General features: G+C 65.4%; 57 protein-coding genes (2 of these 57 running past the window's edge). 33 read left to right on the forward strand and 24 right to left on the reverse strand.

Annotated features, from left to right (window positions below):
• Positions 1-581: the 5' portion of an amidase gene (locus tag AC1DEZ_RS09005; RefSeq protein WP_476779490.1), read on the reverse strand. Its footprint begins 913 nt before the window's first position; the window shows 581 of its 1,494 coding nt (coding positions 1-581); it begins with the start codon at positions 579-581; its stop codon lies off the left edge, out of view.
• Between the two features lie 131 nt (positions 582-712).
• Between AC1DEZ_RS09005 and AC1DEZ_RS09010 the strand changes: the two genes are divergently transcribed.
• The 4 genes from AC1DEZ_RS09010 to AC1DEZ_RS09025 all read left to right on the forward strand — a co-directional run bounded on the left by AC1DEZ_RS09010 (position 713) and on the right by AC1DEZ_RS09025 (position 4,115).
• A complete protein-coding gene (locus AC1DEZ_RS09010) occupies positions 713-1,045 on the forward strand; it encodes a DUF167 family protein (RefSeq protein WP_476779491.1) in 333 nt (110 codons plus the stop codon).
• A gap of 69 nt (positions 1,046-1,114) precedes the next feature.
• A complete protein-coding gene (locus AC1DEZ_RS09015) occupies positions 1,115-1,813 on the forward strand; it encodes a carbonic anhydrase (protein ID WP_441511736.1) in 699 nt (232 codons plus the stop codon).
• 339 nt (positions 1,814-2,152) lie between these two features.
• Positions 2,153-2,599, forward strand: coding sequence for a tripartite tricarboxylate transporter TctB family protein (locus tag AC1DEZ_RS09020; protein WP_476779492.1), 447 nt, complete (start codon positions 2,153-2,155; stop codon positions 2,597-2,599).
• Between the two features lie 16 nt (positions 2,600-2,615).
• Positions 2,616-4,115: a tripartite tricarboxylate transporter permease gene (locus tag AC1DEZ_RS09025; RefSeq protein ID WP_476779493.1), complete on the forward strand. Its 1,500-nt coding sequence runs from the start codon at positions 2,616-2,618 to the stop codon at positions 4,113-4,115.
• 321 nt (positions 4,116-4,436) lie between these two features.
• On the opposite strand, the gene AC1DEZ_RS09030 is transcribed toward AC1DEZ_RS09025, so the two are convergent.
• Entirely contained in the window at positions 4,437-5,411 is a 975-nt protein-coding gene (locus tag AC1DEZ_RS09030; protein WP_441511733.1) for a Bug family tripartite tricarboxylate transporter substrate binding protein, read from the reverse strand.
• A gap of 133 nt (positions 5,412-5,544) precedes the next feature.
• Between AC1DEZ_RS09030 and AC1DEZ_RS09035 the strand changes: the two genes are divergently transcribed.
• The gene (locus tag AC1DEZ_RS09035; RefSeq protein ID WP_476779494.1) at positions 5,545-6,513 is read left to right on the forward strand and encodes a D-2-hydroxyacid dehydrogenase; all 969 of its coding nucleotides are present in this window, start codon (positions 5,545-5,547) and stop codon (positions 6,511-6,513) included.
• On the opposite strand, the gene AC1DEZ_RS09040 is transcribed toward AC1DEZ_RS09035, so the two are convergent.
• Complete coding sequence (locus AC1DEZ_RS09040; RefSeq protein ID WP_476779495.1) at positions 6,501-7,013, reverse strand: MarR family winged helix-turn-helix transcriptional regulator; 513 nt, start codon at positions 7,011-7,013, stop codon at positions 6,501-6,503. The genes AC1DEZ_RS09035 and AC1DEZ_RS09040 overlap by 13 nt on opposite strands.
• Before the next feature lie 173 nt (positions 7,014-7,186).
• On the opposite strand from AC1DEZ_RS09040, the gene AC1DEZ_RS09045 reads away from it, so the two are divergent.
• From AC1DEZ_RS09045 to AC1DEZ_RS09060, 4 genes are all read left to right on the forward strand, one after another.
• A complete protein-coding gene (locus tag AC1DEZ_RS09045) occupies positions 7,187-7,687 on the forward strand; it encodes a flavin reductase family protein (protein ID WP_476779496.1) in 501 nt (166 codons plus the stop codon).
• 13 nt (positions 7,688-7,700) lie between these two features.
• Positions 7,701-9,053 carry an LLM class flavin-dependent oxidoreductase gene (locus AC1DEZ_RS09050; protein ID WP_476779497.1) on the forward strand — a complete coding sequence of 451 codons (1,353 nt, stop codon included), beginning with the start codon at positions 7,701-7,703 and terminating at the stop codon, positions 9,051-9,053.
• Between the two features lie 91 nt (positions 9,054-9,144).
• A complete protein-coding gene (locus AC1DEZ_RS09055) occupies positions 9,145-10,299 on the forward strand; it encodes a M24 family metallopeptidase (RefSeq protein ID WP_476779668.1) in 1,155 nt (384 codons plus the stop codon).
• 27 nt (positions 10,300-10,326) lie between these two features.
• On the forward strand, positions 10,327-11,268 hold the full coding sequence (locus AC1DEZ_RS09060; RefSeq protein WP_476779498.1) for an amidohydrolase family protein: 942 nt from the start codon (positions 10,327-10,329) through the stop codon (positions 11,266-11,268).
• Positions 11,269-11,358: 90 nt separating this feature from the next.
• On the opposite strand, the gene AC1DEZ_RS09065 is transcribed toward AC1DEZ_RS09060, so the two are convergent.
• From AC1DEZ_RS09065 to AC1DEZ_RS09085, 5 genes are all read right to left on the reverse strand, one after another.
• Positions 11,359-12,390, reverse strand: coding sequence for an MsnO8 family LLM class oxidoreductase (locus AC1DEZ_RS09065; RefSeq protein ID WP_476779499.1), 1,032 nt, complete (start codon positions 12,388-12,390; stop codon positions 11,359-11,361).
• A gap of 55 nt (positions 12,391-12,445) precedes the next feature.
• The gene (locus AC1DEZ_RS09070) at positions 12,446-13,402 is read right to left on the reverse strand and encodes an ABC transporter substrate-binding protein (protein WP_476779500.1); all 957 of its coding nucleotides are present in this window, start codon (positions 13,400-13,402) and stop codon (positions 12,446-12,448) included.
• Entirely contained in the window at positions 13,399-14,169 is a 771-nt protein-coding gene (locus AC1DEZ_RS09075) for an ABC transporter ATP-binding protein (RefSeq protein WP_476779501.1), read from the reverse strand. The genes AC1DEZ_RS09070 and AC1DEZ_RS09075 overlap by 4 nt, the downstream gene beginning before the upstream one ends.
• Entirely contained in the window at positions 14,162-14,926 is a 765-nt protein-coding gene (locus tag AC1DEZ_RS09080) for an ABC transporter permease (RefSeq protein WP_476779502.1), read from the reverse strand. The genes AC1DEZ_RS09075 and AC1DEZ_RS09080 overlap by 8 nt, the downstream gene beginning before the upstream one ends.
• Positions 14,927-15,261: 335 nt before the next feature.
• Positions 15,262-16,263 carry a helix-turn-helix transcriptional regulator gene (locus AC1DEZ_RS09085; protein WP_441511722.1) on the reverse strand — a complete coding sequence of 334 codons (1,002 nt, stop codon included), beginning with the start codon at positions 16,261-16,263 and terminating at the stop codon, positions 15,262-15,264.
• 197 nt (positions 16,264-16,460) lie between these two features.
• Here AC1DEZ_RS09085 and AC1DEZ_RS09090 point away from each other — a divergent pair, with 197 nt between their 5' ends.
• The 4 genes from AC1DEZ_RS09090 (at position 16,461) to AC1DEZ_RS09105 (ending at position 20,077) form a co-directional block, all read left to right on the forward strand.
• Positions 16,461-16,793, forward strand: a complete 333-nt coding sequence (locus AC1DEZ_RS09090) for a helix-turn-helix domain-containing protein (RefSeq protein WP_441511721.1) — start codon at positions 16,461-16,463, stop codon at positions 16,791-16,793.
• Positions 16,794-17,020: 227 nt separating this feature from the next.
• Positions 17,021-18,451: a DUF1254 domain-containing protein gene (locus tag AC1DEZ_RS09095; protein WP_441511720.1), complete on the forward strand. Its 1,431-nt coding sequence runs from the start codon at positions 17,021-17,023 to the stop codon at positions 18,449-18,451.
• Positions 18,452-18,511: 60 nt separating this feature from the next.
• The gene (locus AC1DEZ_RS09100; RefSeq protein ID WP_441511719.1) at positions 18,512-18,868 is read left to right on the forward strand and encodes an HdeA/HdeB family chaperone; all 357 of its coding nucleotides are present in this window, start codon (positions 18,512-18,514) and stop codon (positions 18,866-18,868) included.
• 318 nt (positions 18,869-19,186) lie between these two features.
• Positions 19,187-20,077 (forward strand): hypothetical protein, encoded by an 891-nt coding sequence (locus AC1DEZ_RS09105; RefSeq protein ID WP_476779503.1) that lies wholly within the window; start codon positions 19,187-19,189, stop codon positions 20,075-20,077.
• Between the two features lie 110 nt (positions 20,078-20,187).
• Here the strand turns inward: AC1DEZ_RS09105 and AC1DEZ_RS09110 are convergent, their stop codons facing one another.
• Both AC1DEZ_RS09110 and AC1DEZ_RS09115 read right to left on the reverse strand, forming a co-directional pair.
• Positions 20,188-21,135 (reverse strand): site-specific tyrosine recombinase XerD, encoded by a 948-nt coding sequence (locus AC1DEZ_RS09110; protein ID WP_476779504.1) that lies wholly within the window; start codon positions 21,133-21,135, stop codon positions 20,188-20,190.
• Positions 21,132-21,278: a histidine kinase gene (locus AC1DEZ_RS09115; RefSeq protein ID WP_441511716.1), complete on the reverse strand. Its 147-nt coding sequence runs from the start codon at positions 21,276-21,278 to the stop codon at positions 21,132-21,134. Before AC1DEZ_RS09115 ends, AC1DEZ_RS09110 begins: the two co-directional genes overlap by 4 nt.
• Before the next feature lie 175 nt (positions 21,279-21,453).
• On the opposite strand from AC1DEZ_RS09115, the gene AC1DEZ_RS09120 reads away from it, so the two are divergent.
• Both AC1DEZ_RS09120 and aroB read left to right on the forward strand, forming a co-directional pair.
• On the forward strand, positions 21,454-22,047 hold the full coding sequence (locus AC1DEZ_RS09120; protein ID WP_441511715.1) for a shikimate kinase: 594 nt from the start codon (positions 21,454-21,456) through the stop codon (positions 22,045-22,047).
• Positions 22,048-22,052: 5 nt separating this feature from the next.
• Positions 22,053-23,192 carry a 3-dehydroquinate synthase gene (aroB, locus tag AC1DEZ_RS09125; protein WP_476779505.1) on the forward strand — a complete coding sequence of 380 codons (1,140 nt, stop codon included), beginning with the start codon at positions 22,053-22,055 and terminating at the stop codon, positions 23,190-23,192.
• A gap of 6 nt (positions 23,193-23,198) precedes the next feature.
• Here aroB and AC1DEZ_RS09130 read toward each other — a convergent pair whose 3' ends face one another.
• The 3 genes from AC1DEZ_RS09130 to AC1DEZ_RS09140 form a co-directional block, all read right to left on the reverse strand.
• Complete coding sequence (locus AC1DEZ_RS09130) at positions 23,199-23,534, reverse strand: DUF1330 domain-containing protein (protein WP_441511713.1); 336 nt, start codon at positions 23,532-23,534, stop codon at positions 23,199-23,201.
• A gap of 99 nt (positions 23,535-23,633) precedes the next feature.
• The gene (locus AC1DEZ_RS09135) at positions 23,634-24,746 is read right to left on the reverse strand and encodes a calcium:cation antiporter (protein ID WP_441511712.1); all 1,113 of its coding nucleotides are present in this window, start codon (positions 24,744-24,746) and stop codon (positions 23,634-23,636) included.
• A 128-nt stretch (positions 24,747-24,874) separates the two neighbouring features.
• The gene (locus AC1DEZ_RS09140; RefSeq protein ID WP_476779506.1) at positions 24,875-26,689 is read right to left on the reverse strand and encodes a glucan ABC transporter ATP-binding protein/ permease; all 1,815 of its coding nucleotides are present in this window, start codon (positions 26,687-26,689) and stop codon (positions 24,875-24,877) included.
• A 223-nt stretch (positions 26,690-26,912) separates the two neighbouring features.
• Between AC1DEZ_RS09140 and AC1DEZ_RS09145 the strand changes: the two genes are divergently transcribed.
• Positions 26,913-27,059, forward strand: a complete 147-nt coding sequence (locus AC1DEZ_RS09145) for a hypothetical protein (RefSeq protein WP_476779507.1) — start codon at positions 26,913-26,915, stop codon at positions 27,057-27,059.
• 81 nt (positions 27,060-27,140) lie between these two features.
• Here the strand turns inward: AC1DEZ_RS09145 and AC1DEZ_RS09150 are convergent, their stop codons facing one another.
• From AC1DEZ_RS09150 to AC1DEZ_RS09180, 7 genes are all read right to left on the reverse strand, one after another.
• Positions 27,141-27,437, reverse strand: coding sequence for a hypothetical protein (locus tag AC1DEZ_RS09150; protein WP_476779508.1), 297 nt, complete (start codon positions 27,435-27,437; stop codon positions 27,141-27,143).
• A gap of 7 nt (positions 27,438-27,444) precedes the next feature.
• Complete coding sequence (locus AC1DEZ_RS09155; RefSeq protein WP_476779509.1) at positions 27,445-28,452, reverse strand: WD40 repeat domain-containing protein; 1,008 nt, start codon at positions 28,450-28,452, stop codon at positions 27,445-27,447.
• 14 nt (positions 28,453-28,466) lie between these two features.
• Positions 28,467-29,429: a CobW family GTP-binding protein gene (locus AC1DEZ_RS09160; RefSeq protein WP_441511707.1), complete on the reverse strand. Its 963-nt coding sequence runs from the start codon at positions 29,427-29,429 to the stop codon at positions 28,467-28,469.
• Positions 29,430-29,475: 46 nt separating this feature from the next.
• Positions 29,476-30,435, reverse strand: a complete 960-nt coding sequence (locus tag AC1DEZ_RS09165) for a metal ABC transporter substrate-binding protein (protein WP_441511706.1) — start codon at positions 30,433-30,435, stop codon at positions 29,476-29,478.
• A 36-nt stretch (positions 30,436-30,471) separates the two neighbouring features.
• On the reverse strand, positions 30,472-31,302 hold the full coding sequence (locus tag AC1DEZ_RS09170) for a metal ABC transporter permease (RefSeq protein ID WP_476779669.1): 831 nt from the start codon (positions 31,300-31,302) through the stop codon (positions 30,472-30,474).
• Positions 31,303-31,488: 186 nt separating this feature from the next.
• Complete coding sequence (aztA, locus tag AC1DEZ_RS09175) at positions 31,489-32,223, reverse strand: zinc ABC transporter ATP-binding protein AztA (protein ID WP_476779510.1); 735 nt, start codon at positions 32,221-32,223, stop codon at positions 31,489-31,491.
• Positions 32,224-32,236: 13 nt separating this feature from the next.
• The gene (locus tag AC1DEZ_RS09180) at positions 32,237-32,383 is read right to left on the reverse strand and encodes a hypothetical protein (RefSeq protein WP_441511704.1); all 147 of its coding nucleotides are present in this window, start codon (positions 32,381-32,383) and stop codon (positions 32,237-32,239) included.
• Between the two features lie 13 nt (positions 32,384-32,396).
• On the opposite strand from AC1DEZ_RS09180, the gene AC1DEZ_RS09185 reads away from it, so the two are divergent.
• Positions 32,397-33,263, forward strand: coding sequence for a hypothetical protein (locus AC1DEZ_RS09185; protein WP_476779511.1), 867 nt, complete (start codon positions 32,397-32,399; stop codon positions 33,261-33,263).
• Here the strand turns inward: AC1DEZ_RS09185 and AC1DEZ_RS09190 are convergent.
• Positions 33,242-34,876, reverse strand: coding sequence for an OpgD/OpgG family glucan biosynthesis protein (locus tag AC1DEZ_RS09190; protein WP_476779512.1), 1,635 nt, complete (start codon positions 34,874-34,876; stop codon positions 33,242-33,244). The genes AC1DEZ_RS09185 and AC1DEZ_RS09190 overlap by 22 nt on opposite strands.
• A gap of 227 nt (positions 34,877-35,103) precedes the next feature.
• On the opposite strand from AC1DEZ_RS09190, the gene AC1DEZ_RS09195 reads away from it, so the two are divergent.
• The 3 genes from AC1DEZ_RS09195 to AC1DEZ_RS09205 all read left to right on the forward strand — a co-directional run bounded on the left by AC1DEZ_RS09195 (position 35,104) and on the right by AC1DEZ_RS09205 (position 38,808).
• On the forward strand, positions 35,104-36,072 hold the full coding sequence (locus AC1DEZ_RS09195; protein WP_441511701.1) for a TAXI family TRAP transporter solute-binding subunit: 969 nt from the start codon (positions 35,104-35,106) through the stop codon (positions 36,070-36,072).
• 73 nt (positions 36,073-36,145) lie between these two features.
• A complete protein-coding gene (locus AC1DEZ_RS09200; RefSeq protein WP_476779513.1) occupies positions 36,146-38,446 on the forward strand; it encodes a TRAP transporter permease in 2,301 nt (766 codons plus the stop codon).
• Complete coding sequence (locus AC1DEZ_RS09205) at positions 38,413-38,808, forward strand: DUF1850 domain-containing protein (RefSeq protein ID WP_476779514.1); 396 nt, start codon at positions 38,413-38,415, stop codon at positions 38,806-38,808. The genes AC1DEZ_RS09200 and AC1DEZ_RS09205 overlap by 34 nt, the downstream gene beginning before the upstream one ends.
• Positions 38,809-38,914: 106 nt before the next feature.
• On the opposite strand, the gene AC1DEZ_RS09210 is transcribed toward AC1DEZ_RS09205, so the two are convergent.
• Entirely contained in the window at positions 38,915-39,154 is a 240-nt protein-coding gene (locus AC1DEZ_RS09210; protein WP_441469324.1) for a hypothetical protein, read from the reverse strand.
• 401 nt (positions 39,155-39,555) lie between these two features.
• Here AC1DEZ_RS09210 and AC1DEZ_RS09215 point away from each other — a divergent pair, with 401 nt between their 5' ends.
• Genes AC1DEZ_RS09215 through AC1DEZ_RS09235 form a run of 5 tightly spaced genes read left to right on the forward strand, consistent with a single transcriptional unit; the run spans position 39,556 to position 44,010 of the window.
• Positions 39,556-41,145: a gamma-glutamyltransferase family protein gene (locus AC1DEZ_RS09215; protein ID WP_476779515.1), complete on the forward strand. Its 1,590-nt coding sequence runs from the start codon at positions 39,556-39,558 to the stop codon at positions 41,143-41,145.
• Positions 41,146-41,148: 3 nt separating this feature from the next.
• On the forward strand, positions 41,149-42,345 hold the full coding sequence (locus AC1DEZ_RS09220) for an amidase (RefSeq protein WP_476779516.1): 1,197 nt from the start codon (positions 41,149-41,151) through the stop codon (positions 42,343-42,345).
• Positions 42,346-42,357: 12 nt separating this feature from the next.
• Entirely contained in the window at positions 42,358-42,984 is a 627-nt protein-coding gene (nthA, locus tag AC1DEZ_RS09225; protein WP_441511696.1) for a nitrile hydratase subunit alpha, read from the forward strand.
• A complete protein-coding gene (gene nthB / locus AC1DEZ_RS09230) occupies positions 42,981-43,640 on the forward strand; it encodes a nitrile hydratase subunit beta (protein WP_441511695.1) in 660 nt (219 codons plus the stop codon). The genes nthA and nthB overlap by 4 nt, the downstream gene beginning before the upstream one ends.
• Positions 43,627-44,010, forward strand: coding sequence for a nitrile hydratase accessory protein (locus AC1DEZ_RS09235; protein WP_476779517.1), 384 nt, complete (start codon positions 43,627-43,629; stop codon positions 44,008-44,010). Before nthB ends, AC1DEZ_RS09235 begins: the two co-directional genes overlap by 14 nt.
• Positions 44,011-44,117: 107 nt before the next feature.
• Here the strand turns inward: AC1DEZ_RS09235 and AC1DEZ_RS09240 are convergent, their stop codons facing one another.
• The gene (locus tag AC1DEZ_RS09240) at positions 44,118-45,140 is read right to left on the reverse strand and encodes a nickel/cobalt transporter (protein ID WP_476779518.1); all 1,023 of its coding nucleotides are present in this window, start codon (positions 45,138-45,140) and stop codon (positions 44,118-44,120) included.
• Complete coding sequence (locus AC1DEZ_RS09245) at positions 45,131-45,775, reverse strand: DUF1007 family protein (protein ID WP_476779519.1); 645 nt, start codon at positions 45,773-45,775, stop codon at positions 45,131-45,133. The genes AC1DEZ_RS09240 and AC1DEZ_RS09245 overlap by 10 nt, the downstream gene beginning before the upstream one ends.
• A 315-nt stretch (positions 45,776-46,090) precedes the next feature.
• On the opposite strand from AC1DEZ_RS09245, the gene AC1DEZ_RS09250 reads away from it, so the two are divergent.
• From AC1DEZ_RS09250 to AC1DEZ_RS09285, 8 genes are all read left to right on the forward strand, one after another.
• On the forward strand, positions 46,091-49,648 hold the full coding sequence (locus AC1DEZ_RS09250) for an indolepyruvate ferredoxin oxidoreductase family protein (RefSeq protein ID WP_476779520.1): 3,558 nt from the start codon (positions 46,091-46,093) through the stop codon (positions 49,646-49,648).
• A 169-nt stretch (positions 49,649-49,817) separates the two neighbouring features.
• Positions 49,818-50,492 (forward strand): Crp/Fnr family transcriptional regulator, encoded by a 675-nt coding sequence (locus tag AC1DEZ_RS09255; RefSeq protein WP_476779521.1) that lies wholly within the window; start codon positions 49,818-49,820, stop codon positions 50,490-50,492.
• A gap of 80 nt (positions 50,493-50,572) precedes the next feature.
• Entirely contained in the window at positions 50,573-50,779 is a 207-nt protein-coding gene (locus AC1DEZ_RS09260) for a hypothetical protein (RefSeq protein WP_441511689.1), read from the forward strand.
• A gap of 79 nt (positions 50,780-50,858) precedes the next feature.
• Positions 50,859-51,164 (forward strand): hypothetical protein, encoded by a 306-nt coding sequence (locus AC1DEZ_RS09265; RefSeq protein ID WP_476779522.1) that lies wholly within the window; start codon positions 50,859-50,861, stop codon positions 51,162-51,164.
• Positions 51,165-51,497: 333 nt separating this feature from the next.
• Positions 51,498-53,483, forward strand: coding sequence for an AMP-dependent synthetase/ligase (locus tag AC1DEZ_RS09270; protein WP_476779670.1), 1,986 nt, complete (start codon positions 51,498-51,500; stop codon positions 53,481-53,483).
• An 11-nt stretch (positions 53,484-53,494) separates the two neighbouring features.
• Complete coding sequence (locus AC1DEZ_RS09275; protein WP_441511865.1) at positions 53,495-54,295, forward strand: ABC transporter ATP-binding protein; 801 nt, start codon at positions 53,495-53,497, stop codon at positions 54,293-54,295.
• Positions 54,296-54,659: 364 nt separating this feature from the next.
• Positions 54,660-55,574 (forward strand): branched-chain amino acid ABC transporter permease, encoded by a 915-nt coding sequence (locus tag AC1DEZ_RS09280; RefSeq protein ID WP_441511864.1) that lies wholly within the window; start codon positions 54,660-54,662, stop codon positions 55,572-55,574.
• Positions 55,575-55,587: 13 nt separating this feature from the next.
• Positions 55,588-55,708, forward strand: the 5' portion of a protein-coding gene (locus AC1DEZ_RS09285) for a branched-chain amino acid ABC transporter permease (RefSeq protein ID WP_441511687.1). Its footprint extends 959 nt past the window's final position; the window shows 121 of its 1,080 coding nt (coding positions 1-121); its start codon is at positions 55,588-55,590; the stop codon falls past the right edge of the window.

The following is a 55,708-nucleotide window of genomic DNA, read 5'->3' on the forward strand; positions in this document are numbered from 1 at the left end:
GGTCGGAACCCGACGACGCCGTTGAAGGCCGCCGGATTGCGCAGCGATCCGCCCGTGTCGGAGCCGGTCGCGATCGGCACCATCCCCGTCGCCAGTGCGACGCCCGAGCCGCCGGAGGAGCCGGCTGCGCTCTTCGAGGGATCGAAGGGGTTGCCGGTCGCGCCGTAGACGGCGTTGCGCGTATTGGCGCCCGCGCCCCATTCCGGCGTGTTGGTCTTGCCGGCGATGATCGCGCCGGCCTTGCGCACCGAGGCAACGATCAGCTGGTCCTCCTTCGGCACGAAATCACGATAGAGCGCGCTGCCATAGGTGGTGCGCAGGCCCGCGACGTTCTCCAGATCCTTGATGCCGACGGGCAGGCCGTGCAGCGCGCCGAGCTTGCCGCCGCGCGCCGTCGCCTCGTCCGCGGCGGCCGCCGCCTTGCGCGCCGCCTCGTCGTCGCGCGCCACCATCGCATTCACGGCCGGATCGACCGCATCCATGCGACGGATGCAGCTTTCGAGCAGTTCACGGGCGGACAATTTCTTGGCGCCGATGAGGGCACGCGCGTCGACGGCGCTGAGATCGCAGGGTTCGGTCAAGGCTCGGTCTCCGTTGCGCACGGGCCCTCGGAAGCGCTATGCCGCACGGGCCGGCGCCTCAGACTAGGCGACGACAGGCATATGTCCATGTGGCGGCGGCGCATGGCCGCCCCTTCCGGAAGAGAGGGCTGATGAGCGAGCCGACCGCCCGGCCCTGGCGCGAAACTGGGAAGGGCCTCGCCCTCGACGTCAGGCTGACGCCGCGCGGCGGGCGCGATGCGCTTGATGGCGTCGAGGCGCTCGCGGACGGCCGCCTCGTCCTGAAGGCCCGCGTCCGCGCCGCCCCGACGGATGGCGAAGCGAATGCCGCTCTGATCCGGCTGCTGGCTGGCGAGCTGCGGCTGCCCCGATCACAGCTTTCCATCGCAAGCGGGGCCACGGCACGGGTGAAAACCGTGGCTCTGCAAGGCGATGCCGCCGCCTTGGCCGCAGCGCTGGCCGCATGCCTCGACAGGGTCACCTAAGCGGGGCCGCCAATCCCGCGCCGCAACATCGACTTGACGAAAGCCACGGTTTCCTGTTCCAGAAGGGCCATGGACAAGCCTGCAGAGCCATTCCCGCAGCGCCTGACGGAAGGCTACCGCGCCTTTCTCGACGACCGTTTCCTTCGCGAAAAGGACCGATACGAAGAGCTCGGCGAGCACGGCCAGACGCCGAAGATCATGCTGATCGGCTGCTGCGACTCGCGCGTTTCGCCGGAAGTCATCTTCGATGCGCGTCCGGGCGAGATGTTCGTCGCCCGCAATATCGCCAATCTCGTGCCGCCTTTCCAGCCGGACGACCAGCTCCACGGCACCTCGGCGGCACTTGAATATGCCGTGCAGGCCCTCAAGGTCCGGCATATCGTCGTGCTCGGCCATGGCCGCTGCGGCGGCATCCGCGCCTTCGCCGACGACAGCCAGCAGGCTCTCTCGCCGGGCGACTTCATCGGGAAATGGATCACCCTGATCGGCCCGGCCGCCGAACGCACTGGCGGGCGCGGCCGCAACGAGAACTTCGACGACTATCTCCAGCGGCTGGAGCTCGCCTCGATCCAGCAATCGCTCGCCAATCTCCGCACCTTCCCTTGCGTCCAGATCCTGGAGAGCAAGGGCAGGCTGCACCTGCACGGCGCCTATTTCGCCGTCGCCACCGGCGTGCTGATGATCCTCGACCCGGGCACCGGCCAGTTCATCCCGGCCGTCGGCGAGATGCCCAAGCGCGTCCAGCAGATCCGTTGCTCGGAGGCGTGAGCCCCTGCGTCAGGCTCGGGCATGATCCGAGCATGACGGCAATCGGCTTCCCTCCTTCTGACGTGGGGTCCGCGCGTCGCTCCTGACGCAACAGCGCTCCCGCACTCTCCTCTCGAATCTCACCCATGCTGAACCAGTCTCGAGAAGTTGAGTCTGGTCCGAGGCGCCGCGTCTGCGGATGAGCGGCCGCGCCGCCGCCGCCCGTGACGGAGCCTTCGTCTTGCCAGGCCACATATAAAGATAGTATACCAACAATCGGTAGGCTGCCTATATCCGGCTGCCGCCCAAACAAACCGGACCGATAACGGCCCGAAAAGAAAACTGTTGGGGGGAACAAGTATGGCGAAGCGGTCTGCGGACCTCTGGTCCGGCCTTTTGCTGATTGCGGTCGGCCTGTTCGGCTCGGTCTGGGCCTATATCCACTACCCGATAGGAAGCGCGGTCCGGATGGGACCGGCCTATTTTCCGGTTATCCTCGGCGCTTTGCTGGCATCGCTCGGCCTGATCATCGCGCTCAACGCGCTGGCTGCCGGTGGGCCGCAGATTGGCCGCTTCCACTGGCGGCCGCTGGTCCTCATTCTCGCGGCCATCGCAGGCTTCGGTTACCTCGTCGGCCCATGCGGGCTGCTCGTCGCGATTGTCGTCCTTGTTTTGATCGGCGCCGCGGCCGGCCACGAATTCCGTTGGAAGGAAGTCGCATCCCTCGCCGCGGCGATGGCGATCTTCTCGGCGCTCATCTTCGTGAAAGTGCTGAGCCTGCCCTTCCCTGTCTGGCCATCATTCTGAGCGGGTTGAAGACGCCATGGATATCGTCGGCAATCTTTGGTTGGGTTTCTCTGTCGCGGCATCGCCGCTCAACTTGCTGTTTGCGCTGATCGGCGCCTTGCTCGGCACATTGATTGGCGTCCTTCCCGGCGTCGGTCCGCTCGCCACCATCGCGATGCTGTTACCGATCACCTTCAATCTCGATCCGACCGGCGCCCTCATCATGCTCGCCGGCATCTATTACGGCGCGCAATATGGCGGCTCCACCACCGCGATCCTCGTCAATCTGCCGGGCGAAGCGACATCGGTCGTCACCTGTCTCGACGGCTATCAAATGGCCCGCCGGGGCCGCGCCGGCCCTGCGCTCGCCATCGCCGCGCTCGGCTCCTTCTTCGCCGGCTGCGTCGCCACGCTCGTCATTGCCTTCGCGGCGCGCCCCCTCGCGGAACTGGCGCTGGCCTTTGGGCCTGCGGAATATTTCTCGCTGGTCGTGCTCGGCCTGGTGACTTCGGTGGTGCTCGCCAATGGCTCGTTGCTCAAAGCCGTGGCGATGACTCTGCTCGGCCTCATGCTCGGCCTCGTCGGCACGGATGTCACGACCGGCACGCTGCGCTTCACGTTCGGCATACCGGAATTGTCGGATGGCATCGGCTTCGTGATCGTGGCCATGGACATTTTCGGCGTCGCCGAGATCATTCTGAATCTCGAGCAAAGGGAGGAGCGAGAGATCTTCGTCAACAAGGTCAGCCATCTCTATCCGACCAAGGACGATCTGAGGCGCTCCTGGAAGCCGGTTCTCCGCGGAACGGCGCTCGGCTCCGCGCTCGGGATCCTGCCCGGCGGCGGCGCGCTGCTTGCGTCCTTTGCCGCCTACACGCTCGAAAAGAAGATCTCGAAACATCCCGAGCAATTCGGCAAGGGTGCTATCGAGGGCGTCGCGGCGCCGGAATCGGCCAACAATGCCGGCGCGCAGACCTCATTCATTCCAATGCTCACACTCGGCATTCCCGGCAATGCGGTGATGGCGATGATGATCGGTGCGATGATGATCCAGGGCATCGCGCCAGGCCCGCAGGTGATGACGCAGAAGCCGGAGCTCTTCTGGGGCCTCATCGCTTCGATGTGGATCGGAAACCTGATGCTGGTCGTCCTCAACCTGCCGCTCATCGGCATGTGGATCAGACTTCTGAGCGTTCCCTACCGCCTGCTGTTCCCGGCGATCCTGGTGTTCATCGGCATCGGGGTGTTCAGCCTGTCGAACAGCGCATTCGACTGCCTGTTGCTGGCGCTCTTCGGTCTGCTGGGCTACGCCTGCGTCAAGCTGGCGTTCGAACCGGCGCCGCTCATCCTTGGTTTCATTCTCGGACCGATCATGGAGGAATATCTGCGGCGCGCGATGCTGCTCTCGCGCGGCGACCCGATGACGTTCCTCTATAGCCCGCTGAGCGCGTTCTTCCTGGCGATGTCGATCTTGCTCATGATCCTGGTGGTGCTGCCCGCGATCAAAAGCAAGCGCGAGGAAACATTCGTTGAATGACATCCCTGAATGCTGCGCGCAGCCGAGCATGGCCGCGGCGCGCAGCATTCAGACATGTCCCTCGGGCATTTGGCTCACTGATCCCGCAGGCGGCGAGTACCGATTGGCGAGCGACGGCCGGCTCCAGGAACTGATCGCACTCGGGCCCAAATCCGGCTCGTCCTCGATCATTATGCCGCCCCGTAGCCAGACCCCACGCACAATTCCATTCCGCCAGCCACATCGGAACGGAAGTGACGATTGCGATGAACAGACCGCCGCACCAGAGATCCCGTTGACCTCGGATGCGACGGCCATCGGCTTTCGCCAGCCGATTGCAGTTCACTGCGCCTTGATGTTGGCCGCCTTGATCAATGATTGCCACTGCGCGAAATCGGCGCGCATGATCCTGCCCATCTCGTCCGCGCTAGTCGGCGCCGGATCGAGCCCGGCGGCGGCGAACCGCCCGCGCACATCGGGAGCCTGCAGCGCCTTCGTGATCTCGCCGTTGAGTTTTGCGACCAGATCCGGTGGCGTGGCCGCCGCCGCCAGGACGCCGATCCAGGAATTGACGCTGAACCCCGGCACGCCCGCTTCCGACACCGTCGGAATATCAGGCATGGAGGGCGAGCGTTTCGGGTCTGTCATTGCGAGCGCGCGCACCATCCCGGAGCGAACGAGCGGCAGCACCGCGCCGGTGTCGACGATGCCGACCATCACCTCGCCGGACGCGACCGCGACCGAAGCGGGCGAGCCGCCCTTATAGGGGATCGCGAGCATATCGAGGCCGGCCTCGCGCTTGAGCAATTCGCCCGCAAGATGCGGCAGGCTTCCCGGTCCCGGAATGCTGTAGGTGACGTAGCCCGGCCGCTCCTTCGCATATGCGATGAGATCCTTGACCGAATTGACCGTCATCTTCGCATTCACGGCCAGCACCAGCGGACTGATCGCCGCCATGGAGATCGGCGTCAGATCCTTCAGCGGATCGTAGCGCAGTTGCTCGAAATGCGGATTGACGGTTAGCGCGCCGGTAGAAATCACGGCAAAGGTGTAGCCGTCCGCCGGCATACGGATCATCGCTTCGATGCCGATCGCGCCGTTGGCTCCCGGACGATTGTCGACGATCACCGGCTGGCCGAGATTTTCTTGCAGCTTCTGACCGAGGGTGCGGGCTATCAGATCCGAGCTGCCGCCCGGCGCATAGGGCACGATGATGTGCAACGGCTTGCTGGGGAAAGATTGGCCAAACCCCGTCGTGGTCGCACCCGCCATGAGCCCGGCGCCAAGCCATCGAGAAACCGCCCGTCGTGTAAGCATTCATCCCTCCCGTTTCATTGATCCAGACGCTGCTGGCCGGTTCGTTGGCCCAGGCATGGCCAGGCTTTTTGATTGTATGCCGATCATTGGCATGCCATCAATATCGAAAGCTCGCATTGCAGCTGGGGAAACCATGAAAGTCATCGTTTGGACGTCGCAGGCCGCGTCCGATCTTGCGCAAGGCCTGCAAGCGCTCGGCGCCGAAGTCGCGCGGGTCGATGACCAGGCCGGCTTCGCCGCCGCGCTGCCGGGTGCCCGCGCGCTCGTCACGATGAGCCAGCTGCGCGACGCGCAGACGGCGCGGGCGCTGCATGATCTGGGGGCGGATATTCGCTGGGTTCAGCTTCTGCTCTCGGGCTACGACGCGGCGCGCGTGCACGGAATTCCCGCCTCCGCCCGGCTGACGACAGTCGGCGATGCCTATGCCAGCGCGGTTGCGGAGCATGCGATGGCGCTCATGCTTGGCCTCGCGCGTCGGCTCGATCTGTCGTTCGCTCGCCAAGCCGCCTGCGCCTGGGCGCCGGACTACGCCGACCGCATGCAGGCGCTCGACGGCGCGGTCCTCACCGTCGTCGGGCTCGGGGCAATCGGACGGGAGGTCGCGCGCCGGGCGCGCGCCTTTGGCATGCGCATCATCGGCGTCAAGCGCCAGGCGACGCCCGACCCGCTAGCCGACGAGATCTATGGCACCAACGAACTCGACGGCGCACTCGCCCGCGCCGACATCATCGTCCTCGCCGCGCCCCTCACCTCCGAAACGCGGCACATGATCGGCGCGAGACAATTGGCGATCTGCAAGCCGACGGCGCTGCTGGTGAATGTCGGGCGCGGCGCGCTCGTCGACTCTGCGGCGCTGCGCTACGCGTTGCACAACAACGAACTTGGCGGTGCCGGGCTCGACGTCACCCATCCCGAGCCGCCGGCGGAAGACGACCCGCTCTGGGACTGCCCGAATTTGATCCTGACACCGCATATGGGCGGGCGCGGACATGCGCCGTCGCTGGCGCGGGCGGTCGAGCTGGTGATCGAGAACGCCGGCCGCTTCATCGCCGCCAGGCCGCTGCTGAACGAGATCGACGATCCGGCGATCTATGGCCCGTGAATCCGTCCGCCGGCCGGCTGCTCCGGCGTTTCCGCGGCAAGCGCGGCAATGGACGCAGGCGGCTCGAAGCCGACAAGCCGGCGCATGATGTGGAAGAATTGGCGCCGCTCTTCATCCGACAGCGGCGCCAGGATATCCGTCTGGGATCGCCGCACAGCGTCCTGAAGCACCAGCACAAGCCGCTTTCCGGGCGTCGACAGGCTCAGCACGCGCGCTCGCGCATCGACGCGCGAGCGATCGCGGCGCACCAGATTGCGCCGCTCCAACCCGACGAGAATGCGCCCGACTGTGACGCGATCGAGCGCGATGAGATCCGCCAGCGTCGCCTGGTCGATCTTCGGATGCAGGTAAAGCACCGTCAGAACCAGATGCTGCGGCGCCGTCACCTTGTAGGCCGCCAGCTTGGCCTCGATGTCGGCGACAGTAATCTGATGCGCGCGCCGGATGAGAAAGCCAGGCTTGTCCCTCAGGTCGGCAATATCCGCAATTTCATCAAGCATGGCCCGCGCTTTGCGAAATCGGTGAACACCGCATCAGTATGCCTTTCAGCTCCCGCCGACAACGATGTCCGGCTCGATCCCATCCGCAGAGAAGCGGCTTGACAGTTAGGTAGCATACTCATCATATTAATAAGCATGCTACCTATTGTCTCATACCGCGGAGACTTGTGACGATGGACGCCGCCGCTTTCAGATGCGCGATGCGCAATGTCGCTGGCACGGTTGCGGTCATCGCCGTAGGCAAGGAAAAGGGTCAACGGACCGGATTGACCGCGACGTCGATCTGTTCGCTATCCGACGATCCGCCCGCCCTGCTTGTCTGCGTCAATCGAAACGCCAGCGCTCACTCCCGCATTCGCGCCGATCGTTGCTTCAGCGTGAACGTGCTGGCGGAAGATCAGCAGATGCTGGCCAACCGCTTCGCCGGCCGCGAACAGATCGCCGGCGAAGCGCGCTTTGCAAGCGACCAATGGACCACGCTCCAAACCGGAGCGCCCGTTCTGCTCGATGCGATCGCGGTGTTCGATTGCGAGCTCTCAAGCGAATACCAGACGCCGACTCACTCGATTTTCGTGGGGCTCGTCCGCGACGCCCGCGGGCAGATCGCCGAGGCGCCGCTGGTTTATCTGCGCGGAGCCTATGCCGCGGTCCGGCCATCTCCGACATGCCGTTGAAAGGAGCCGCGTGATGCGATCTCGCGACACGATGACGCTCGGCCTGTTCTTCAACCACACCGGCCATCACGTCGCGTCCTGGCGCCATCCCGACGCGCAAGCCGATGCGGGCGTCAACATTCGCCACTATCTCGACATGGCGAGAACGGCCGAGCAGTCGAAATTCGACTTCCTGTTCTTCGCGGATCAGGTAGCCGTGCGCGAGGCGCATCCGGACGCGCTCAGCCGGTCGGCGCAGTATACCGCGCATTTCGAGCCTCTGACGCTCTTGTCGGCGCTGTCGGTTGTGACCGACCGGATCGGACTCGTGGCGACAGCCTCGACGAGCTACAACGAGCCCTATCATCTGGCGCGCAAATTCGCGTCGCTCGACCATCTCAGCGGCGGCCGCGCCGGCTGGAACGTCGTTACCTCAACCGCGCATGCCGAGGCCCGAAATTTCGGGCGCGACCAGCATTATGGCCACGCCGAGCGTTATGACCGGGCGCATGAATTCCTCGATGTCGTCCGCGGGCTCTGGGACAGCTGGGATGATGACGCCTTCCTGCGCGACAAGCAGAGCGGCGCTTATTTCGATCCGGCAAAGCTGCATGCGCTCGACCACAAGGGCAAGCACTTCAGCGTTCGCGGGCCGCTGAATGTTCCGCGACCGATTCAGGGCCATCCGGTCATCGTTCAGGCCGGATCCTCCGAAGATGGCCGTGAGTTCGCCGCCGCGACGGCCGAGATCGTCTTTACGGCCGAAATGGACCTCGCCAGCGCGCAGCAATATTACCGCGACGTGAAAGGCCGCATGGCGCGTTACGGCCGCCGCCCCGAACATCTGCACGTGCTCACGGGCATCAACCCGATCGTCGGCCGAACCGAGGCCGAAGCGAACGAGAAGCACGCGCACATGCAGTCGCTCATCCATCCGGTCGTCGGACGCGAAATCCTGTCGACCATGCTCGGCGGCGCGGATCTTTCATCCTGTTCGCTCGATGGTCCGCTGCCTGATCTGCCGCCGACGGACGCCAGCAAGAGCGGCCTCTATCAGAATATCGTCAAGCTGGCGCAGCGCGAAAAGCTGACGATCCGCCAGCTCTATCTCAGACTTGCGGGAGCGCGCGGAAAGCTGACGATCAAGGGATCGGTCGAGCATGTCGTCGACAAGATGGAAGAGTGGTTCCGGCAAGGCGGCAGCGACGGATTCATCGTTCAACCCTCGTATTTGCCCGGCGGCCTCGACGAATTCGCCACGCTGGCTCTGCCGGAGTTGCAGCGGCGTGGCCTGTTCCACCGCGATTATGACGGCGAAACCTTGCGCGACGGGCTGGGCCTGCCGCGCCCTGAAAGCCGCTACACGCTAACGCCTCGGACCCCTTGATCGTCATCTTCACCCACCCGCGGCCACTATCGGGAATCGCGCGCCAATGAGCATGATCGACAGATTCTCCGACCCAACCCCGCGCGCCGAAATGGAGCGCCGGTGGAGGGCCGTTCGCGAGGGCATGCGTGAGCGACAGCTCGACGCCCTGATCGTCCAAGGTGCCAACAACCTCGCCGCCGGCGGTGGCTATTTTCGCTGGTTCACCGGCCTTGGCGCATTGCCGAACCCGGCGCAGACGCTGATCGTACCGGCCGACGGCCTCATGACTCTCGTCTCCCATGGAGCCGCCGGGCGCGTCGTCGATCTCGATGATCGCGATGAGACGTTGCCCGGCGTCGGCCGCCGCGTGTTCACCGCGAATTTTCCCATGGTTCGATATGCCGGCCAACAGGACGCGGAAGCAGTCGCCGCCGAGATTGCGCACTCTGGCTTTCAAGCGGTCGGGCTTGTCGGCGCGAACGCCATGTATCACGGCTTCGCGTCCGGGCTTCAGAGACGCGCCGGCAATATCAGCTGGTCCGACGCCAGCGACCTTGTCGACGATGCGCGCGCCGTCAAAAGCGACGTCGAGCTCGACTTCATTCGTCGCGCGGCCGCGATGCAGGACGACATCTTCGCGCGCATCGGCGCGTTCATCCAGCCCGGCATGCGCGATTTCGAAGTGATGGCCTGCGCCTATTATCTCGGCCAGACGATGGGCAGTCAGACCGGCTATTTTCTCGGCTCCTCGGCCGCTGCGGGCGCACCGACGCCAATGCTCATCCGCCCGTTCCATGGCCGCACGCTGCGCGAGGGCGATACGTTGCTGCTGCAGGCGGAGAATAGCGGGCCAGGCGGATATTTCGTCCATATCGCGCGGCATTTCACGCTCGGCAAGGCGCCGGCCGAGTTGGCCGACGGCTTCGCCCGCATGGCCGAGGCGCAGGATTTCACCGTGTCGCTTCTCTCGGCCGGCGCACGGTGCGACGAAATCCTCGCAGCCTACAACGACTATATGGTCCGTCGCGGCTTTCCGCCGGAGCGCCGCGTCCATTGCCATGGCCAGGGTTGCGACGCCGTGGAACGACCGCTGGCGCATGCCGAGGAGACGATGGCGATCGCGCCCGGCATGAATATCGGCATCCATCCGAGCCTCTCGACCGACCGGCTGTTCGTGACCGTCTGCGACAATTTCCTGACCCGGTCCGACGGCATCGCCGAGCGGCTGCACAAGACGCCTCGCGCGATCGTCGAATTGAACTGAGGCGCCCGGGCTATCGAGGATCGAAGCATGTCGTCCGACATTGTCGCCGTTGAAGAGCATTTTCGGACGCCGAGACTGCGCGATCTGCGGCGCGGCCATGACGTGATGAGCAGCGCCGCACTCGACGCGGCGCTCACCGATCTTGGAGCCGGCCGCATCGCCGCGATGGACGCCGCCGGCATCGGCGTGCAGATTTTATCCGAAGTGGAGCCTGGAGCGCAGAATTTCGAGGCTGTGGACTCCGTCCGGCTTGCGCGGTTGTCGAACGATCTTCTGGCCGCAGCGGTGGAGCGCCACCCCGACCGCTTCTGCGGCCTTGCCATGTTGCCGACGCCGGATCCGAAGGAGGCGGCCAGGGAGCTTGAACGACGCGTTTCCGCAAACGGTTTCCGCGGCGCCATGATCCATGGGCTGACCCGCGGCGAGTTCATCGACGCGCGCAAATATTGGGGCATTTTCGAGCGCGCGGAAGGATTGGGCGTTCCGATCTATATCCATCCCGCGACGCCCGCCGCTCCGGTGATAGATGCCTATTACAAGGATTATCCGGTCCTGATCCGCGGCGCGCTCGGCTTCACGGTCGAGGCGGCGACGATAGCGATGCGGCTGGTGCTCAGCGGTGTGCTGGATGCATTCCCGAAACTGCAGATCGTGCTTGGCCATCTCGGCGAGGGCCTGCCCTTCATGATGGAGCGTTGCGACGCGATCATCGCCCGGCATGTCACGATGAAGCGGCGGTTCCGCGAGTATTTTCGCGGCCATTTCCATCTGTCGACGAGCGGCAATTTCTCCCACCCCGCCCTCGCCTGCGCTCTGGCGGAAATCGGCGCCGAGCGCGTGCTGTTCGCCGTCGATTATCCGTTCTGGTCGAACACCGAGGCACGCGCTTTCATCGATTCCGCTGCGATCAGCGACCTGGATCGCGACAGCATCATGTGGGCGAATGCGCGGGCCCTGTTCGCGCTCTGATCCAACGCGCACAGCGTCGGATAGAGCATCGACGTCGCTATTTCGGGCAAGCCGTCAGGCGCGCGTTGGCGCGAGGCGTTCTCCACGAACCTATGGGCAGACGGCGGCGCGACGCGATTGCCCGACAGCAGCGGCAAGAAGTTCGTAGTTGCGCAAGCGGAGCCCCGGATCGTCCAGAAAATCCTGGATCATGAACTCGTCGATTCCGGTCCGCTCCGCCATGCGCGACAGCGTTGCCATCACGCGCTCCGGCGTGCCGATGACATAGGCGGGCCATTCGGCGGTCTCTGCGGGGATCATTCCGCCCATGATGGCGATCGCTTCGTCGAGATCGGGCAGATGCGGCACCATGACCCGTTCCGGAGACCGCCGAAGCTTGAACACCGCGCGCACCGGCATGGCAAGCCGCTCCGCCTCCTCCTGTGTCTCGCCGACGATGACGCGCACGGCGATGAAGGCCTGCGGGGTGTCGATGCCGGCGGCGTAACGGGAGGGCGTAAAATTCCTCGCATAGGCGGCCGCCGCATGCGGAGCCTGTTCGGGCTTATGAAAGGCGCTGCAGGCGAGGCCGAGGCCCAGGGCCGCGGCCCTCTCGGCGCTTTCCTCGCTGACAGCGAGGATCCACGGCAATGGTCCGGGAGGCTCGTCCGGCATGATCCGGATGCCGCGAAAGGGTGAAGCGGCGGGCAGATCATTGCCGAGCCAGCCGATCAGTTCCTCGACATGCGCTGCATGGTCGTCCGGAAGCGAAGCATCCCGCAGTCGCTGCAGGGCGTGGTCGGCCAGCGGACCTGCCGTGGCGCGGCCGATCCCGACATCGATGCGGCCGGGAAACAGAGCGCTCAAGGTGCGCATCGCCTCGGCGACCTTGTAGGGGCTGTAATGGTTCAGAAGCACGCCGCCGACCCCGATCCTGATCCGCGAGGTCGCGCCGGCCAGCGCCGCGGCGAAGACCTCCGGTGCGGGGTTGGCCTCGAAGGCGACGTCGTGATGCTCGACGACCCAATAGCGGGTGAAGCCGAGCTGCTCGGTTGCCCGCGCCATGGCGATCGCTGTCCGCAGAGCATCGCCGGAAGTGCCGCCTTTCGGCAGCACGATGGGATCGAGAATCGAAAGGCGCATGATTCCGGTACCGGGCATAGGCGGCGCCGGCCGAGCCGGCCGGCGCCGCGCTGGCTTACTTCAGGGTGAAGGCGGAGGGCGCGACAAGGCTCGTCTTGATGTCGATCGCCTTGGCCTTGGGCAGCATGCCCGCCTGGATCATGAAGTCCTGATCTTCGGACAGATTGGCGATGTCGGCCTCGGTCATCGCGGGCGTGAAATCGTAGAGAGGCATCTGCGCGCGGGCATCCTCTATGGAGATCTTCTGCTCCTTCGCCGCGATCGCCAGCGCCTCCTCCGGGTTCTTGGCCATGAAGTCGAGAGCTTTGCGATGGGCCTCGAAATAGGCGGCGAGCAGATCGGGATGCTGTTCGGCAAAAGCCGTGCGGGCCCCGATCACCGTCGTCGGCTTGATCAGTCCTTCGCCACTGGTCAGCGCCTTGCCGCCAGCCTTCTCGACCAGGGTGACGTTGGCGCCGGCAAGCGTCGCGACGTCGACCTGGCCCGCGAGCAGGGCCGCCCGCGCCGCCGGCAGGTCCATATTGATGTATTCGACGTCGTTCAGCGTCAGCTTCTGCGAGGCGAGCGCCGCGACCAGCAGCTGGTTCAGCACCGTGCCCTTCGGCCCGGCGATCTTCTTGCCCTTGAGATCGGCGATCTTCGCTGGGCCATCCGCACGGGTCATCAGGAAATAGGCCTTGGGCGAGCGGGCATAGGCCGCCACGACCTTGAGGTCGACACCATTGGCGCGCGCGAGGATCGCCGAGGTGCCGCCGAGCACGCTGGCGATATCGATTTCGCCGGCAGCGAGGGCCTGCGTCTGCTGGGCGCCCGAGGTGATCTCGGGATTCTCCACCTTGATGCCGAACTTGGCGAAGGCCTCGTCGAGATAGCCCTTCTCGCGCATCACGATGGACGGCACGTTGAAGGGCGCGGTCACATAGGTGACGCGGACCGTCTTCGGTTTGTCCGCGGCCACCGCGGGGCCGATCAGCAATGCGAGCGCAAGGCCCAGGGCAGCGAGACGTTTCATCGGGAGGGCTCCTTGTCGAGGGCGGGATGCATTGCGGATGCGGAGTTCCGCCCTGGTGCGGTGAGATTGGCGAGGATGCGCCGGCGGTGATCGTTCACGGCGGTCGCCGTCGGATCGCGCGGGAACGGCAGATCGATCGGTTCATGGCCGACGACACGGCCCCGCTCGAGCTCGAGCACATGCTGACCGAGCAGGACGGCTTCCTCGACATCATGGGTGACGAAGACGATGGTCGGCCGCTTCTTCTGCCAGATCGCGATCAGTTCGTTCTGCATGGCGCGGCGGGTGAAGGCGTCGAGCGCTGCGAAGGGCTCGTCGAGCAGCAGCAGATCCGGTTCCGTCACCAGGGCTCTGGCGATCGCGACGCGTTGCGCCATGCCGCCCGATAGCTGGCTGGGCATGGCGTCGGCGAAGGCGGACAGCCCGACGGTTTCGAGAGCGGCGCGGCTGCGTTCCTCGGCGACCGAGGCGGGCAAGCGTCGGCGCAGGCCGAAGGCGACATTGCTGAGCGCGTCGAGCCAGGGCATCAACCGTGCCTCCTGAAAGACGACACCCGTTCGCACGGGGCCGGCCTGGCGCATCAGCTCACCGCTGGTCGGCAGCTCGAGGCCGGCGAGAAGGCGCAGCAAGGTGGTCTTCCCGCAGCCGCTGCGGCCGACCACGGTCGTGATCGAGCCCCGCGGGAAGGCCAGATCGACGTCGGCGAGGGCGACGACCTCCGTCTCGCCCAACCGATAGGTCTTGCCGAGATGGCGCGCCTCAAGCACGCGCCATCTCCAGATCGCCGGACAGCCAGCTTGCCTTGCGGCTGATGAGGTATCGAAGCAGGTGATCGCTGATGAGACCGAGCACTCCGATCACCAGGATGCCGGCCAGGACGATGTCGGTGCGCGCGAGGTTCTCCGCGTCGACGATCATGTAGCCGAGGCCGGCGGAGGAGGCGATGAGCTCGGCGCCGACCAAGGCCCGCCAGCTATAGCCGAGGCCGATGCGCAGGCCGACCACGATCGACGGCAAGGCAGAGGGGAGGACGATCCGCAGCATGATCTCGGCGCGGCTGAAACCGTAGACCGTTCCGACATCGATGAGCTTGCGGTCGACGGCGGCGATGCCGCCGCGAACACCCAGGAAGATCGGGAAGAAGCAGGACAGAACGATGATCCCGATCTTCTGCGTCTCGCCGATGCCGAGCCACAGGATCAGCAGCGGCATCATTGCCAGCGGCGGGATCTGGCGAAGGAACTCCAGCAGCGGCTCGACCATGCGGCGTAGCGCTCCGCTGAGACTGAACAGCAGCGCGACGGGAACGGCCAGGCCGATCGCGACCAGATAACCCGCGCCGACACGCTTCAGACTGACCAGCATATGCTTGGCGAGGACACCCGAGCCGGACAGCTCGATCAGCGTTTCCAGCACGGTCCGCGGCGACGGCAGCAGGAAGGGCGTAACCCAGCCGGAGGTGCTCGCCACATGCCACGCCGCCAGCGTCGCGACAAAAACCGCCAGCGTTGAAAGTCGTGGCATTCAAGGTGACCAAAAATCGAAAGCGCTTGCCCTGTAGTCCTCTGAGCAGGAATAGCAAGCGAAAGTCTCTTGAATAGAATTATTCTAAACCAAAAATACCAAACCGAATTGAGAGATGCTCAAAATCAGAAACGCGAATTTGGATTCACCTCAAGTATAAAACGTACACTTCGATATATACGTCGGAACATGATGTTAAACATCTATGCAGGCAGTTTCCGCGTTCGCGTCCACACATCGTCAGGGCTCGACGATCTCTCAACGCAATGCGCGCGGCCGGACATCGGCAGAGCGTCGCAGACACCAAGGCCAAGCGGCGGACGGAGACGGCGAGGCTATCGCGATCTCGCTTCATCGCGAAAACGACGCGGGGTCGTACCTGACATGCGGCGGAATGCGCGGGTGAAGTGCGCCGGGTCCGCGTAGCCTGCGGCAAACGCCACGTCGATCACTTTGACGTCCGTCGTCAGCAGAAGCTTGGCCGCTTTTTCAAACCGGGCGGCTTCGAGCAGTTCCGAGTAGGTGAGGCCGGCGACCGAGAGCCGGCGCTGAAGGCTCCGGACGCTGGTCCCCGCCATCTCGGCGATCTCCGCGACGCTCGGAACCCCTTCGTCCAGATAGGAGGGCAACATCAACCTGAGTGCACCGATGATTTCCCCCCCGGCCGGCCCGACATCCTCGTCGAGAAAATCAAGCGGCACCTCGCTCACACGGCCGGGAAATCCCATGAAGGAGAGCGGCACTTCGATCCACGAAGCAAATTGTCCGGAAAGAAACCGCGTATTGGGCCATCGGGCTTGGGTTTCTGCGCTTGGACGGTAGCGAGCTTCGAATGCTATTGTTGCGGGCTTCCATTCGGGCCCAGCGAATTGTTGTACGATATGAATCGAAAAAATATTCTGAAGCCACTGCGAATGTTCGAGGTGAGGGATGCCTGATGTGCCGATCAGCTTGCTGCATACCTTGATATGATCATCGGCCCGTTCGAGCCACATATTGAGAACGTTGTCCTCCAGCGTCGCCCATTTGCAGACTTGCTGCAGAGCGGTGAACAGCGTCGGTGAACATCCGATGACCGCCCGGAACTTCGCGCTGAGGTGGCAAAACTGAAGTCGCTTCGCTGCCTGAAATCCGAAATCCACGATACCTTGCGATCTCTGTGCTTCCTCGGCGAATTCAACCGCGCGCAGCAGAGGCATGAAATCGTCTGCCTTCTCCTCGAGCGAAGTGGGAAGCCGGGATTTTTCCAGCAATGATGCAGTAGGAGCGCCAATCTCATCGCAGATATCGGCGAAAGGGATGACGAATTGGCAGCGTGCTAAAGGAATATTTCTCATAACGATCGCCTCCCCCAAGGCTACCCGACGGAACTACTTCTCGTATCAATGCCAGGCCATGATCTACCTGTTACGAAGCGAAATCTCTCGCCATCCCGATTTTGGCGGGCGATGGCCAGACGAGTGATCTAATCGATCGTTAATTGGCACGCTGAGTGGACGGAGACACGAAGGTTCCGGCCCTTCGTGACAAGGTAATGAAGCTCGGACATATCCCCTCCGAACACGCAGTGCGAGAAGCTGTCGCGGCGTCATTGCAGAGTGGCGCATCCCTTCGACATATTGCAAGTCGACTCGGAGTTAGCGCCCGCTCACTTCAACGGCACCTGGCAGCGCAGGCAACCAGTCATAGCGAAATCGTCGCCGAAGTCCGGCTTGCCACCGCCTGCCGCCTGCTGACTGAAACCAACGAGACGATTTCGCGGATTGCTCTGCTCCTCGGCTATACCGGCCCGACCAGCTTTTCCCGCAGCTTCAGGCGCCTGATGAAAACCCAGCCTGCACGTTACAGGCGGCAGCAACGCAAATGACGGCGCTTCAGCCCAAACGCCGGCATGGAGCACTTTCCCGCACACGCGCTTTTGGCGCGAAATGGCAAGATTCCGCGCGAGCGGGGACGCCAAATGCCCAAGCTTAAATCGCCGTCGCCGAAGGGCAATCGAGCTCAGCGGCGCGGTTTCGCGAGGAGTGCCCGGAGGCGCGCTGCTGCAAGTGCTCACCGGCTCGCTTCGGCCTGGCGCAAGGTGGAAGGTGCACAATGAAGATCACTCGGCGAACTGCAGCCTTCGGCGGCATAGGCGCACTGACAAGCGCGACGATGGGGCACTCGGCACTCGCCGAGCAAGGGGCCTTCCTCGGCATCGGCGAAGGCCTGGAGGATTTTTGGCTCGCGACCGACGCCTACATCTTCGGTTATCCGCTGGTCACCATGGAGATGACCCGGCGGATCATCACCAATGTGGCCGAGCCCGTGGGAACGCGGGGTCCGATGGGACATATCATCAAGCTGCGCAGCTATCCCGACGCGTCCTTCCGTGACGTCACTGCGCCCAACGCGGATACGCTTTACACCACCTCGTTCTTCGATGTCGGAAAGGAACCCTGGGTCCTCAGCGTTCCCGACATGAAGGGACGATACTTCCTGCTGCCGATGCTCGACGGCTGGACGACGGTCTTCCAGGTCCCGGGCAAGCGCACGACCGGCACCGGTGCGCAGACCTATGCGATCACCGGCCCCGGCTGGAAAGGCACTTTGCCGGACGGCGTGAAGGAATATAAATCCCTGACGAACATCGTCTGGCTGCTCGGGCGGATCTACTGCACCGGCACGCCCGAGGACTACGCGGCAGTCCACAAGCTGCAAGACGAGTTCAAGCTCGTTCCGCTCAGCGCCTACGGCAAGCCTTATACGCCGCAGCCCGGGAAGGTCGATCCGTCGATCGACATGAAGACCCCGGTGCGAGATCAGGTCAACCGCATGGATGCGGTGTCCTACTTCAAACTGCTCAGCGAGTTGATGAAGAGCAATCCGCCATCGGACGCCGATGCTCCCGAGCTGGCGCGGTTTGCGCGCATCGGCATCGTCCCGGGGCAGGATTTCGACGAGAGCAAATTCAAGGTCGACCTGGCGAAGCGCATCCCGGAAGTCGCCTTTGACAGGATCATGCTGCAATTCAAGATCAACAGGGCGATCAAGAACGAGAACGGCTTTGCCTTTACGACAAAGACCGGCATCTACGGCACCGACTATCTGATGCGGGCGCTTGTAACCGCCATCGGTCTCGGCGCCAATCGCCCCCAGGATGCAGTCTATCCGACCTCGCAACACGATGCCGCGGGCCGCAAATACAACGGGGCCAACAAATACGTCATGCGTTTCCCCAAAGGGCATTTGCCGCCCGTGGAGGGGTTCTGGTCGCTGACCATGTATGACGACAAGTATTTCTTCGTGAACAACCCGCTCAACCGGTACTCGATCAGCCCCCGCGAGAACCTGCAATCCAATCCGGACGGCTCCACCGATCTGTATATCCAGCACGAATCGCCCGGCAAGGATAAGGAGTCGAACTGGCTCCCCGCGCCGGCCGGCGACTTCATCCTGATGCTTCGCATGTATTGGCCGAGCGAAACCGATCCGTCGATCATCAATGGAACCTGGACGATACCCGCCGTCACGAAACAGACTTGAAAAGGTTACTGCAAAATTTTCTTAAGATAATTTCCGGCACAATTCTGTGAGGTGATTAAAATGAACGGAAAATTACTGTCTGCATCGCTCTTGGCGATCGTGCTTGCCACCCCCGCGGTCGCACAGACCATGCTGAGCTCGTATGCAGACGAGAATGGTTACATCGACGTGCAGAAATTGACCTGCGCGCAGCTGGCCGGTACGTTTCAAGAAGACGCCGACATGCTGACGACTTGGTACAGCGGGTGGTACAATGGCCTTGCGCGAAAGCACATGCTCAACGTCAAGCGTGGAAAAGAGGCGGAGCACGAGGTCATTCAATACTGCAAGGCCAATCCGAACAAGCGCGTGATCGAGGCCATCGCCGTCGTGTTCAAGGATATGCGCGTCGAGCGCGGCATCGAGATGAAGCCTTAATTCGAAGGCGCTGCCCTTCCGCTGACTATCCGGGTCGGATTACCGGCCCGGCCCATGATCCGAACTCAAAAAAGGGGCGATCACAATGACATCACTTCGATTGATTGGTTCGGTCGTCTTGGCGAGCGCCATTCTCACCGGCTGTCAAACGTCGCAATCGCGGCAAGAGCAACTCGCCACGATCTGCGCAGACCCTGCCAACAGGCAACCCCAGACGGCCTATTTTTCGGAATGCCAGACCCTTTACCCGTCCTCGAATCGGGCTCTACAAAGGAACTACCGACTCGGCGCACCCACGGGCGATTAAGGGCAACTGCATTGACTCTCAGCGCCAGACATTGCGGGCTTTCCATCCTTGTCGCCCTGACCCTCGGCAGCGCGAGGGCCGAGGCTGCTGATTTGCCGCCCCCGGCCCCGCCTGTGCCGCCTGCCATGACATCGGCATGGACGTTCCGCTTCACCCCCTATGGTTGGCTCACATCCCTCAACGGAAATCAGACCGTAAAGGGGAGAACCGCCAAGGTCTCGGCAAGCTTCATCGACATCGTCGATGCCACCGCGGGAAATGGCGGCACGCTCGTCGGTCTGATGGGGGATTTGGAGGCCCGCAACGGGCCCCTGGCGTTCTACGGCAATTTCGTCTGGACAAAACTCGGCATAGACCGCAGCAACGTCAGGTCGCGCGGTGTGGTGCCGGGGGTGACCGGCACGGTCGGGACCTCAGGCGATATGAGCGTCTCAATGGCAACGCTCGAGGTCGGCTCCGCATACGAGGTCGCACGCTTCGGTTCTGTGGGGTTTGATGTCCTGGGGGGCGCACGTTACTGGTATCAGCGCGCCGAGCTGTCGTTTGACCGCGCGACGACAACCGACATCGGCGATCTCAGTTTTGCGCGCAACCTGGCCATTGCCCGTTCCGGTTCGGTGGACTGGCTAGACGGCTTTGTCGGCGCCCGCATGCGGGTCGCCGTGGCTCCCGGGCAGGAATTGCTTCTGCGCAGCGATATCGGCGGGGGCGGCAGCAAGTTCTCTTGGCAGGCCATCGCAGCATATAGCTTCGATTTCGCCGAGAAGAACGGCGTCACCTATTCCGGCATCATCGGCTACCGCGCGCTCTACGTCGACTATGAGCAGGGAGAGGGGCGTCGACGCTACGCGTTCGATATGCTCCAGCATGGACCGGTCGTGGGGCTCAGCCTGCGGTTCTAGGCACAAGAGAGCCGTTCGGATGCGAGAGCCAGTGAGCCGCGCGGCCTGATGGGAGCGGATGATGCGATTTGGCCTGTCGATGCAGGCAATCTCGGCCGGCCGCGTCGACCTCACTCTTTGCCGGTTTCGCGATCTCCATCCGCCAGGGGATGGAGATCGCGCACCATACTCTTCAGCCTCTCGTCGAGGACATGTGTGTAGATCTGCGTCGTCGCGATATCGGCGTGGCCGAGCAGTTCCTGCACCACCCTCAAATCGGCGCCGTTCTGCAGCAGGTGGCTGGCGAAGGCGTGGCGCAGCACGTGCGGGCTCAGAGCCGGAGCTGAAAGCCCTGCCGCTCCGCCCAGCGTCTTGAGATCGCGCGCGAAGACCTGCCGCGTCAGGTGCCCGCTCTCGCCATCGGACGGGAAGAGCCAGCGCCCATCGGCCAGCCCCGCCTCCGTCAAGCCCGTCAGCCAGTCCCGCGCGGCCTGGCGCGCCGCCTCGTTCAGCGGCACCAGCCTTTCCTTGTCGCCCTTGCCGCGCACGATCAGGAAGCGTTCGCGCGTCGTCGCCGCCGAGCGCGGCAGTGCGATCAGCTCGGAGACGCGCAGGCCCGTGGCATAGAGCATCTCGACGAGGCAGCGCATCCGCAAGGCCTTCAGCCGCGCGGCGGGTGTCAGCCCTTCCTGCAGACAGGCGATCTGCGCGGCTTCGAGCAGGCGGTCGACATCGCCGACGGAAACGACCTTCGGCAACGGCCTCCCCTGCCTCGGCCCGGATATCGCTGCGGTCGGGTCGGTCCCCGCGAGACCTTCGGTGTAGAGGAAGCGGTGGAACTGCCTGACGGCGGACAGCCTGCGTGCCGCGGACGAGGCCTTGAGCCCGCGCTCCGAAAGATCCACCAGCCAGCCGCGAATGTCCTCGGGGGTCGCCTCCCCCGGCGCCTTGCCGCCGAGGAATTCGAGATAATCCTCGATATCGCGCTCATAGGCCGCGAGCGTGTTGCGCGCCGCGCCGCGCTCGGCCGCCAGCATATCGAGGAAGGCATTCAGCCGCTGGCGCGACAGGCGGCTCATTTCGGTTGCAGTTTCGCCGGCGGTACGATCTCGACCATCTCGCGCTGCACCGGCTGGACGAAAGTCACAAGCGCAATCATGCCCCCGAAGATCAGACCGGCGATGATCGCGACGAAGGCGAGGAAACGGAATAACGTCGGCACGTCGGGCTGACTTTCGCAATCGCGCGATCTTGGGCCGAGTTACTATCCGCGATGCCGTCCACATCGCGCAAGGGCTGGCACGCCACAGCTGCGCGCAAAGCGCGGCCAAAAAGCCATGACGAAGGCATGACGCGGCCGGCAGCCGCGTGCTACAGGCCCTTCCAAGGAAAATAGATTGATGACCGCCGCTGCCACCATCGCCGCCCCGGACATGGCCGATCTCCGCACCGCCCTCGGCGGGCGCGCCATCGTGCTCGTCGGCATGATGGGCTCCGGCAAGAGCTCGGTCGGGCGCCGGTTGGCCTCGCGGCTCGGCATGCCCTTCATCGACGCCGATGTGGAAATCGAGACGGCGGCCCGCATGACGATCCCCGAGATCTTCGAGCAGCGCGGCGAGGCCGAGTTCCGCCAGGGCGAACGGCGCGTGATCAGCCGCATCCTCGAGACGCAGTCGCCCGTCGTGCTGGCGACCGGCGGCGGCGCCTTCATGAATGCCGAGACGCGCGAGCGGATCAAGCAGTTCGGTATCTCGGTCTGGCTCAAGGCCGAGCCGGATGTGCTGATGCGCCGCGTCCGCAAACGCTCGAACCGCCCGCTGCTCCAGACTGCCGATCCGGAGGCGACGCTGCGCCGGATGCTGGCCGAGCGCGAGCCCGTCTATGCCCTCGCCGACCTGACCATCCTGTCGAGCGACGAGCCTCACGAAATCGTGGTCGGCGACACCATTGCCGCATTGAACGGCTATCTGCGCCTGACGGCCGGAGAATAAACGTCATGAACGCCACCCTGACCGAGAAGGCCGGCGCGCGCATCGTCGTCCCCGTCGCGCTCGAAGGCCGCGCCTACGACATCCATATCGGCCGCCACCAGCTCTGCGAGGCGGCGGCTCTGATCGCCGCCTTCGCGCCGGGAGCAAGGGCTGCCCTAGTTACCGATACGAGCGTCGCCGCCCTGCACGGCGCCGCCTTCGAGACCTGCCTGCGTCAGGAGGGCATCACCGCGACCCGCATCACCATCCCCCCGGGCGAGGGCTCGAAATCCTATGCCCAGTTCATCGCGCTCTGCGACGCGCTGCTAGCGGCGAAGGTCGAACGCAACGACCTCGTCATCGCCTTCGGCGGCGGCGTTGTCGGCGACCTCACCGGCTTTGCTGCAGCGGTGCTCCGGCGCGGCGTACGCTTCGTCCAGGTGCCGACCACCTTGCTGGCTCAGGTCGATTCCTCCGTCGGCGGCAAGACCGGCATCAACTCGCCATATGGCAAGAATCTGATCGGCGCCTTCCATCAGCCCGCTCTGGTCATCGCCGATACCGCCCTGCTGGACACGCTGAGCGAGCGCGAGTTCAAGGCCGGCTATGCCGAGGTGGTGAAGTACGGGCTGATCGACGATCCCGCTTTCTTCGACTGGTGCGAGGCGAACTGGAGCCGCGTCATCGCCGGCGGGCCGGAGCGTGACCATGCCGTCGCCGTCTCCTGTCGCGCCAAGGCGGCGATCGTCACCCGCGACGAGCGCGAGGAGGGCGACCGCGCCCTGCTCAATCTCGGCCACACCTTCGCCCATGCGCTGGAGCGGCTGACAAACTACGACTCCAGCCGGCTCGTCCATGGCGAGGCTGTCGCCATCGGCCTGGCGCTCGCCTTCCGCTTCTCGCAGCGCCTCGGGCTCTGCTCCGGCCAGGACGCCGTGCGGGTCGCGCGTCATCTCGACCATGTCGGCCTGCCCAGCCGTCTGCAGCAGGTGCCGGGCGGGGCGGGCAGCGCCGATCAGATCGTCGAGGCGATGGCGCAGGACAAGAAGGTCAAGCGCGGCGTCCTGACCTTCATCCTCGCCCGCGGCATCGGCAAGAGCTTCATAGCGCCGGGAGTCGCGACCGATGAGGTCCGCAGCTTCATCGAGGCCGAACTGGCGGCCTGACCGGGGTCAAGCCAGCCCGGCCTTGGCAAGGAAATCTGTTGCGCGATAGCCGGGCGCCACGCCCTTCACGATCATCGTCGCGCCGCGCGAATTCTCCGTCCTGAGCGGTAGGATCTCGCGATAGGCTGGTGAAGCGTACCAGGCGCGCGCTCGCTCCATATCGGGAAAGGCGATGATCACGAGATCGCCCGGCCATGGCCCCTCGACGATCTCGGGCGTCGCGCCATGAAGCAGGAACTGGCCTTCATAGGGCACAAGCGTCGCGTCGATGCGCTTGATGTAGTCGATGATCTCGGGCCCGAGGCGCACATCCTGCAGATGGGCGATGGCGTAGGCGGTCATGATCGTCTCCCTGGCAGCCGTCTAAGGGCCGGCCGTTGCAAGAGACCATGACGCGCTGCGCGGCGCGGGTCGATTACCTGCGAGGTTATCGCACGCCGGTCAGGGGCTGAACACCAGTACGAGGAAGACGAAGAACACGGCGAGATGCACCGCCCCTTCCAGCATGGTGGTGCGGGTGCCGGTGAAGGTCAGCGTCGAGAGCAGCAGCGTCATGGCGGCGATCACCATGTTCGTCGCCGACAGGCCGAGCACGACCGGCTGGCCGGTGAAGACACCGATCAGCAGCACCGCGGGCACGGTCATGCCGAGCGTCGAGGCCGCCGCGCCCAGGCACAGATTGACCGCGCGCTGGAGCTGATTGGCTGTGATCGCCCGCAGTGCCGCGATGCATTCCGGCGTGAACACCACCATCGCGATCAGGATGCCGCCGAGCGCCGCCGGGGCGCCGAGCTGAGCGATGCCGAAATCGAGCACCTTCGCCAGGCTTTTCGACAGGATGACGATCGGCAGGATGTTGGCAAGCAGCAGGCCGACGCGCGGCAGCAATTCACCCACGGAAGACGGCGAAGCCGCCCCTTCTTCCGCTGCAGCCGATGCCGACGCCGGCTTGCCGTCCTCCTCGGGTTCCCGGAAGAACATGCTGTGCCGGCCCGTCTGGAGCGCAAGGAAGGCGCCGTACAGGGCGACCGTGAAGATCGAAAAGGCGATCGCCTGGAACGAGGTCAGCGTCCCGTCCGGCGTCGAGGTCGTGAAATTCGGCAGGAAGAGCGGGATCACGGTCAGCGGGATGATCACGGCCAGATAGGACGTGGCGCCCTTGAGATTGTAGCGCTGCTGGAAATGCCTGAGTCCACCGATGAGCAGCCCGACGCCGACCACGCCGTTGAGCACGATCATCAGCACCGCGAACATCGTGTCGCGGCCGAGCGTCGGCGCGCCTTGCGCGCCCAGCATGACGGCGCCGACCAGCGCCACCTCGATGATGACGATCGATAGGGTCAGAAGCAGCGTGCCATAGGGCTCGCCGAGCCTTTCCGCCAGTTCCTCGGCCTCATGCACCACGCCGAAGGACGACCAGACGATGATTCCGAGCAGCCAGAGAAAGAGAAGCAGCGACGGCAGCGGCCCGCCAAGCTGACCGAGCAAAGTGTCGCCGAACAGGAGGAAGGCGGCAACCGAAGCCCAGGCACAGGCAAGGCGAAGGATCATCATCGTCGTCGTCACACGGAAGTTCTGTTGCGGGAAGGGCGCGACCTAATAAGCGGGAAAGGCGACATCGGCGCAACGGCTGATGTCGCATGCGCTCCTTCGCGAAGGGCCTTCCAAGAGCCGGCGGCGTATCAGCCGGCGGTGATTTTTTGCGCCAGCGGACTGACGTCGCTTTCGGTGAGCGGCGCGGGATTGTCGCTGACGAGATACTGCGCCCGCGCCAGCGCCGCGAAGCGCCCGCCCTTGGCGACGAGCTCGTCGAAGGTGCCCATCTCCTCGACCTGCCCCTGCTCGAAGACAAGGATACGGTCGGCATTGCGGATCGTGGCGAGTCGATGCGCGATGACGAAGGTGGTGCGCCCCTTCATCACCTCTTCCAGCGCCTTCTGCAGCTTCACCTCGGTCGCGGCGTCGAGCGCCGAGGTGGCTTCGTCGAGGATCAGGATCGGCGGGTTCTTGAGCAGCGCGCGGGCGATCGAGATTCGCTGCCGCTCGCCGCCGGAGAGCGTGCGCCCGCGCTCGCCGACGAGAGTGTCGAGGCCATCGGGCTGGCGCGCCATCACCTCGCTCGCCTGGGCCCGGTCGAGCGCCTGCATCAGCTCGGCATCGGTGGCCTCCGGCTTGCCGACCAGCAGGTTCTCGCGGATCGATCGCGCAAACAGCATCGGCTCCTGGAAGACGACGCCGATATTGCGTCGCAGCGAGAGCAGCGAGATGTCGCGTATGTCCAGGCCGTCGACCGTGATCCGCCCCGACTGCGGATCGAAGGCACGGTGCAGCAGCCCGAGCGTGGTCGATTTGCCCGAGCCGGTCGAGCCGACGACCGCGATCGTCTCACCCGGCCGCACCGAGAAGGAGACGTCGCGCACCGCGGTGCGCTTGCCGTCATAGGAAAAGGAGACGTCCTCGAAGGCGACGGCGCCGCTGAGCCGGCCGGGGTCCGGAGCGTTCGGCGGGTCGCGCACGGTCGGCAAAGTGTCGAGCACCTCGAAGAAATCGCGCATCTTCGGCGCCTGCATGAAGATGAAGTTCACGAAGGCGACGATCTGTTCGAGGCGCCCGACCAGCATCGTCGCGAAACCCATGAAGGTGACGATCTCACCGACGGTGGTCTGGCCGTGCATCAGGAGCCAGGTGCCGACGATGAAGATCGCCAGCACCGTCAGCGTGGCCGAGGCCCGCGTCGCGACATTCGCCACCGCCCACCAGGACAGCACCGGCAGCTGCGCATTGAGGAGGTTCGTGATGGTCGAGCGCAGGCCGCGCACCTCGGCCTCGATGCGTGTGAAACTCTGGATCACCGGCACATTGCCGAGCGCATCCGAGGCCCGTTCGGCCAAGCTGGAATGATACGCTTCGACATTGCGCTGGAGTCGGTCGGTCCGGCGCAGCACGAAGGCCGTCAGCGCCCCGAACAGCATGACGAGCGCGATCAGCAGCAGGCCGAGCTGCCAGTTCTTCCAGATGGTGAAGGGCAGCAGCACGAACAGCGCGACGATCGAGGCGCAATGCTCGCGGAAGAAGGAGAGCCAGAGCGCCCACATCGCGCTCGCGCCGTCGAGCATCACCTTGAGCACGCGGCCGGAATGGGTCTGCGTGTGATAAGCGAGCGGCAAGGTCAGCGCATGTTCGAAATACTGGGCCATCACGGCGAGCCGGCGGCGATGGGCCAGCCTGTCGGCATGGAGCGCGACGAAGACGCCGAGCCCGATATTGGTCAGGCCGAAGCCGACCCAGGCAAGGATCAGATAGTCGATGCTGTCCCAGCTCAGCTTGCCGCCGGACGCCTGGATCGTGGTCAGCCGGTCGATCAGCGTGCCGAAGAGCATCGGCTCCGCGAAGGCGACCGCGGCCAGCAGCACATTGGCCAATGCCAGGACGAGGCCCAGCCGCCTTTCGGGGCCGAGCTCGCCGAGGACACGGGCATAGAGCGAAAGAAGCGACATCGCTCCGAGCTTTAGCCGAATGGGCGCGGCGGGCAAGCGGTCAAGCTTAACGGCTCCTTCGAGAGCTGATCATTATCGTTAATCCAGGTCTCGGATGCCGAACGAGATCGCCATCTCCGGCCACAGCGCGACGCCGCGTCCGGGCACCGCGCCGTAAGGCGATCTCTGGGGTCTCTCGATCACCCGCGCCAATGCGGTCCGCGAAATCCTCGCCAATGCCGGCGTGCCGAACGAGCGCTTCTTCTCGGTCCCCGGCAAGGGCGGCACCGAGCCGCTGATCGAGGACAACCCCTACCTGCCCTGTAACCGCCGCGTCGGCATCGTGCTCCGCGCCGACGCGCCGGCCCTGCCGGATGGCCTCAAGCCCTGAGCGTGGAAGGCGAGCCCGTCATTCTCGGGCTTGACCCGAGAATCTCATGACGAAAGGACACTGGTTCCCAAGTTGCCGGGGTCACGCCCGAGCATCTCGGAACACCTCGACCAACGCCTCCGCCGTCACTTCACCCATCGCCATCGCCAGCTTGTAGGCGCGGGTCTTCTTGCCGGGCTCCATCACCAGGATCACCGTCTCGGTGCCCGGACATGCCGGATCGGCGCAGAGAATTTCGTTGACGGCAATCGCCGTGGTCTCGGGCAGGCCGAGCAGTTCCGTGACCTGCGCCTTCAATCGCTCGGCCGCAGCCTTCGCTTGGGCTTTCGCGTCGCCGCCCTTGCGGGCCTCGCTCTTGCCGAAAAGCCCGAAGCGCATGCGGTTCTCAGCTCGGCAGAACGAGCACGCCGGCGGCACCGTCCTCGGCGCCGAAGGCGAGCCGCTTGCCGGCCTTGTCCCAGGCGAAAGCGCTGATGCCGCTGTCGCGCTCCGCGGGCCGCGCCAGCAATTCGGAACCGTCGGTCAGTCGGACCAGCAGGATGCAACCATCGTCATAGCCGATCGCCAGCACCAGAGCGCCCGGATGGAACGCGACGCGGGTGACGCGGGCGCGGCGCACGCCGCATTCGCGCGGCGCCTTGCCCTGCGGCCCATCGCCCTGGAACGGCCAGACGATCGCGCCGTCCGCCCCGCTGGACGCCAGCCAGAGCCCGTCATGCGACCATGACAGCGAACGGGGCTTGGCCGGATAGCCGGTCATCCTCATATGGCCGGGCTTGTCGCCGAGCTTCCAGCCATGCAGCGCATTCTCCTGCATGGAGCTGACGACGAAACGCCCATCCGGCGACCATGCGAGGTCGAGATGCGAGCCCTTCCACTCAAGGAACTCGGGTTTCGCCTCGGTGTTGGGATACCAGAGCGAGACGCCGTTCATCTGGGCGATGGCCAGGCGGTAGCCCTTCGGCGCAAAGACCAGCCCCTGCGGCGTGCTCGCCGCTTCCAACGTGCGGATGCGGCCCTTCTCGTCGCGGGCATGCACGGTCTTGCCGGTGTTCCAGGCGAGATTGCCCGAGGCTGAAAGCGTGATCGCGTCGATCCAGCGGCGCTTGGGGTCTTTCGCCAGCTCCTCCGGCTCGCCCTCGATCCGGGTCGCGACGACGCGCCCGTCATCGCCGCCCGAGATCAGCCTTTCGCCGTCGCCGGTCGCGCAGAGGATGCCCCCCGCATGGGCCTCGACCATGTCGGTCGCGCCGTCGCGCCAACGCAGCACGCGCCCGTCGGCAAGCGCGAGCGCGAGCCCCTGTTTCAGCCAGCGGGCGGCGACGACATGCGCCTCCGCATCAATCGGGGTGACATGCTCGCGCAGCGAGACGGGTTGGGTCATCGTCGTCATGACGCGGCTTTAACTCAGGCCGCGCAGGCTTCAAACCCCCTGCGCAATTCGTTCTCGTTGAGACCGCGCCCGATGAAGACGAGGCGGCTCTCGCGCTTCTCGCCATCCTTCCAGTCACGCTGCAGATCGCCGTCCAGGATCATGTGCACGCCCTGGAAGACGAAGCGGCGCGGCTCGTTCTTGAAGGCGAGGATGCCCTTTGAGCGCAGGATGTTCGGTCCCTGGATCTGGGTGAGGTCGTTGATCCACGGCATGAACTTCTCGGGATCGACCTCGCCCGGAATGGTCAGCGAGATCGAGCGGACATCCTCGGCATGATGGTGATGGTGGCCGGCCTCGAGGAAGTCCGGCTCGATGTCGAGGATGCGGTCGAGGTCGAAGGCGTTGCGGTCGAGCAGAGCAGCAATATCGACATTGGCGCGCTCGGCCTTGTGCAGCTTGGCATAGGGGTTGATGGCGCGGATCGCCGCCTCGACCTCAGCGAGCTCCTCCGGCGTCACCAGATCGGTCTTGTTGAGGATGATGACGTCGGCGAAGGCGATCTGGTTCTTCGCCTCCGGCGCGTCCTTGAGCCGGTCCTTCAGCCACTTCGCGTCGGTCACGGTCACCACCGCGTCGAGACGGGTGGCGTCGCCGACATCCTGATCGACGAAGAAGGTCTGCGCGACCGGCGCGGGATCGGCGAGACCGGTGGTCTCGACGATGATCGCGTCGAACTTGCCCTTGCGCTTCATCAGCCCGTCGAGGATGCGGATCAGGTCGCCGCGCACAGTGCAGCAGATGCAACCATTGTTCATCTCGAAGATTTCCTCGTCGGCGCCGACGATGAGGTCGCCATCGATGCCGGCCTCGCCAAACTCGTTGACGATGACGGCAAATTTCTTGCCGTGGTCCTCGGTCAGGATGCGGTTGAGGAGCGTGGTCTTGCCGGCACCCAGATAGCCGGTGAGCACCGTGACGGGGATTTTTTCGGACATGGTCTGACCTGAATGGCTGTGGGACGCTGGGGACGGCACCGCCCGGTCAGGCCGGGCCGGCGGCGAGCGCCTTCTCGATCTCGCTTATATTGTGCTTCATCATGTCGATGTAAGTCCCCGCCGGGCCCGAGGCGTCGGAAAGCGCATCGGAGTAGAGCGTGCCGCCGATCTTCGCGCCGCTCTCCCGGGCGATCTGCTCGATAAGGCGGGGATTGCTGATGTTCTCCAGGAACACCGCCGGCACCTTCTGCGCCTTCACCTGGCGGATGATGCTGGCGACATCCTTGGCCGAGGCCTCGGATTCGGTCGAGACGCCCTGGGGGGCGATGAAGGCGATGCCATAGGCCTTGATGAAGTAGCCGAAGGCGTCGTGGGTGGTGATCGCCCGGCGCCGATCGGCCGGGATGCGCGCGACCGCTGCCTTGACCTCGCCCTCGACCACGTCGAGCCTGGCGAGATAGGCCGTGGCATTGGCGTCATAGCTCGCCTTGCCGGCCGGGTCGGCGGCGCCGAGCGCATCGCGGATATTGGCGACATAGACGCGGGCATTGGCGATGCTCTGCCAGGCATGCGGATCGTCATGGCCGTGGTCGTGCCCGCCTTTGCCGGATCCTCGGGCCTCGTGCCCTTCCTCGGCCGCCTCGATCGGCTTGATGCCCTTTGTAGCGGTGACGAGCGGGGCCTTCGTGCCGGACGACTTGATCAGCCGCGGCAGCCAGCCTTCGAGATGCAGGCCGTTGATGAAGACGAGTTTCGCCGCCGCGATGGCCTTCGCATCCGCCGGGGTCGGCGAATAAACATGGGCGTCGCCATTCGGCCCGACGAGCGAGGTCACGCTGACCCGCTCGCCGCCGACCTGCTTCACGAAATCGGCCAGCACCGAGAAGCTCGCCACCACCGGCAGCTTCGTGCCCTGCGCGTTCTCCTGCGCGAAAGCGGCGGCGGGCAGCGTGGCGAGGGCGAGCCCCGCGAACAGATAGGCGGCAAGGCTGCGACGGCTGGGCATGAAAGTCTCCGCTCGAATTGAAACGATATAACGTTTCTAGCGTTCGAGATGTGGCCGGATCAAGGCGCGCCGCGCAAGACCGCCCTGCGACCCCAGCAGGAGCGAGAGCAGATAGAGCACGCCGGCGGCCAGGATGATCGCCGGCCCGGCCGGCAGGCTCGAGCCCGCCGCATAGGACACCACCAGCCCGGCATAGCCCGCGACGATGCCGAATCCGGTCGCCAGCAGCAGCAACCGGGTGATGTCGGCCGTCCAGAAGCGGGCGGCCGCGGCCGGCAGCATCATCATGCCGACGGCGAGCAGCGTGCCGAGCGCATTGAAGCCGGCGACGAGGTTGAGCACGACGAGGGCGAGGAAGGTCAGGTGCACGAATCCGCCGGAGCGGCTGACCGAGCGCAGGAAGCCGGGATCGACGCATTCCACCACCAGCGGCCGGTAGAGCGCCGCCAGCGCCGTGAGCGAAACGGTCGCGACACCGGCGAGCAGGATCAGCACGCCGTCGTCGAGCGCGAGCACATTGCCGAAGAGGACGTGCAGCAGGTCGATCGCCGAGCCGCGCAGGGAGACGATGGTGACCCCGAGCGCCAGCGAGATCAGGTAGAAGGCGGCGAGCGAGGCGTCCTCCTTCAACACCGTCGCGCGCGCCACAGCGCCAGCGGCGAGAGCCACCGCAAAGCCGGCCGCGAGCCCGCCGATCGTCATTGCCGGCAGCGAGAAGCCGGCGACGAGGTAGCCCAGCGCCGCTCCGGGCAGGATCGCATGGGCCATGGCATCGCCGGTCAGGCTCATGCGCCGGAGCATCAGGAAGACGCCGATCGGCGCGCCGGAGACAGACAGCGCCGTCACGCCGACGAGCGCGCGGCGCATGAAGTCGAACTCGGCAAAGGGGCCGATGAGGAGATCGTAGAGCACGGGCGCGCCTGTTCCGTCTGTTTCCTCAGCACTCGTCCGGAGGAGCCGCGAAGCGGCGTCTCGAAGGATGTTTCAGCCCGCACTGAAGCATCGTTCGAGACGCAGCCCGAAGACTGTTCCTCAGGGTGAGGGCTTGATCATTTACGCCGCGTCGCGCTGGCAGGGTGCGGCGTGGCTGTCGAAGGCCTCGACCATGCGCCGCGCCTTCAACAGGTTCTCTGGCGTCAGCACCGCGCCGGTCTCGCCCCAGGCGACGACCTCGCGCGCCAGCAGCAGCGTCCGCGGAAAGGCTTGCCGCACCGTTTCGATATCGTGCAGCACGGCGACGACCGTGCGGCTCTCGCCATGCCAGCGCTGCACCAGTTCCAGCAGATCGGCAGTGGTACGCGCATCGATGGCGGTGAAGGGCTCGTCAAGCAGGATGATTTCGGCGTCCTGCAGCAGAAGGCGCGCGAACAGCGCCCGCTGCATCTGCCCGCCGGACAGCGTGCCGATCGGCCGGCGCTCGAAGCCGGTCAGGCCCACAGCCGCGATGGCATGCTCGACCTTGTGCGCAGCACCTGCCCCGATGCGGCCGAAGATGCCCGCCCGGTTCCACAGCCCCATGGCGACGAGGTCGTAGACATGGATCGGGAAGGAGCGGTCGAGATCGGCCGATTGCGGGAGATAGGCGAGCCTCTTGCCTTTGGCGAGCGCAACGCCGCCGGACAGCGGCGCGAGTGCGCCTGCGATGCCCTTGAGCAAGGTGGATTTGCCGGCCCCGTTCGGCCCGACGATGGCGGTCAGGCTCCCGGCCTCGATCTCGCCGGAGAGGTGATGCACCGCGGGATGGCGGTCATAGCCCAGCGTCAGGTCGGTCAGGCGAATGGCGGACATCAACGCTACTCGATCAAAGGATCACGGCCAGCGTCGCCAGCCACAGCAAGGCGACGACGAACCCGGCAAGCCCCAGCCGCGCCGGCGCGGACATCCGCAGCAGCGAAAAACCGGGCCCGATCGCCACGGCATGGGAGTGATCATGGTTCTGCGACGGCATGCGCACTGGTATAATGTTACATTACGCGCAAAGCAATGGCAGCCGGCATGGCCTCCACGAAATCACGGCAAAGGCGCTTGCACTGGGCAAAATTTTGTACTTTATTTGTTCTCATCGGGCCGGGGGGCTTATCATGACGTTGCCAGTGCTTTTGGTCGCGGGCGCGACCTTGCGTGATCTCTTGCGCTTTCCGCTGCGCCATCCCTTGATGGTTCTGGTTGCAACCATATGTGCGATCCCGATCAACTATCGGCTCGTGCTGGTGGATTTGGCCGGGCAGGACGCGCCATCGCTCCAGAATTTCGGGGCGTCGTGGCTGCTGAACGTTTTGTCGGCGATCCTATGGCTGCCCCTTTGCCTCCTCGCAATACGGGAGGTCGTCTCCGGGAGGGCTGTGGATTTCCGGATCGGCGCGCCTTCAGTCGCGAGCTTGCGATATGGCGCTTATAATATCGTGGCGCTCTCGATCATGTTGGTGATTTCAAGCAGCGTCCCGGCATCTCCCGTCATCATGGTTGCGAAGTTGGTTTTCGCGATAGTGTTGAGTTGGCTGCTACTGAGGACGACGCTGGCGTTCAGCGCCCTCGCGCTCGGAAGGCAGGATCTAGGGCTCGCTCAATCCATCGCGAGAACGGGCGGCCTGACATGGCGGCTCCTGGCGGTCGTCGTCTTGCCGGGAGCCGCGACGATGGCGGGCATAGTCGGGATCATGATCGCCATGACAGGCGGCATGGATGTCGCCGATGGCGACGCCTACATTTATCCGCTCACCTTCGCGGGTGTGGCGAGCCAGGTGGTCGTTGTCGGCATCGCGATCGCCGGGGCGCATGTCTATAGCCTGCTGGATGGTACCGTTCCTCAGAACGGGAGATACTGGTAGAGCCAAGTCTCGGTCAGCACCGTATCGCCGGCCTTGAGATAGCAGCGCAACTCGACCGGCTCGCTCCCCCCCACGGCAAGATCGAACTGGGCGCGCCAGTGGCCGGGGACATCGTCAGGCATCGCCTCGGCGAAGATGTAGGAGAAGCTGCCGCGCGAGGCCGAAAGCACCACCTCCGGCTTCACCCCGAAGGGGATCGTCTCCAGCGCCGAGCCGAGGAACTCGACCATGAACTTGCGCACGCCCTTGGGGCGCGCTGTTCCGGGCTGGCCGCCATTTCCCAGCCGTGTCGCGACAACCCGGCCGAGCGTCGTCGGAAACGGTTCGTCGGCGAGCCAGTGCAGCGTGTAGCGGTAGTTGTACGAACTGCCTGCTCTAGCCGAGGCCTCCGGCACCCACATCGCGACGATGTTGTCGTGGATTTCGTCATCGGTCGGGATCTCGATCAGCTGGACGGAGCCCCTCCCCCACTCGCCTTCCGTCTCGACCCAGAGGCTCGGGCGGCGCTCGTAGAATACGCCGTCGAGATAATGCTCGGCTTCGCGATCGCGCTGCATCAGCCCGAAGCCGCGCGGATTGTTGTCGACGAAGGCCGAGGCGATGGTGCGCGGCGGATTGTTGAGCGGCCGCCAGGCGCGCTCGCCCGGGCCCGTCCACAGCGCAAGCCCGTCGGAATCATGGACCTCCGGGCGCCAATCGATCGCCGTCGGCTTCAACGTCTCGGAATACCAGAACATCGAGGTCAGCGGTGCGATGCCGAGCCGCTCGACGTCCTTGCGCAGATGGATTGAGGTTTCGATCTCCATGGTGACGCCCTTGCCGCGATGCATGCGGAAGCGATAGGCGCCCGCCACGCTCGGCCCCGAGAGCAGCGCATAGACCGTGACATATTCGGCGCCGTCCTTCGGCGTCTCCAGCCAGATATGGGTAAAGTCGGGGAATTCCTCCGACCGGCCGGCGACTGCCGGGTCGATGGCGAGGCCACGCGCCGAGAGGCCGTACTGGTAGAGCTCGCCGATGGCACGGAAATAGGATGCGCCGAGGAAGGCGACCCAGTCGTTTTTCTTCCAGTCGAGCGTCTCGCCCTTGGGGCCGGGTTGGCCACTGCGGCTCTCCTGGAAGCGGAAGCCGGCGAAACCGGCCCCGGTCGGCAGCCCGCGCGCCGGCGAGTCGGCCGGCATTTCGAAATAGCTCTCGTCGTAGATGATCTCGCGCGCTCGGCCAGCCTCGACGACATGCATCCGCACCGGCTTCTGGAAATAGCGGCCGAGATGGAAGAAGGTCACCGGCCAGGGCGACGGTCCGTTCGCCCACAGCGCCATCTCCGGCTTGAACCTGATCTTGCCGTGCGCGTCGTAATCGATCCGCTGCAGCACATCCGGCCGCGGGCTCGGCGGCGGCTGATAAGCCTGCGCGGCCATCTGCTTCGCCCGCACCTTCAATGCCTCGAAGGTGAAATCCTCGGCCTCTCCAAGTTTGAGCCCTTGCTGAGCCAGCGCCTCTGGCGTGAACCCCAACGCCGCCAGTGTCGCCGTGGCACCCGCACCTGCGAGAAGAGTCCGTCGGTCGAGGCGAAGCCCCTGGCTGCTACCCTGCTCGGCACGGTCGTACATGTCGTTCCTGTCAGCTCGTTGCTCGGATGCCCCGGCCGCCGTCCCCAGGAGGGCGGGCGCCAGTGCAACCCCAGAGATAGGCAGCCGATCATGGCGAAACCAGTCCGTGGGCTTGGGCTAAAGACGGAACGCGGCAGACCCGGTTGAGCTTTCCCTTTCGTCGGCACCGTGCTCTAAAAACGCGATCAATCGGCCGGATGAGCCGAAGCGACGTTCAGGGAGATGTCATGAAAGCACTGTTCCGCAACAATCGTCTGGCCGGCTTCGCCGCCGCCGTCCTCATAGCTGCGGCTCCCGCGGCCGCTCGCGCCGAGGAATTCGTCAACATCCTGACCGGCGGCACCTCCGGCGTCTATTATCCGATGGGCGTCGCGCTCTCGAAAATCTACGGCGAGAAAGTGCCCGGCACCCGGCCGACCGTTCAAGCGACGAAGGCCTCGGTCGAGAATCTCGTGCTGCTGCAGCAGGGCAAGGGCGAGATAGCCTTCACCCTCGGCGATTCGCTCGATGCCGCCTGGAAGGGCGAGGAAGAAGCCGGCTTCAAGGCACCGCTGAAGAAGCTGCGCGGCGTTACCGCGATCTATCCGAACTACGTCCAGATCGTTGCCTCGAAGGATAGCGGCATCAAGACGCTGGCCGACCTCAAGGGCAAGCGCCTCTCGGTCGGCGCGCCGAAGTCCGGCACCGAGCTCAATGCCCGCGCCATCCTCGCCGCCGCCGGCATCACCTACAAGGATCTCGGCAAGATCGAGTACCTGCCCTTCGCCGAGTCGGTCGAGCTGATGAAGAACCGCCAGCTCGACGCCACCCTGCAATCGGCCGGGCTCGGCGTCGCTTCGCTGCGCGACCTCGCGACCTCCGTCGAGATCACAGTCGTGGAGGTGCCGGCCGCGACGGTCGACAAGGCGGGTTCTCCCTTCATCAAGGCGACCATCCCGGCCAATACCTATACCGGCCAGAGCGCGCCGGTTCAGACCGCGGCGGTCGTCAACTACCTTGTGACGCATGAGGGCGTGAAGGAAGACCTCGTCTACCAGATGACCAAGGCGATGTACGAGAATCTGGGCGACCTCGCCGCCGCTCATGCGGCCGGCAAAGCGATCAAGCTGGAAACCGCGCTGGAAGGCATGCCGATCCCGCTGCATCCGGGCGCCGCAAGGTACTTCAAGGAAAAGGGCCTGAAGGTCGGCTCCTGAGCCGCCTGAAAAGCCGTAGTCGCGGGCGGGGCCTCGGGGCCTCGCCCTTTTGTCTGGCGGGTGGACCCAGCGCATGAGCGAAGACAAGCATAAGCCCCTGGTCGTGCCGGATACCGGCGGCGTCCCTGTCGAGACGCAGCAGCCGATCGTCGATCCCGAGCACGGCCTGCCGCCCGGCTTCGGCCCGGGCTGGCCCGGACGCCTGCTGTTTTGGATCGCGGTAGCGTTCTCGCTCTTCCAGATCGCAACCGCCTTCAACGTCCCGCTCGATCATCGCTTTGCAGGCGTCGACATCATTGATCTGCTGCGCGCCACCATCGTTCTCTGGCTCGTCGCGATCCTGGCCCAGGCCGCACGCGGCAGGGCCTGGGCTGAGATGCTGCTGGCCTGGATTCCGATGGCGGTCGTCGTCGAACTGCTCGCGCGGTTCGGCGGTTCGGTGCCCAATCAGATCCTGCGCACCCTTCATGTCGGGATGCTCTGCCTGGTGGCTGGCGGCCTGCTTGCCCAGCACAAGAGTCATTCGCGCATGAGCGCAGCGATTGGCTGGGCGCTGGCCATCGCCGGCTTCGGCATCGGCCTCTATCACTGGTTCTTCTACGAGGACCTGGTCGCCCGCGCCGGCGAGGTCACGCAGGCCGATCTCGTTGTAGGCATCGCTGCGATCGCCGTCCTCTTCCTGATCTGCTGGCGTTTCATGGGCCCGGCCCTCCCGATCGTCGCCGGCCTGTTCCTCGCCTATTGCCTGCTCGGCAACTACCTGCCCTCGCCGCTGAACCACCGCGGCTACTCCCTGGAGCAGGTGATCGAGCATATGTCGTTCGGCACCGAGGGCATCTACGCGACGCCAACCGGCGTCTCGGCGACCTTCATCTTCCTGTTCATCCTGTTCGGATCGTTCCTGGAGCGGGCGGGCATGATCCAGCTCTTCACCGACGTCGCGATGGGCCTGTTCGGCAGCGCCCGCGGCGGCCCGGCCAAGGTCGCGGTCTTCTCCTCGGCGCTGATGGGCACGATTTCGGGGTCCGGCGTCGCCAACGTCGTTTCGACCGGCCAGTTCACGATTCCCCTGATGAAGCGCTTCGGCTATCGCGCCGCCTTCGCCGGCGGCGTCGAGGCGACGGCCTCGATGGGCGGCCAGATCATGCCGCCCGTGATGGGCGCCGTCGCCTTCATCATGGCCGAGACCATCGACGTGCCCTATGCCGCCGTGGTCCAGGCCGCCATCGTCCCCGCCATCCTCTACTACGCCGCGGCCTTCCTCGCCGTGCATCTCGAAGCCGGCAAGCGGGGGCTCATCGGCATGCCCCGCTCGACATTGCCGAGCGCGGGCAAGGCCCTGACCGAGAAATGGTATCTGATCCTGCCGCTCGCGGTGCTCGTCTACCTGCTCTTCGCAGGCTACACGCCGCTCTTCTCGGGTTCGGTCGGCCTTGCGCTCACCGTCGTCCTCATCCTCGGCGGCTCGTTTGCGCTGGGCATCGGGCCGGTCGCCATGCGCGTGCTGTTCTGGGTCGGGCTTGGCCTGCTCTGCGGGCTGTTCTTCTGGTACGGCATCCTCGTCATCGTCGCGATGGTCGTCGGTCTCATCCTCGCGAACCTCTTCAGCAAGGGTGGCGCGGAGACGGTCGCAGCCTGCCGCGAGGCGCTGGCCGATGGCGCGCGTCAGGCGATCCCCGTCGGCGTCGCCTGCGCGATCGTCGGCATCGTCATCGGCACGATGACCCTCACCGGTGTGGGCACGATCTTCGGCAATGCGGTGGTCGCTGTCGGACGGGATTCGCTGTTCCTCGCGCTGATCCTGACGATGGTCGTCAGCTTGATCCTGGGCATGGGCATCCCGACGATTCCGAACTACATCATCACCTCCTCGCTGGCCGCGCCGATCCTGCTCAAGCTCGGCGTGCCGCTGATCGTCAGCCACATGTTCGTCTTCTATTTCGGGATCATGGCGGATCTGACGCCGCCGGTTGCGCTTGCCGCCTTCGCGGCGGCACCGATTGCCAAGGAGTCCGGCTTCAAGATCGGCTTCCAGGCTATCAAGATCGCAATGGCCGGCTTCGTGATCCCGTTCATGGCCGTCTACGACCCCGCCCTGATGTTGCAGCCGGTGCAGGGCCTGAGCGGCTTAGCCTATACGGGCGCGGCTACCTACATCATCGGCAAGGCGCTGCTCGCCATCTTCCTATGGGGCGCGGCCACGATCGGCTTCATGAAACGCGATCTGGTGGTGTGGGAGCGGCTGCTGTCCGCCGCAGCCGCCTTATCCCTCGTTCTGGCCCTGCCGGTCACCGACGAGGTCGGCTTTGCGCTCGCGGCATTGATGATCGGCCAGCATCTATGGCGCGCGCGCGGCGCACCTGCCATCGCATGAGCCTGTGCCTCGCGGCCGGCGCGCTCGTCGTCGTGCTCGGCCGCGACGAAATCACGCTGGGCTGGCGCCATTCGGTGCAGAAGACGCTGTGGGCGGAGGTCTGGCGGGAAACGCCCGCCGGGCTCGAGATTGTCGAGGCCCGCATCGAAGGCTCGGGGGCCGGCATGGACCCGCCCGACGGCGCGAAGCTGATCGACGGCTTCTGGCGCTGGCGCCCGGCTCTGCCGCCGCAGAAGGAGGTGGTGATGCGCCGTTCGGGCGCGACCGCCGACTGGCGCCTCTGCAGCGCCGGTCGGTGCCGTTCCATGGGAGACTACATGCCTGCCGAGGCCGACCCGGTCACGTTGAAGATTTGCGATTGAACGGCACCGTTATTCTCGGGCGCAGCGGAGCGAAGACCCGAGAATATCAGGACGGGAAGGCTCTGGCTTCCGAGATGCTCGGGCCGATCCCGAGCATGACGCCGTCTCAGTCGACCTCGGTCAGGTGCTCGATCTTGAGCATCCGCCGCATCAGGTTGAGCAGACCGTAGGCCGCGAAGACCGAGAAGATCGCCATCATGATGTATTCGAAGATGGCGCCGAGATCGAACAGGCCAGCCAGCGCCCAGCCGGCCGCCAGCGCCACGCCGAAGAGCTCGACGGCGATCAGGATCCCGAACGAGGAGACCATGATCAGGTTGCGCCAGTTCATATGCCGTCCGGCCATGCTGTCCTTCCTTCACGCGCAGGCCGCCTAACGCCGCCATGCGCCCTAGGCACCTAGCGGAGCTTGCCGCCCCATGCAACAAATTCGCGCCCCGAGAGGCTGTTATGAACCATGGAAGGGGATTGAATGAGGTCAAAACGGCAGAGATGGGAGGAGCATTGCGCCGCCGATACCGCTGGTATCGGCAAGCGATGGGACGCTGCAGCTCTGCCGTTTTCACCTCACCCGCAGGGCGCACCGCTTTTGCGCGACTGCAACGTCGTTCTTCGTAGCAAGCCGAAAGGCTTGCGTCCTCGAACTCCTTGCATTCGCGCAAAATCGCCTGCGTCAAATCCCCTTCCATGGTTCATAACAGCCTCTAGCCCCCAGATGGGCATGATTCCGGAGCTTGAAAAGCCCTGATGCTGGATACGCCTGTCTTCGCCTCCGCCGCCGTGGCAGCGCCTCACCGCCTCGCCTCCGAAGCGGGGCGGGCCATTCTCGCCGAGGGCGGCAACGCTATCGAGGCCATGGTCGCCATGGCCGCGACGATCGCGGTAGTCTACCCGCATATGAACGCGATCGGCGGCGACGGCTTCTGGCTGGTGCATGAGCCGGGCGGCCGCCTGCACGGTATCGAGGCCTGCGGCCCGGCCGGCTCTCTCGCCACGATCGAACGCTACCGCGGCAAGGGCTACGACGCCATTCCCTCGCGCGGGCCGGAAGCGGCGCTCACCGTTGCGGGCGCCGTCGGCGGCTGGCAGCTTGCGCTCGATCTCGCGCGCTCGCTCGGCGGGCGCCTTCCGCTCCGCGAATTGCTGGCCGATGCTGTCAGCCATTGCCGCGAGGGCTACGCGGTTTCGGAGTCCGAACTCGGCAACAAGCCCAACGAGCAGGAAGCCCTGAAGGCAGCGCCTGGCTTCGTTTCCAATTTCTGGGTAGACGGCGCCCCTCCCAAGCCCGGCGCCCGCCGCAGGCCGGAAGCGCTCGGCGCCGCCCTGCAACAGCTCGCCGATGCCGGGCTCGACGATTTCTATCGCGGCGATGTCGGCCGCGAGATCGCCGCCGACCTCGAACGCATCGGCGCGCCCGTCACCCGCGCCGATCTCGAACGCTATCGCGCGCGGAGCGTCGCGCCTCTGACGCTGAAGCTGCCCGGCCTCACCGTTTCGAACCTGCCGCCACCGACGCAGGGGCTGGCCTCGCTGATGATCCTCGGCATCTTCGAGCGGCTCGGCGCCACCAAGCTCGACAGCTTCGAGCATCATCACGGTCTGATCGAGGCGACGAAACGCGCCTTCGCCATCCGCGACCGCTACGTCACCGACCCGGCCGAGCTCGATCATCCGCCCGCCGACTTCCTGACCGATGCCGCGCTCATGCGCGAGGCGGCAGCCGTCGACAGGAAGCGGGCGGCGAAGCTGCCGCTGCGCAATGGCGACGGCGACACGATCTGGATGGGCGCCATCGACGGTAAGGGCCTCGCCGTCTCCTATATCCAGTCGATCTACTGGGAATACGGCTCCGGCTGCGTGCTGCCGATGACCGGCATCCACTGGCAGAACCGCGGCGTCTCGTTCTCGCTCGACAGGAATGCCGCCAACCCGCTGAGGCCCGGCCGCAAGCCCTTCCACACGCTGAACCCGGCCTTCGCCCGCTTCGACGACGGGCGCATCCTGCCCTATGGCTCGATGGGCGGCGACGGCCAGCCCCAGTTCCAGGCGCAGATCCTGACCCGCTACCGCGCCGGCCAGAACCTCGCCACGGCGGTCGATGCGCCGCGCTGGCTCTTCGGCAAGACCTGGGGCGCCGGCTCGACCAGTCTCAAATTCGAGAGCCGCTTCGATTCCTCGTTGCTGGAACGGCTCGATGCCGCCGGCCATCCCGTCGAGGAGAGCGGCCTGGCCTATTCCGAGGGCTTCGGCCATGCCGGCATGCTGGTGAAGCACGCCAAGGGCCATGTCGAGGCAGTGCACGACCCGCGTTCGGACGGCGATGCAAGGGGGATCTGACGCATGACCTTTGACGATCCGTTCCGCTGCTTCGTTCCCTATCCCGATGCGCCGGTGAAACATGCCGTCGCGGGGCCCCTTGCCGGGCTGACGCTCGCGGTGAAGGACCTCTTCGACGTCAAGGGCTATCCGACGGGGGCGGGTTCGCCGCTGGTGCTGGCGCAGTCCGGCATCAAGACGAAGACGGCGCCGATCGTGAAGGACCTGCTTCAGGCCGGCGCCCGCTTCGTCGGCAAGACCCACACCGACGAACTCGCCTTCTCTCTCAACGGCCAGAACGCGCATTTCGGCTCGCCGATCAATCCGGCAGCGCCGGAGCGGATCACCGGCGGCTCCTCCTGCGGCTCCATGGCGGCGGTGGCCGGGCGCCTCGTCGATATCGCCCTGGGCTCAGACACCGGCGGGTCGGTTCGGGCGCCCGCGAGCTATGGCGGCCTCTTCGGCATCCGCCCGACCCATGGCCGGCTTTCGCTGAAGCGGGTTTGGCCGCTGGCGGAGAGCCTCGACACGCCCGGCTGGTTCGCCCGCGACGGCGAGGTCTTCGCCCGTGTCTCCAACACGCTGTTCGATCTGGATCGGACCGAGCTGCCGGAAACCCCGCGCCTCATCATCGCCGACGACATGTTCGCCCAGGCCATCCCCGAGGCCGAGACGATCTTGCGCAATGTCGTGCAGCGCACGATTCCCGAGCTTGGCCAGCCCGAAGGCGTCAAGCTCGTCCGTGATCTCGACGCGCTCTACTGGGCCTTCCGCTGGATCCAGGGCCGCGAAGCCTGGTTGTCGGACGGCGCCATGATCGAGCGCTTCGCCCCGCCGCTGGGGCCGGGAGTGAAGGAGCGCTTCATCTTCTCGAAAGCGGTGACCGACGCCGAATATGCGCGTGGCGAAGCGACCCGCAAAACCTTCCGCGCCAGGCTTACGCGCCTTCTCGGCCGGGACGGCGTGCTGATCCTGCCGACCATGCCCGACATCGCCCCGTTGATCGCGGCGAAAGAGGCGGAGCTGGAGGATTTCCGCAACCGTGCACTGCGGCTGCTCTGCCTCTCCGGCCTGTCGGGCTTCCCGCAGGTCACCATCCCCGTGGCGCAGCGCGAGGGCGCGCCGCTGGGCCTGTCGCTGATCGGCCCGAAAGGTTCCGATCGCTCCCTCGTCGCCTTCGCGGTACGCTACGAACGCGCCGCACGCATCCGGATCGCCTGAGAGGATTTCGCCATGGGCGGACATCACCACCACGATCACGACCACCACGACAACCACTTCACCGCCATCGAAGCGCGGGTGAAGGCGCTGGAAACGCTGATGGTCGAGAAGGGCTATGTCGACCCGGCCGCGCTCGACGCCATCATCGACACCTACGAAACCAAGATCGGCCCTCGCGACGGCGCCCGCATCGTCGCCAAGGCCTGGACCGACCCGGCCTTCGCCGAGCGCCTGAAGGCGGACGGCACGGCGGCAGCAGCCGAACTCGGCTATGGCGGGCGCGGCGGCGAGCATATCGTCGCCTGCTTCAACACGCCCGAGCAGCACAACCTCATCGTCTGCACGCTCTGCTCCTGCTATCCGTGGCCCGTACTGGGGCTGCCGCCAGTCTGGTACAAATCCCCGCCCTATCGCGCCAAGGCGGTGATCGATCCGCGCGGCACGATCGCCGATTTCGGCGTGACGCTGCCAGAGGGCCAGCGCATCCGCGTCTGGGATTCGACGGCCGAGACCCGCTTCATCGTCATCCCTATGCGCCCCGCCGGAACCGAGGGCTGGAGCGAGGAAAAGCTCGCCGGCATCGTCACGCGCGATTCGATGATCGGCACCGGTCTGCCGAAGGTGGAGGACGCCGCATGAACAGCGCCCATGATCTCGGCGGCCAGATGGCCTTCGGCCCGGTCGTTCCCGAGCCGAACGAGCCGGTCTTCCATGGCGACTGGGAAAAGCGCGTGCTCGCCATCAATGTCGCGGCCGGCGCGATGGGCGCCTGGACAATCGACGAGATCCGCCACGCCCGCGAAAGCCTGCCACCCGCACAATATCTTTCCTCGACCTATTACGAGATCTGGCTCGCCGCGCTCGACAAGGTGCTGGTCAAGCACCGCTTCCTGAGCGCCGACGAGCTCGCCAGCGGCAAGCCGGCGCCCGAACGCCGCGAGCCCAAGCGCGTGCTCAAGGGCGAGGAGGTCGCCGGCGTCCTGCGCCGCGGCTTCCCCTATGAGCGCGAGGCCGCAGCGCCGGCGCGCTTCGCCGTGGGCGACAAGGTCCGCACCATCGTGATGCACCCGCAGCACCATACCCGCCTGCCGCGCTATGCCCGCGGCAAGGAAGGTGCGATCGAACGCATCGTCGGCTGCCACGTCTTCCCCGATACCGGCTCGCAGGGCCTGCCCGAGACGGCGCAGTGGCTTTACACGGTAGTGTTCACCGGTCCGGAGCTCTGGGGTCGCGATGCCGACCCGACCTCCACCGTCAGCATCGAGGCCTGGGAGAGCTATCTTGAGCCGGCCTGAGACCGATCTGGCGGCGGCTCTCGCCGCCGACACCCCGATCCCCCGCGATGCCGAAGGCCCGGTCTTCGCCGAGCCCTGGCAGGCCCAAGCCTTTGCCCTCGTCGTGGCCCTCCAGAACAGGGGCGTCTTCACGGCGGATGAATGGGCGCAGACGCTCGGCGCGGAAATCCGCGAAGCGCTGGCGGCCGGCGGTTGCCGCGACGGCTCGGATTATTACGAGCGCTGGTGCGAGGCGCTGGAGCATCTATTGATCGAGAGGGGCCTGACCTCCCATGACGGCGTCGACGCGCTCGCCGCCGCCTGGGCCCGCGCCGCCGAGGCGACGCCGCACGGAAAGCCGATCCTGCTGGAGAATGACCCGCTGCGTTAGTTCGCCGTCATGCTCGGGCTTGACCCGAGTATCTCGGAAACCAGTGTCCTCTGGTCACAAGCTTCTCGGGTCTGCGCTTCGCTCCGCCCGAGAATGACGCTAACCCCTCAGCTCCCCATCCCGCCGAGCCAGAGCCCGGTGAAAAGCGCCGTGCCCAGCACGGCGACGAAGGCGGCGGCGAGAACTTCGAGCCCAGCAAGCAGCCGGGCCGAACGCAGGCTGCCGCCGCCAGCGAATTTCAGTGCCGCGAATTTGAAGAAGACCGCGCAGGCCGCGAGTGCTCCGGTCGTGATTGCGGTGCCCAGCGCCATGGCGAAACTCGCTGCCGCGCCGGCCCAGAACAGTCCCTGCGAGGCTGCGAAGACGAGGATGATCAGCGCCCCCGCGCAGGGGCGCAAGCCCGCCGCCAGCACGACGCCGGCCATGTCCCGCCAGCCGCTGAGCCGCGACACCTGATCGGCATCCGGCATATGGACATGGTCGCAAGCCGCCGGATCATGTGCCGCGCCTGCCTCAAGTGCGATCAAGGCTCCAGACTTGCGCCAGAGCATCAAAAGCCCGACCAGCGCCACCAGGAGGAAGCTGCCTTGCTCGATCACCGTGGTCGCGGCGTTCATCTGCGTCGCAGTGACCCGCAGCAGCAGCGTCGCCACCGTCACGATCGCGATGGCGACCAGCGCCTGCAGGATGGCGGCGGCAAAGCTCAGGCCCAGGCCCCGCTTCAGGCTGCGGTTGTCGGCGACGATGTAACCGGAGATCACCGCCTTGCCATGTCCCGGCCCCGCCGCATGGAAGACGCCATATCCGAAGGAAAGCCCAAGCAGCCCCCAGAGCGCGCCCGGCGCAGTCGCGATCGCCTTCAGCGCCGCCGTCAGCTCGCGGTAGAAGCTCGATTGCCAGGCGATCAGCAATGCGCCGAATCCGGTCGTGGACGGCAGCGCTTCACGCGGCAGAGCCGTGCCGAACGGGTTGCGCGGTGGTGGCGGGGGCGGCGGGCTCACGCTCGCGATCAGCATGGCGAGCAGCGTAACCACCCCCGCGACCAGGAGCAGCGCCAGCGCGCATGCCAGAAGCCGCCGCGAGAGCGCCACACCCGCGGGGCGCGCGGTATCCGCCGGCGTCAGGGACATGCGACCAGCGCCCGCGTCGTGACTTCGAGCCCGCCGACATCCGGTGTCGCGGTGATGTCGGCCTCGGCGAGGCGCTTCTGCGTGGCATCGTCGAGCTTGGGCGGGCGGTTGACCCGCACGACACAACCTTGCGGCGCGCCCTTGGTGACGACCGCATCCGGCGCATCGACGATGTCGAAGGCGACGAAGTAAGTGGGGTCGCCGATCTCGATACCGAAGGAGCGCGCCTTCGCCGGGGTCTTCAGCGGCAAGGTGAAGACCAGCGTCAGCACCTTGTTGTCGAAGGACATGATCTGCTCGCCCGGCGTGCCGAATTCCTGCTTGCGGCCATTGAGCTTGGCTGCGGTGAAGAACTCGACATCGGGCAGCGATTCGACGTTGATCTTGGCGAGGTCGGCGAGCTCGTCCGAGCTCAGCTTGCCGTCGCCGTTCTTGTCGAGCCCCTGGGTGATGTAGGCGGAGTAAGCTTCGTCGAAGCTCCAGTGATGCCGGATCGCTTGGACCGAGCCATCGGGCGCGAAGACGATTTCGGCCTTCGCATTGACGAAGACATGCGGATGCGCAGCCGCCTCGCCCGCCACGAGGGCGGCCAGCAGAAACCCGGACAGGGCTGTCAGACGGGCACGGCACGTCACAGGCAAAAACCTCCACAGTCCCGGCACGCTGGGTGGATCATGGTTAAGCGATCGTCAACAGCCGTGACGGGCGTGCGACAACCGCAACAGCCATCCCCGCCAAACAGGGCCAAATCGCGGCGCTTCCCGAGGGACGCGCACCGGCCGCTCCCACAAGCCCATTGGACCCCGCCGCGAAAACTGGAATGATACCAGATCAATTGACCGCCTCCGGTCGATATGTCAGCATCACTGACATATTTACCGCAAAGACGGTGAAGCATGAGGCCGGGACTACCGGCCCGTCGGCGGGAACGACGATCCGGGAGGCCGAGCATGGCCGAGATACCGCGTAAATCCGGCACCGAGGCGGCAGCGCTGCGCCAGATCGGACTGCGCAGCGTCGCGCTCGACGACAAATACGATCTCGACAAGCGTGAGGTTTTCCTCACCGGCACGCAGGCGGTCGCCCGCATGCTGCTGATGCAGCGCGAGCGCGACCGGCAGGCCGGGCTCGACACGGCCGGCTTCGTCTCCGGCTATCGCGGCTCCCCGCTCGGCGGGCTCGACCAGCAGCTGATGCGTGCCGCAAAACCCCTCAAGGCGGCAAATATCGTCTTCCAACCCGGCCTGAACGAGGACCTCGCCGCCACCGCGATCTGGGGCACGCAACAGGCCGGCCTCGGCGGCGAAGGCAAGCATGACGGCGTCTTCGCGCTCTGGTACGGCAAGGGGCCGGGCGTCGACCGATCGGGCGACGTCTTCCGCCACGGCAACATGGCCGGCACCGACCCCAAGGGCGGCGTCATCTGCCTCATGGGCGACGACCACACGGCAGAGTCCTCTACCAACGCCCACCAGACCGAATTCGTCCTGGTCGACCGGATGATGCCGATCCTCAACCCGGCCGGGGTGCAGGAGATCATCGATTACGGCCTGCACGGCATCGCGCTCTCGCGCTTCGCCTCGGTCTGGGTCGGCATCAAATGCGTCAAGGACAACATCGAATCGACTGCCTCCGTCGACGGCTCGCTCGATCGCGTCACCATCGTCACGCCGACCGACTATGTCCCGCCGCCCGGCGGCCTCGCCATCCGCCGCGAGCTCGATTTCGTCGAGCAGGAGCGCCGGATGCATCTCTACAAGCGCGATGCGATGCTGGCCTATCTGCGCGCCAACAAGCTGAACCGCATCGTCACCCATGGCGGGAAGAAACCACGCATCGGCATCGCCACCGTCGGCAAATCCTATCTCGACGTGCAGCAGGCGCTGGCCGATCTCGGCATCGACGAGGTCCGCGCCAATGATCTCGGCATCCGCCTGTTCAAGCTCGCCTGCCCTTGGCCGATCGATCCGGCCGAGCTGAAAGCCTTCGCGAAAGGCCTCGACCTGATCATGGTGGTCGAGGAAAAGCGCTCGCTGATCGAGGTGCAGGTCCGCGAAGAGCTTTACGGCGCCAAGCACCAGCCGATGGTCGTCGGCAAGAAGGACGAGAAGGGCGACTGGCTGTTCCCGGTCCATGGTGCGCTCGACCCCAACGACATCGCGATCGCGCTGGGCGCGCGCCTGCTCCAATATCGCGACGATCCCGCCCTGCGCGCGCGGCTGGAAGAGATCGCCAAGGCGCAAGGCCGCCTCGCCGAGGCGCAGGAGATCGCAAAGCGCACGCCCTATTTCTGTTCGGGCTGCCCGCACAATTCCTCGACCGTGGTGCCCGAGGGCTCGCGCGCCTATGCCGGGATCGGCTGCCATTACATGGTGCAGTGGATGGACCGCGACACGGCGGGCTTCACCCAGATGGGCGGCGAAGGCGCGAACTGGGTTGGCGAAGCGCCGTTCTCGAAGCGTGGCCATGTCTTCCAGAATCTCGGCGACGGGACCTACACCCATTCCGGTTCGCTCGCGATCCGCTGGGCGGTCGCGAGCGGCGTCACCCTCACCTACAAGCTGCTCTATAACGATGCGGTGGCCATGACTGGCGGCCAGCAGGCCGAAGGCCATCTCTCGCCCGACCAGATGGCGCGGCAGGTCGCGGCCGAAGGCGTGAAGCGCATCGCCGTCGTCAGCGACGATCCCGGCAAATATCCGCCGGGCACGCAATGGCCGGCCGGCACGACGCTCCACCACCGCGACGAGCTCGACGCCGTCCAGCGCGAACTCGCCACGGTCTCCGGCGTCTCGCTGCTGCTCTACGACCAGACCTGCGCCACCGAGAAGCGCCGCCGTCGCAAGCGGGGCGCCTACCCGGATCCGGACAAGCGCGTGATCGTCAACGAACTGGTCTGCGAGGGTTGCGGCGATTGCGGCGTGCAGTCGAACTGCGTCTCGGTGCAGCCGCTCGAAACCGAATTCGGCCGCAAGCGCCAGATCGACCAGTCCAACTGCAACAAGGACTTTTCCTGCGTGAAGGGCTTTTGCCCGTCCTTCGTCACGGTCCATGGCGCCAAGCCGAAAAAGGCCGATCCGCTCAGGCTCGACGCCTCGGCGCTCGGCAAGGCCGAACTGCCCGAGCCTGTCGTACCGGCGCTCGACCGCAGCTTCGCGGTGATCGTGACCGGCGTCGGCGGCACCGGCGTCGTCACCATCGGCGCGATCCTGGGCATGGCCGCCCATCTCGAAGGCAAGGGCTGCGGCATGATCGACATGGCCGGCCTCGCCCAGAAGGGCGGCGCCGTCTTCAGCCACGTCAAGCTCGCGCCGCATCCGGACGACATCCACGCCATCCGCGTCGCCGCCGGCCAGGCCGACCTCGTCCTCGGCTGCGACCTCACCGTCACCGGCTCGAAGAAGGTGCTCGGCGCGATCCACCCCGAGCGCGGCACGGTCATCGTCAACACCGCCGAGAGCCTGCCGGGCGATTTCACCCGCAACGCCGATTTCTCTTTGCCGACCGAGCGGCTGAAGCGCGCGATCCTGTCGGCTGCCGGCCGCGACCAGACGCATTTCCTCGACGCCACCGCCGCTGCGGTGGCCTTCCTCGGCAATGCCATCGCCGCCAACATGTTCATGCTCGGCCATGCCTGGCAGCTCGGCGCTGTCCCGCTCTCCCGCGACGCGCTGCTCCGGGCGATCGARCTCAACGGCGAAGCSGTCRCCATGAACMGGCAGGCCTTCGAACTCGGCCGCCGCGCGGCGCATGATCCGCAGGCGCTGGCCGTGCTCCTCTCGCAGAGCAAGGCGGCGACACCGGCCCGCCAGCTTTCGCAGACGCTCGACGAGATCATCGAGCGCCGCGTCGCCTTCCTCACCGCCTATCAGAATGCGGCCTATGCGGCGCGCTATCGCCATCTCGTCGCCCGCGTGCAGACGCGGGAGGCGGCGGTCACGCCCGGCCAGACGGCGCTCAGCGAAGCCGTCGCCCGCAACCTCTTCAAGCTGATGGCCTACAAGGACGAGTACGAGGTCGCCCGGCTCTACAGCGACGGCGCCTTCCGCAAGCAGGTCGCCGCGACCTTTGAAGCAGAAGGAAATCACGGCAAGCCGCTGCGCTATGAGTTCCATCTCGCGCCACCTTTGCTGGCGAGGCGCGACCCCAACACGGGCCTGCCGCGCAAGATGAGCTTCGGCCCGTGGATGATGGGCGCCTTTTCCGTGCTGGCGAAGTTCAGGCGCCTGCGCGGTACGGCCTTCGATCTCTTCAGCTACACTGAAGAGCGCCGCACCGAACGTAGGCTTGTTGCGGATTACGAGGCGCTGTTGAACGAGCTGCTGCCCAAGCTCGCACCCGAGAACCACGCGCTTGGCGTGGCGTTGGCCGCAATCCCGGAGAAAATCCGCGGCTTCGGACACGTGAAGGAACGGCATCTCAAGGCGGCGAAGGCCGAAGAGGCGGCGTTGCTCGCACAGTTGCGCGAGGGCGGCTCCGCCCCTGCCTTGCCGCAGGCCGCAGAATAAGCTGGCACGAGTCCCGCTTCGTCATGCTCGGCTTGACCCGAGCATCTCGTGACAGGAAGGCTCAGGAGCCTCTTCCTGAAGGAGATTCTCGAGTCTACGCTTCGCTTCGCCCGAGAATGACGCCACGCCGCCCGAAGCCTATCCCTCGCCAACCCGGATCACCGCCACCTTGATCGGCCCCCAGGAACTGCGCGCCATCGCCTCATGGTCCCATGACCTGTCGGACGACGAGTTCGACGAGGCGCGGCGCGGCATCTCCTTCAAAAGCTATGGCAAGGGTGCCTCGATCTGCCATGTCGGGGACCGGCTGGAATCCTGGACCGGCGTGGCCGAGGGGCTGGTCAAGATGGCGACCACCTCCAAATCCGGCAAATCTGCCACGCTTGCCGGCCTGCGCGCCGGTGCCTGGTTCGGCGAGGGCACGGTGATCAAGGCCGAACCGCGCCGCTACGAATTGGTGGCGCTGCGTGAGTCCCGGATCGCTTTGATGCGCCGGTCGACCTTTCTCTGGCTGTTCGAGCATTCGGCAGCCTTCAACCGCTTCCTCGTCCACCAGTTCAACGAGCGCCTCGCCCAGTTCATCTCGCTCGCCGAGACAGAGCGCACTCTCGATTCGACCGGCCGCCTCGCCCGCAACCTCGCCTGGCTGTTCAACCCGATCCTCTATCCCGATCTCGGCCGCACGCTGGCGATCTCGCAGGAGGAGCTCGGCATGCTCGCCGGCATCTCGCGCCAGATGGCCAATCAGGGCCTGGCCAAGCTCGCCGATCTCGGCCTGATCGAATTGGGCCATGGCAGCATTACCATCCGCGACCTCGACAAGCTCGCCCGCTACGAAGGTTGAGGGTTCTCGAAAGGGCACCAAATCGCATCTCGCGCGTTGCCTTTCCCGAACAGCCCTGTGCTGAGAAAGGAAGTTTCGAGATGTTTGGCTTCTTCGATCTGTTCATGAAGCGGGTCAACGACCAGGCGGCTGAATACGCCGCCGCTCAATCGGACATCGCCCGGCGAGTCTGGGGCGATTGGGCCGACCCCTTCCAAATCCTCCAGCCGGTCAAAGTGAGTGTCGATCGCCGTGCAAGCCCGGGGACGCCGCGCCGCGTCCAAGCCGGGAGGCGAGGGCCTTTCTGAACGGCAGCCAACCTGCCCGTTCAGGCTGCATTGGGTCCGTTCTAGGTCCAATGAGGCACATCGACTGAAGGAGACGACCATGCGTAGAATTTTGATGGCCGCCGGCCTCGCTCTGGCTGCGATCGCGGCCACGCCGGCCAGCGCCGCACCGCACTCCATTCCACAGGCCGAGGCGCTGAACCGGCTGCCCGCCGAATATACCCGCCACACCCGCGAACACCGCGAATGGGAAATCCAGCGGAACATGGAGCGGCAGCACAGGCGCGACTCTTACCGCCACGGCCGCGGCTATGATCGCGGCCACCACTACGGCCGGCGCTATGGCGGCCCGCCGCCGCATGCTCCGGCCCACGGCTACCGCCGGAACCACTATTACCGCTACTGACCGCTTCGCCACGGTCTCGATCGGCCCGCAGCTCACCCGAGTTGCGGGCCGTTTTTTTTGCGTAAGACTTTCGTCCCAGGCACAGGATCACGTCGCCACGCCGTGCGGCAGCAGCCCAAAATCCGTAGCGGCAAGAAGGAAATCCGAGCGAAAACCGGCGCAGTGCGCCAATGATAAAACCTCGGCGGGACAATATTCACAAAAAGGCGAATTGTCTGTCAAGCGCCTCCTTGCGAAGATCGTGCCCGGCTGCAACTCTTGCATGACAACGAGACCGGGAACCGGCTCACAGGAAGTCGCCACGACGCATGGCGGCTCGTCAGGGAGAACGCAATCGTGGCAAGCGGCACCGCCGGCCAGGCGGATACCTTTCCGAAATTGCTGTTGCGCAATGCGAAGGAGCGCGCCTCGCGCGTCGCCTTCCGCCACAAGGACCTCGGCATCTGGCAGTCCTGGAACTGGGCGGAGGTGGCTGCCCATGTCCGCAACTTCGCCAAGGGGCTGCAGGATCTCGGGCTGAAACGCGGCGAGAAGGTCGCGATCATCGGCTACAACAGGCCGAAGCTGTACTGGTCGATGTGCGCCGCGCAGTGGATCGGCGCGATCCCGGTGCCGGTCTATGCCGACGGTGTCGCCGAGGAGATGGCCTATGTCCTCGACCATGCCGAGGCGGTCTTCGCCGTGGTGCAGGACCAGGAGCAGGTCGACAAGCTGCTCTCGATCGCCGATCGCCTGCCGCATCTCAGGCACATGCTCTATGACGAGCCGCGGGGTTTGCGCGACTACGACCACAGCAAGCTCCACGCCATCGAGACGGTGATCGCGGCCGGCGCCAAGGCGTTGCAGAATCCCCAAGTCGAGGCCGCGCTCGCGCGCGAGATGGAGCAAGGCAAGGGCGCCGACCTCGGCATCATCCTCTACACCTCCGGCACCACCGGGCGGCCGAAGGGCGTGATGCTGAGCCACTACAACGTCATCGTCGCCGCCGAGATCGGCTGCGGCTTCGACGGGCTCAACGAGAGCGACGAGGTCATCGCCTATCTGCCGATCGCCTGGGTCGGCGACCACGTCTTCTCCTATGCGCAGGCGATGCTGGCCGGCTTCTGCGTCAACTGCCCGGAAGGCCCGGAAACCGTCATCGACGACCGCCGCGAGGTCGGCACCACCTACGCCTTCGCCCCGCCGCGCGTCTTCGAGAACATGCTGACCATCACCATGGTGCGCATGGAGGATGCCGGCGCGCTGAAGCGCCGGATGTTCCACTACTTCCTCGATGTCGCGAAGCGCTACGGCGAGAAGATTCTGAACGGGGAGAGCGTGCCGCTGAAAGGCCGCCTGCTCTACCGGCTCGGCGACATGCTGGTCTATGGCCCGCTGCGCAACCGCTTCGGCCTGACCAATATCAAGGTCGGCTATACCGCCGGCGAGGCGATCGGCCCCGAGCTCTTCCGGTTCTACCGCTCGATCGGCGTCAACCTGAAGCAGCTCTACGGCCAGACCGAGGCCGGCGTCTACATCACCATGCAACCCAATGGCGAGATCAAAGCCGATACGGTCGGCAAGCCCGCGCCGCTGGTCGAGATCCGCATCGATGACAATGGCGAGGTGCTCTACCGCTCGCCCTCGATCTTCGGCGGCTACTACAAGGACCCCGACAAGACGGCGGAGACGATGACCGCCGATGGTTATGTCCGCTCCGGCGATGCCGGCTTCTTCGACGAGGGCGGACACCTCAAGATCATAGACCGCGCCAAGGACGTCGGCAAGCTCAACAGCGGCGACCTCTTCCCGCCGAAATACATCGAGAACAAGCTGAAGTTCTATCCGAACATCAAGGAGGTCGTGGCCTTCGGGCAGGGCCGCGACTACGCCACTGTCGCGCTCAACATCGACCTCACGGCCGTCGGCAACTGGGCCGAGCGCAACAACGTGGTCTATGCGTCCTATCAGGAGCTCGCCGGCCACGACCTCGTCTACGACATGATCTCCAAGCACGTCGACGAGGTGAACCGCTCACTCGCCAGCGAGCCGATGATGGGCGGCGCCCAGATCAAGCGCTTCCTCATTCTGCACAAGGAACTCGACGCCGATGACGGCGAGCTGACCCGCACCCAGAAGGTCCGGCGCGGCTTCATCGCCGAGCGCTACGCGCCGCTGGTCACCGCGCTCTACGACGGCTCGGACGCCGCCGACATCTCCACGGAAGTGACCTTCGAGGACGGCCGCAAGGGCGTGATCTCGGCGCGCGTCAAGGTGCGCGACGCCAAGATCTATCCGGTGGCCGTGCAGGAGGCGCCGGCAGCGGCGAAGGCGGCATGAACGCGGAGCCGATGAACGTGACGGGCACCCCCATCCGCGACAAGGGCGAAGTCCTGCTCTCGGTCGAGAACATCTCGCTGCGCTTCGGCGGCGTGAAGGCGATCACCGATGTCTCCTTCGACATCCGCAAGGGCGAGATCCGCGCCATCATCGGCCCCAACGGCGCCGGCAAGACCTCGATGCTCAACTGCATCAACGGCTTCTACCAGCCGCAGGAGGGCCAGATCGTCTTCAAGGGCGAGCGCCGCGCCAAGATGCGCCCGCATCGCGCCGCCGCGGGCGGCATCGCCCGCACGTTCCAGAACGTCGCGCTGTTCAAGGGCATGTCGACGCTCGACAACATCATGACAGGCCGCACCCTCAAGATGAAGAAGGGCTTCTTCTGGCAGGCGCTGCGCCACGGGCCGGCGATGCAGGAGGAGATCGCGCATCGCCGTGTCGTCGAGGACATCATCGACTTCCTCCAGATCGAGCACATCCGCAAATTGCCGGTCGGCAAATTGCCCTACGGCCTGCAGAAGCGCGTCGAGCTCGGCCGTGCGCTCGCCATGGAGCCTGAGTTGCTGCTGCTCGACGAGCCGATGGCCGGCATGAACCTCGAGGAGAAGGAGGACATGTGCCGCTTCATCCTCGACGTGAACAACCAGTTCGGCACGACGATCGCTTTGATCGAGCATGACATGGGGGTCGTGATGGACCTGTCCGACCGCGTCGTCGTGCTCGAATACGGCCGCAAGATTGCCGACGGCACGCCCGACGAGGTCAAGGCGAACCAGAAGGTCATCGACGCCTATCTGGGAGTGGCGCACTGATGGCTGTGATGGTGCAACGTTTCGACGAAAACGCGCGGGGAACCCCTCTCCCGGATGGGAGAGGGGCAGGGGTGAGGGCCTGCCGCCTATCCAGCAAGCGCGGCGGCACCGCTAAGGCCTTCGACTTCGAGGGCGGGCCCTCATCCCTGCTCTTCTCCCAGACGGGAGAAGAGTTCCCCGCGCCCTTCAATCAGAGGTTTCGGCCATGAGCGACATCGCCACCCGCCCGGCGCCGAACCTGCTCGCCAGCCCGCTGGTCAAGTTCGGGCTCATCCTCGCCGCCATCGTCGCCGCGCTCGCTATCGGTGTCCGGCTCGATTCCACCAACACGCTCTACGCGATCTTCGTCGACCCGTTCCAGCAGATGGTCCAGGCGCCCGACCTGCTGGTGCAGACGATCTGGGAAGGGCTCGTCTCCGGCGTTCTCTATGCCCTGATCGCGCTCGGCTTCGTGCTGATCTTCAAGGCCTCGGGCGTGTTCAACTTCGCCCAGGGCATCATGGTGGTGTTTGCGGCGCTGACGCTGGTCGGCCTCTACGAGAAGGGCGTGCCGGCCTTCCTCGCCGTCATCATCACGCTCGGCGTCATGTTCGCGCTTGCCGTCACCATCGAGCGCGTGGTGCTGCGTCCACTGGTCAACCAGCCCGACATCATCCTGTTCATGGCGACCTTCGGCATCACCTATTTCCTGATCGGATTCGGCGAAGCCCTCTTCGGCGGCAATCCCAAGCAGATGATCGCCGAGCAGCTCTACCTGCCCAAGGGCGCCATTGACCTGCAGATTCTCGGCGGGCTGGTCTCGCTGCAGAAGATCGACATCGCCGCGGCGGTCATCGCCTCGCTGATGATCGCGCTGCTGGCCGCCTTCTTCCAGTACACCCGCATCGGAAGAGCCCTGCGCGCGGTGGCCGACAGCCACAAGGCGGCGCTTTCGGTCGGCATTTCGCTCAACCAGATCTGGGTGATCGTCTGGTTCACCGCCGGCATCGTCGCGCTGATCACAGGCATCATGTGGGGCGCGCGCTCGGACGTCTCCTTTGCGCTCGAGATCGTCGCGTTGAAGGCCCTGCCGGTGCTGATCCTCGGCGGCTTCACCTCCATCCCCGGCGCGATCGTCGGCGGCCTGATCATCGGCATCGGCGAGAAGCTCGGCGAGTTCTACTGGGGCCCGCTGGTCGGCGGCGGCATCGAGAGCTGGCTCGCCTATTTTATCGCGCTGGGCTTCCTGCTGTTCAGGCCGCAGGGGCTGTTCGGCGACAAGATCATCGAACGCATCTGAGGAGCCGGACAACATGTTCTACCGTGAGGCCGGCCAGTTCAAATCGACCTATTCCGCCGACATGGCCGTCTTCCCGCTCCGGGAAGACCGGATCGGCATCGCCGTCATCCTGGCGATCGCTCTCGTCGCGATCC

Source organism: Allobosea sp. 10L422 (assembly GCF_056395345.1).

Coding starts and splice junctions, on each gene's coding strand:
- AC1DEZ_RS09010 (WP_476779491.1), top strand. CDS start 713: ATGAGCGAGCCGACCGCCCGGCCCTGGCGCGAAACTGGGAAGGGCCTC.
- AC1DEZ_RS09015 (WP_441511736.1), top strand. CDS start 1,115: ATGGACAAGCCTGCAGAGCCATTCCCGCAGCGCCTGACGGAAGGCTAC.
- AC1DEZ_RS09020 (WP_476779492.1), top strand. CDS start 2,153: ATGGCGAAGCGGTCTGCGGACCTCTGGTCCGGCCTTTTGCTGATTGCG.
- AC1DEZ_RS09025 (WP_476779493.1), top strand. CDS start 2,616: ATGGATATCGTCGGCAATCTTTGGTTGGGTTTCTCTGTCGCGGCATCG.
- AC1DEZ_RS09030 (WP_441511733.1), bottom strand. CDS start 5,411: ATGCTTACACGACGGGCGGTTTCTCGATGGCTTGGCGCCGGGCTCATG.
- AC1DEZ_RS09035 (WP_476779494.1), top strand. CDS start 5,545: ATGAAAGTCATCGTTTGGACGTCGCAGGCCGCGTCCGATCTTGCGCAA.
- AC1DEZ_RS09040 (WP_476779495.1), bottom strand. CDS start 7,013: ATGCTTGATGAAATTGCGGATATTGCCGACCTGAGGGACAAGCCTGGC.
- AC1DEZ_RS09045 (WP_476779496.1), top strand. CDS start 7,187: ATGGACGCCGCCGCTTTCAGATGCGCGATGCGCAATGTCGCTGGCACG.
- AC1DEZ_RS09050 (WP_476779497.1), top strand. CDS start 7,701: ATGCGATCTCGCGACACGATGACGCTCGGCCTGTTCTTCAACCACACC.
- AC1DEZ_RS09055 (WP_476779668.1), top strand. CDS start 9,145: ATGGAGCGCCGGTGGAGGGCCGTTCGCGAGGGCATGCGTGAGCGACAG.
- AC1DEZ_RS09060 (WP_476779498.1), top strand. CDS start 10,327: ATGTCGTCCGACATTGTCGCCGTTGAAGAGCATTTTCGGACGCCGAGA.
- AC1DEZ_RS09065 (WP_476779499.1), bottom strand. CDS start 12,390: ATGCGCCTTTCGATTCTCGATCCCATCGTGCTGCCGAAAGGCGGCACT.
- AC1DEZ_RS09070 (WP_476779500.1), bottom strand. CDS start 13,402: ATGAAACGTCTCGCTGCCCTGGGCCTTGCGCTCGCATTGCTGATCGGC.
- AC1DEZ_RS09080 (WP_476779502.1), bottom strand. CDS start 14,926: ATGCCACGACTTTCAACGCTGGCGGTTTTTGTCGCGACGCTGGCGGCG.
- AC1DEZ_RS09085 (WP_441511722.1), bottom strand. CDS start 16,263: ATGAGAAATATTCCTTTAGCACGCTGCCAATTCGTCATCCCTTTCGCC.
- AC1DEZ_RS09090 (WP_441511721.1), top strand. CDS start 16,461: ATGAAGCTCGGACATATCCCCTCCGAACACGCAGTGCGAGAAGCTGTC.
- AC1DEZ_RS09095 (WP_441511720.1), top strand. CDS start 17,021: ATGAAGATCACTCGGCGAACTGCAGCCTTCGGCGGCATAGGCGCACTG.
- AC1DEZ_RS09100 (WP_441511719.1), top strand. CDS start 18,512: ATGAACGGAAAATTACTGTCTGCATCGCTCTTGGCGATCGTGCTTGCC.
- AC1DEZ_RS09110 (WP_476779504.1), bottom strand. CDS start 21,135: ATGAGCCGCCTGTCGCGCCAGCGGCTGAATGCCTTCCTCGATATGCTG.
- aroB (WP_476779505.1), top strand. CDS start 22,053: ATGAACGCCACCCTGACCGAGAAGGCCGGCGCGCGCATCGTCGTCCCC.
- AC1DEZ_RS09130 (WP_441511713.1), bottom strand. CDS start 23,534: ATGACCGCCTACGCCATCGCCCATCTGCAGGATGTGCGCCTCGGGCCC.
- AC1DEZ_RS09135 (WP_441511712.1), bottom strand. CDS start 24,746: ATGATGATCCTTCGCCTTGCCTGTGCCTGGGCTTCGGTTGCCGCCTTC.
- AC1DEZ_RS09140 (WP_476779506.1), bottom strand. CDS start 26,689: ATGTCGCTTCTTTCGCTCTATGCCCGTGTCCTCGGCGAGCTCGGCCCC.
- AC1DEZ_RS09150 (WP_476779508.1), bottom strand. CDS start 27,437: ATGCGCTTCGGGCTTTTCGGCAAGAGCGAGGCCCGCAAGGGCGGCGAC.
- AC1DEZ_RS09155 (WP_476779509.1), bottom strand. CDS start 28,452: ATGACGACGATGACCCAACCCGTCTCGCTGCGCGAGCATGTCACCCCG.
- AC1DEZ_RS09160 (WP_441511707.1), bottom strand. CDS start 29,429: ATGTCCGAAAAAATCCCCGTCACGGTGCTCACCGGCTATCTGGGTGCC.
- AC1DEZ_RS09165 (WP_441511706.1), bottom strand. CDS start 30,435: ATGCCCAGCCGTCGCAGCCTTGCCGCCTATCTGTTCGCGGGGCTCGCC.
- AC1DEZ_RS09170 (WP_476779669.1), bottom strand. CDS start 31,302: ATGCGCCGCGCGCTCGTCGGCGTGACGGCGCTGTCTGTCTCCGGCGCG.
- aztA (WP_476779510.1), bottom strand. CDS start 32,223: ATGTCCGCCATTCGCCTGACCGACCTGACGCTGGGCTATGACCGCCAT.
- AC1DEZ_RS09180 (WP_441511704.1), bottom strand. CDS start 32,383: ATGCCGTCGCAGAACCATGATCACTCCCATGCCGTGGCGATCGGGCCC.
- AC1DEZ_RS09185 (WP_476779511.1), top strand. CDS start 32,397: ATGTTACATTACGCGCAAAGCAATGGCAGCCGGCATGGCCTCCACGAA.
- AC1DEZ_RS09190 (WP_476779512.1), bottom strand. CDS start 34,876: ATGTACGACCGTGCCGAGCAGGGTAGCAGCCAGGGGCTTCGCCTCGAC.
- AC1DEZ_RS09195 (WP_441511701.1), top strand. CDS start 35,104: ATGAAAGCACTGTTCCGCAACAATCGTCTGGCCGGCTTCGCCGCCGCC.
- AC1DEZ_RS09200 (WP_476779513.1), top strand. CDS start 36,146: ATGAGCGAAGACAAGCATAAGCCCCTGGTCGTGCCGGATACCGGCGGC.
- AC1DEZ_RS09205 (WP_476779514.1), top strand. CDS start 38,413: ATGGCGCGCGCGCGGCGCACCTGCCATCGCATGAGCCTGTGCCTCGCG.
- AC1DEZ_RS09210 (WP_441469324.1), bottom strand. CDS start 39,154: ATGGCCGGACGGCATATGAACTGGCGCAACCTGATCATGGTCTCCTCG.
- AC1DEZ_RS09215 (WP_476779515.1), top strand. CDS start 39,556: ATGCTGGATACGCCTGTCTTCGCCTCCGCCGCCGTGGCAGCGCCTCAC.
- AC1DEZ_RS09220 (WP_476779516.1), top strand. CDS start 41,149: ATGACCTTTGACGATCCGTTCCGCTGCTTCGTTCCCTATCCCGATGCG.
- nthA (WP_441511696.1), top strand. CDS start 42,358: ATGGGCGGACATCACCACCACGATCACGACCACCACGACAACCACTTC.
- nthB (WP_441511695.1), top strand. CDS start 42,981: ATGAACAGCGCCCATGATCTCGGCGGCCAGATGGCCTTCGGCCCGGTC.
- AC1DEZ_RS09240 (WP_476779518.1), bottom strand. CDS start 45,140: ATGTCCCTGACGCCGGCGGATACCGCGCGCCCCGCGGGTGTGGCGCTC.
- AC1DEZ_RS09260 (WP_441511689.1), top strand. CDS start 50,573: ATGTTTGGCTTCTTCGATCTGTTCATGAAGCGGGTCAACGACCAGGCG.
- AC1DEZ_RS09265 (WP_476779522.1), top strand. CDS start 50,859: ATGCGTAGAATTTTGATGGCCGCCGGCCTCGCTCTGGCTGCGATCGCG.
- AC1DEZ_RS09275 (WP_441511865.1), top strand. CDS start 53,495: ATGAACGTGACGGGCACCCCCATCCGCGACAAGGGCGAAGTCCTGCTC.
- AC1DEZ_RS09280 (WP_441511864.1), top strand. CDS start 54,660: ATGGTCCAGGCGCCCGACCTGCTGGTGCAGACGATCTGGGAAGGGCTC.